We start from the raw sequence: 57,671 nt of genomic DNA on the forward strand, positions 1-57,671 counted from the left end.
ACCGCCGGCTGCATGAACAGGCAGACCTCAAGTCACGCCTGGAAGGCACGCTACTGGGCATGTCACAGGGCCTGCAACAGCTGCGCAGACAAGTACTGGAGCTGGCCAGCCTGCCCGTCAATGTGCTGATCCGTGGCGAAACCGGCAGTGGCAAGGAGCGCGTGGCCCGCTGCCTGCACGATTTTGGCCCTCGCGCCGGTAAACCCTTCGTCGCACTCAACTGCGCGGCCATTCCCGAGTCGCTGTTCGAGGCCGAGCTGTTTGGCCACGAAAGCGGCGCCTTTACCGGCGCCCAGGGCAAGCGCATCGGCAAGCTGGAGTACGCCAACGGTGGCACGGTGTTTCTCGACGAAATCGAGAGCATGCCACTGGCGCAGCAGGCCAAGCTGTTGCGCGTGATCCAGGAGCAGAAGCTGGAGCGGCTCGGTGCCAACCAGAGCATCAGCGTTGACCTGCGTGTCATTGCCGCGACCAAGCCCGACCTGCTCGAAGAGGCCCGCGCCGGCCGCTTTCGCGAAGACCTTGCCTATCGCCTGAATGTGGCCGAATTGCGCCTGGCGCCGCTGCGTGAGCGGCGTGAGGACATTCCTCTGCTGTTTGAGCACTTTGCCCGTGCAGCTGGCGAAAAGCTTGGCCGGGCCGCCCCGCTGCTGTCGGGTGTACAACTGGCACAGCTGCTGTCCCATGACTGGCCGGGCAACGTCCGGGAGCTGGCCAATGCGGCGGAGCGCCATGCATTGGGGCTGAGTTCGCCAAACATCGAAGTGGCACCTGCCGGGCAGTCGCTGGGCGAACAGATGGAAGCGTTCGAGGCGCAATGCCTGCGCGCAGCCCTGCGCCAGCATGGGGGCGAGATCAAGTCGGTGATGGAGGCGTTGCAGTTGCCGCGGCGTACGCTTAACGAAAAGATGCAGCGGCATGGGCTGGTGCGCGAGGACTTTGTCGGGCGCGAATGAGCGGATTTCCGCTTACCTGCAATCGTTGATCGGCAAGAATCCGCTTATCTCGAACGATTCTGGGGCTGCTTTGCAGCCCATCGCGACGCACGGCCGCTCCTACAGGCCAGCTATCACGCGGTTGTGCCCTCAGATGAATCAGGGCGCACCCATTTGGCACACCTTCTGCAATTGCCTTGGCAAGCTGCGCCACGGCGCGCTCCACAAAAACAACGAGAAGGTATCCCTGATGGATAACGCCACCTCCCTGCCCGCTGGGGCGGCCACTGCGCCCGCCGCAGAAAAAACCACCGCCAGCCGCCTGAAGTCGATCTTCAGCGGGTCCATCGGCAACATGGTCGAATGGTACGACTGGTACGTCTACGCCGCATTCTCGCTGTACTTCGCCAAGGCCTTTTTCCCGGCCGGTGACTCCACCGCACAATTGCTCAATACCGCCGCGATCTTCGCCGTGGGCTTCCTCATGCGCCCGATCGGTGGCTGGCTGATGGGCCTGTACGCCGACCGCAAAGGCCGCAAGGCTGCGCTGATGGCCTCGGTACTGTTGATGTGCGCCGGCTCGCTGGTCATTGCCCTGACCCCGGGCTACGAAACCATCGGCGTCGCCGCACCGGTCCTGCTGGTCATCGCACGCCTGCTGCAAGGCCTGTCGGTGGGTGGCGAGTACGGCACCTCGGCCACCTACCTCAGCGAAATGGCCAGCAAGGAACGCCGTGGCTTCTTCTCCAGCTTCCAGTACGTGACCCTGATCTCCGGCCAGCTCATCGCCCTGGCGGTACTGATTGTCCTGCAGCAGACCCTGACCACAGAGCAACTGTATGCCTGGGGCTGGCGCGTGCCGTTCGTGATCGGTGCACTGTGCGCAGTGGTGGCCCTGTACCTGCGTCGCGGCATGGAAGAAACCGCCTCGTTCACCAAGAAGGAAAAGGCCAAGGAAAGCCTGATGCGCACCCTGCTGCGCCACCCCAAGGAGCTGATGACCGTGGTCGGCCTGACCATGGGCGGCACCCTGGCCTTCTACACCTACACCACCTACATGCAGAAGTACCTGGTCAACACCGTGGGCATGAGCATCAGCGACTCGACCACCATCTCGGCCGCTACGCTGTTCCTGTTCATGTGCCTGCAGCCGGTGATCGGTGGCCTGTCGGACAAGATCGGCCGACGTCCGATCCTGATCGCCTTCGGTGTGCTCGGCACCCTGTTCACCGTACCGATCCTCAGCACCCTGCACACCATCCAGACCTGGTGGGGCGCGTTCTTCCTGATCATGGCGGCGTTGATCATCGTCAGCGGCTACACCTCGATCAACGCCGTGGTCAAGGCAGAGCTGTTCCCAACGGAAATCCGCGCCCTGGGCGTGGGCCTGCCGTACGCCCTGACCGTGTCGATCTTCGGCGGCACCGCCGAGTACGTGGCCTTGTGGTTCAAGAGCGCAGGCATGGAAAGCGGCTTCTACTGGTACGTCACCGCCTGTATCGCCTGCTCGCTGCTGGTTTACGCGACCATGAAGGACACCAAGCAACACTCGCGGATTACAACTGACTGACGCTAGTTGGCAACACTGAAAGGGGGCGCTCCATTACATGGGGCGCCCCCTTTTTCATGACGCACGACAACCTGTGAGCCGATTAGCTACATTATTCGGCTCACAGCTTGAGCCGAATAGCGCTATTATTCGGCTCACCCAATGAGCCGAATAGCCGGCTTATTCGGCTCACAGGATGGATCGGAACAATCATGAACAGCCCTTTGTGGATCTGGCAGCAACCAGCCTGGCCCCAATTTACCTGGCAAAACGAAGCCATTGCCCCGCTCCTGCGCAACTGCATCAGTATGCAAGGTCGTTTGCTGGGCAAGATCGGCAGCGTCGATGGGCTCAGCGATTACCAGAACATGCTGGATACACTGCTGCAGAACATCGTCACCTCCTCGGCAATCGAAGGTGAACAGCTGAATGTGGGCTCAGTGCGGTCTTCTCTTGCCCGTCGGCTGGGCATGGATGAACCGGGCGCTACCAGTGCCCGCAGTGAAGGGCTGGCGGAACTGATGCTGGATGCTACACAAGGGTATGACCGACCACTGACCCTGCAACGCCTGTTCACTTGGCACCAGTGGCTATTCCCAGAAGCGCACGGCAGCTTGAGCAAGGCAGTACTGGTCGGCCAGTTACGTGATGAAGTGCCCATGCAGGTGATCTCCGGCCGTCTCGACAAGCCCACCGTGCATTTCCAGGCACCACCGCGCGAGGGTCTTGAAACACAGCTCGCGGCGTTTCTCGACTGGTTTGCCAACAGCCTCGATATCGCTGGTCTGGATCCGCTGTTACGCGCCGGTATTGCGCACTTCTGGTTTGTCACGCTGCACCCGTTCGATGATGGCAATGGTCGGCTGACCCGGGCGATCACCGACCTGGCGCTGGCCCAAGCTGAGCGCCAGGCCATTCGCTTCTATGCCATGTCCGCCAGCATCCTCGAGGACAGGGCCGGCTATTACCAGGTCCTGGAGCGCAGCCAGAAAGGCGACCTGGATATCACCCGCTGGTTGTCCTGGTTCCTTGCCACATTGCTGCGCAGCTTCGAACAGGCACTGGCAAACATTGACCGGATACTGGCCAAGGCTAGGTTCTGGCAGGCACATCGCGCAGATGGTTTGCTGCCTGAACAGGTCAAGGTGCTCAACAGGTTGCTTGATGGCGGCCCCCGCGGTTTCGAGGAGGGCATCAGCGCTACGCAGTACCAGGCAGTGGCGAAGGTTTCCAAGGCCACTGCGACCCGCCACCTTACCGATCTGCTCGACAAGGCTTGCCTGGTTCGCCTGCCAGGCGGGGGCCGCAGTACCCGCTATCGCATCAACACTCAGGACATCTCCAACGCCTGACGCGGCTCACGGCGCTGGTACCAGCTGGCCATCAGCACCAGCACCAGCAGCACCCCGCCCAGCACGGCCGACGAACCGATTGTGCCGAAGTCCAGGCCGCCCTTTTCATGTGGCTTGGTGAGGAAGTCGCCCAAGGTGGCGCCAAACGGGCGGGTGAGCACGAACGCCACCCAGAACAACACCACGCCAGGGATCCGCGTCCAGTAACGGGCCACGACCACCAATGCGATGGCAGTGCCGATCAGCAGCGCGCCACCGGCAAAACCAAGCCCCGAATCATCGGCCAGGTAATCACCCAGGGCAGTGCCAAGCGTGTTGGAAAACAGGATCGCTACCCAGTAGAACAGCTCGCCCGAGCGATTCTTGATGCGGGTGACATCCAGCGGGTTGCCGCTCAGGCGCCAGACCAGGAAGGTCAGCAGCAGGATACCGATGAGCAGGGCCGAACCCGTGGCATAACCCAAGCCCAGGGTGCGGTCCATGAAGTCGGACATGGTGGTGCCAGCGGTACTGGTGGAGAGGATCACCAGCCAGTACAGCATCGGGTGGTAGCGGCGCGAGTAGAGCTGGCCGAGCAAGGTCAGCAGGAACACGCTGATCAGCATCAACGAGCTGAGTGCATAGCCGATGTTCAGCGTCATCGACAGCAAGTCGCCTGCCGTTTCGCCAAGGGTAGTAGCGCAGATCTTCATGACCCAGAAGGCCAAGGTGATTTGCGGGAGTTTGTTCATTGTTTTGCCGCTCCAGTTTGAGGTGCGGCGATGGTGCTGAGCAAGGTCTGAAAAATCGGTTGGTGTTGTATGAAAAAAGCGTTGAGCGGACTTTGAAACAAGATAGTTCGCTGTTAACGCCCCATTAATTCCCGACCTTCAAGCTGCAATGGCTGACAAAACGACGACGCGAGGGCTTGCGGCTACTCACTGACACCGCTGCCTGACCCACGCGAAGCCTGCCCAAATACATCGATTTATTCGATTTTTAAACGCTATTTTTTGCGCTTTTTAATCAAATTAATCGGCGTAGGATTAAACCCATAGAAACAAACAACTTCTCGAACCCCGGAGCAACGACCATGAAAAACAAACTGATCCTCACCTTGGCCCTCTCGGTTTTCGCAGCTGGCGCCTTCGCCGAAGATGGCTTCGACCGTACCAGCGCTCACACCTTTGCCGCGGCTCAAACCCAGTCCGCCAGCTACGCTGAAGACGGTTTTGACCGCACCGGTGGCCAACGTTTCGCTGAAGACGGTTTCGACCGCACTGGCGGCCAGCGCTTCGCCGAAGACGGCTTCGACCGCACCAACGCCCACCGCATCAGCTGATACCTGATGCGAGCACCCAGCCCGGCTTCGGCCGGGCTTGATCATTTGCAGGCGAGCACAGGCTTGGCACACTAGGCACCTTGTCCACCAGGAGGTAGGGCCAACAAGCCCAGCACAGATGTATTACTACGAACCTGCCAAAGGCCACGGCCTGCCCCACGACCCGTTCAACGCCATCGTCGGCCCCCGCCCTATCGGCTGGATTTCCTCGCATGACCGCGAAGGCCGACTGAACCTGGCGCCCTACAGCTTCTTCAACGCCTTCAACTACATCCCGCCGATCATCGGTTTCTGCAGTGTCGGGCGCAAAGACAGCCTGAACAACATTGAGCAGACCGGCGAATTCGTCTGGAACCTGGCCACCCGGCCACTGGCCGAGCAGATGAACCAGAGCTGCGCGCCGGTTGCTGCCGAGGTGAGCGAGTTCGAGTTGAGCGGCCTTAGCGCCACGCCGTCGAGCATCGTCAGCGTGCCCCGCGTGGGCGAAACCCCGGTGGCGTTCGAGTGCAAGGTCAGCCAGATCGTCCAGCTCAAGCGGGCCGACCAGGCACTGGTGCCCAGCTGGCTGATCCTCGGAGAAGTGGTTGCGGTGCACATTGCCGAGCACCTGCTTAAAAACGGCATCTACGATACCGCTGCCGCCGAACCTATCCTGCGTGGCGGTGGCCCGGCGGACTATTTCGAGCTGGGCAACCTGTTCAAGATGGGCCGCCCGCCGGCCTGATCACCAGATCAGTTCACCCTCTTCGCTGATGCCTTGCAGGCGTTGCAGCTCGGCCGTGGCCGCTTCGTCGGCGGCCACGGCGCCCTTGAACACCTGCCCGTCGAGGACCTTGTGAAAGCGCGGCGCGCCGCCCATGGTCAGGGCCTTGACCGCAATGGCCGCGTTGTAGCCGCCACCTTCCACCGGCACCATCGCCGATACCGCTTCGAAATGAGTGAATTCCCTACGTGCCATGTTGCTATCCGCGTGGTTGAACAAGGGCGCTACTTTACCTCATCCACCCTCAATCGAAGGTGTGCAAGTCCAGGCTGCTGACCACCTGCGCCTGCACCAGCTCGCCAAACACATCCAGGGTCGGCGAAGCAAAGTAGCCACTCATCGCCTGCTGATCCTGCCAGCTGCCACTGAGCAACCACAGGTCGGCATCGGCCTGGGAGCGCTGTACCGTGAAGCTCAGACAACCCGGCGCACGCAGCGAGGGCTCGAGCAGGTCGCGCAGGCGCGCGCCCAGTTCTGCCGAGCGCCCGCTGCTGGCACGGATGAAAGCAAGATGGGTGACCGGTTGTTTTAGGGTCATTGCACAATCTCCTTGAAGCAGGCGGACGGAAAAGCCAGGCTGCCAAGGTTAGGGGCTCACCCGCGCGGCGCGTTAGGCCATTACTGCTTGCCGATTGCCTGATCCTGCAGCACGGCAGGATCAGGCAAGCGACGTGCAGCTTTCGACTAGCGCCCGTCTTTGCCCAAACCTATGCTGCGTCGGTCAGTAGAGGAAAGCCATCATGACCACCGCCACGTCCATCGACCCGCCCCTGGAATTGCAGCGCCAGGAACTGGCCGAGCTGATCCGCCGCCATGCCGGCGACCCCCATGGCCCGGCATCGGCCATCGATGACTTGTACCTGGTGCGCTACACCGAGAACGTGCGCTCGGTGCCGACCTTGGCCCAACCCGCGCTGTGCATCCTTGCCCAGGGCAGCAAAAGCCTGTTCCTGGGGGACGAGCAGTATGCCTACGACCCCCTGCACTACATGGTGGTCTCGGTGACCTTGCCGCTGAGCGGCGTGAGGCTCGACGCCAGCCCGGAGAACCCAAGCCTGGGCCTGCGCATGGACCTGGACCCGGCCGAGATCAGCCAGCTGATCGCCGAAAGCGGGCCGATGCTGGTACCCAACCGGCCCACGGGCCGTGGTCTGTATGTGGAACGGACCGATGCCGCATTGCTCGACGCCTTGCTGAGGCTGCTGCGCCTGCTGGACACCCCGCGCGACATCGCCATGCTCGCGCCGCTGTTCCGCCGCGAGATTCTATACCGCCTGCTGCGTGGGCCGCAGGGTTGCCGGCTATATGAAATTGCCTTGGCCAACAGCCAGACTCACCGGGTGTGCCAGGCCATTACCTGGCTAAACAACAACTACCAGCTGCCCCTGCGCATCGGGGACCTGGCCCGTGAGGTCAACCTTAGCACTTCGACCTTGCACCATCGCTTCAAGGCCGTAACGTCGATGAGCCCGTTGCAGTACCAGAAGCAGCTGCGCCTGCAGGAGGCGCGGCGGTTGATGCTCAACGACGGGCTAGAGGCGGCGGTGGCGGCCTACAGGGTGGGGTATGAAAGCCCTTCGCAGTTCAGCCGTGAATACAGCCGGCTGTATGGTGCGCCGCCGATTCGGGATGTGGCCCGGTTGCGGGCTACTGCTGTCTGAGTCCTGTTTTTCCTGTACTGGCCTCTTCGCGGGCTTGCCCGCTCCCACAGGATCACCACAGCTTTCGAACACTGTGGCGATCCTGTGGGAGCGGGTTCACCCGCGAAGAGGCCCGCACAGGTAATAACCTTGATTCAACCCGCCACGGTTTCCTGCCACTGATTCTGGTCAATCTGAATCAAGGTCGGCCCCTTGCGCTCCACCGCCTGCCCCAGCGCCGCCTGCAACTGCGCCACATCCACCACATGCTCCGCCGCAGCCCCCAGCGCCCGCGCCACGCCGATGAAGTCCGGGGTATGGATATCTACCCCGACCGGCTCGATCGACCGGTTGACCATGTACTTCTTGATCTCCTCGTACCCCTGGTTATTCCACAGCAGCACGATCAACGGCACCTGCGCCTCCACCGCGCTGGCCAGCTCCGGCAGGGTGAACTGCAAACCACCGTCACCAATCAGGCACACCGCAGGTGCGCGCTGGCCGATATCCTCCGCACTGCCCAGCCAGGCGCCCATGGCCGCAGGCAGCGCGTAACCCAGGGTGCCGTAACCGGTCGAGGCATTGAACCAGCGACGTGGCTGGTGCATGTCCAGGGTCAGGTTGCCGGTGTACACCGGCTGGGTCGAATCGCCTACCAGCACGGCATTGGGCAGCCGCTCCAGGATCGCGCTCAGCAGACGCGTCTGGCTCAGGGTTGGCTGGTCCCAGCCTGCCGCCAGTGCCTGGCGCAGGCTGGACACGCGAGCCACACCCCAGGTGCTTTCGCGCACAGGTTGCGGCTGGGCCTGCAAGGCAGCGAGCAGTGCCTCGGCGGCCAGCTCGGCATCGGCTACCAGCGCCAGCTCCGGCAAGTAGTTACGCACGGTCTGGTCCGGATCGATATCGATGCGCAGCAGGCTGCCCGGGATCTCGAAACCACCCTTGAAGGTCACGTCATAATCGGTTTCAGCCAGTTCGGTACCGATCGCCAGCACCACGTCCGCTTCAGCCACCAGCTCTCGTGTAGCCGGCAGCGACTGGGTCGAACCGATCTGCAGCGGGTGGCTGGCCGGCAGCAAACCCTTGGCATTGATGGTCAGCGCCACTGGCGCCTGAAGGTGTTCGGCCAGGCGCGCCAGCGCAGCACCCGCAGCCAACGCGCCACCGCCCGCCAGGATCAAGGGCCGCTTGGCACCTGCCAGGCGCTCGGCCATCTGTGCCACGGCCTGCGGCGCTGCCCCTGCCCGGCTGCCACGCACCGGGCGGCCCGGCAGCAGGAAGTCGGCCGGTTCCACCAGCACGTCCAGCGGGATTTCGATATGCACCGGGCGTGGCCGGGCGCTCTCGAACACGGCAAATGCCCGCGCCAGCACCTGCGGCAGGTCTGCAGCACTCATCAAGGTGTGAGAAAACGCCGCCACTCCCGACACCAGCGCCGACTGGTTGGGCAGTTCGTGCAGCTTGCCGCGGCCACCGCCCAGCTGGTCACGGGACTGCACGCTGGAAATCACCAGCATCGGGATCGAGTCGGCATACGCCTGGCCCATGGCAGTGGTGATGTTGGTCATGCCAGGGCCGGTAATGATGAAGCACACCCCAGGTTTGCCACGGGTACGCGCATAGCCATCAGCCATGAACCCGGCACCCTGCTCGTGGCGCGGGGTGATGTGGCGAATGGACGAGCCCGCCAGGCCACGGTAGAGCTCAACGGTATGTACACCGGGAATGCCGAAGACATGGTCGACGCCATAGCCTTCAAGGAGATTGACCAGTACTTCGCCGCAGGTTGCCATCGGGTTCACCATGAATCTTGTTGGAGTATGCCCTTATTGGACCCAAGCCACGGCTATCGCCACAATGCAAAAAAACACATACTAGCCATGTCCTGTCATCATGGCTCAGTGCGATGAAACGCCTCCCGCCCCTGCCCGCCCTGCACACCTTTCTGGTCACCGCCCAGCACTGCAACTTCACCCGTGCAGGGCAACAGCTGCACATCAGCCAGGGCGCCGTCAGCCGCCAGATCGCCGCCCTCGAAGAGCACCTTGGTTATGCCCTGTTCCAGCGCCAGGCCCGCGGGCTTAGCCTGACCCGTGAAGGCCAGGACTGGCTGCCTCGGGTGCAGCAGGTGTTCGCGCTGATCGAGCAAGGCGTGCGTGAAGTGGGTGGGCGCAGCACGACCTTGCAGCTCAAGGCCCCGACGTGCGTGATGCGCTGGCTGCTGCCGCGCCTGATGGAATGGCAGGCACTGCGCCCGGATGTACCGGTGGAATTGACCACCACAGTGCAGCATGGGGTGGATTTTCGTCGCGAGGGCTTCGATGCGGCGGTGGTCTATGGCGATGCGCCGAACCACGGGCTGCAGGTGCGCAAGCTGTTCGATGAACAACTTACGCCAGTGTGCGCCCCCTCGCTGCGTGAGGGGCCGATACCGTTGCAGCAGGTGGAAGACCTGGCGCGGCACATGCTGCTGCACCCCTCGCGGGACGAACATGACTGGCAGTTGTGGCTACAGGCCGCTGGGGTGACGTTGGCCACTCATGGGCCGAAGCAGCATTTCGAGACACTGGACATGGCGATGGCCATGGCTTCGCAGGGGACAGGCGTGGCCATCGGCGACTGGTCGCTGATTGGCGATGACTTGCGCGGGGGGCGGCTGTGCATGCCGTTTGCGCAAAAGGTTGTGACCGGGAAAGGGTATTACCTGGTGAGCCAGGCCAGAAGCTTGCCGCCGGGGTTGGTGGAGTTACTGGACTGGCTGGAGAGCCAGGCTAGCCAATAAGGGCCTCTTCGCGGGCGCGCCCGCTCCCACAGGTACAGTGTGGGCCTCGGAGTCTGTGCTGTACCTGTGGGAGCGGGCATGCCCGCGAAGCAGGCGACTTAGTAGCCGACTGTGAACCGCTGCCGCGAATGCGCCGGCTTTTCCAGTTCGTCGAGCATGGCAATCGCATAGTCGGCGAAGGTGATCCAGCTTTTGCCATCCGCACCGATCAGCAGATGATCCTTGCCCACTTTGTAGCGCCCACTGCGCTCACCTTCAACAAACTCCGCCGACGGCGAGAGGAAGGTCCAATCAAGGTTTGGCTCGCGCTGCAACGTCTCCAGAAACCGCACCCCGGCAGTGGCTTCGGCCTTGTAGGCTTCCGGGAAATCCGGGCTGTCGATCACCCGGTGCCCCGACGGCAGCAACAAGCTGCCGGCCCCCCCCACCACCAACAGGCGCTTGACCCCGGCCCGCTTGACCGGTTCGATGATCGCCTGAGGCTCGATGGTCGAGAAATGCGCCGCGCTCAACACGGCGTCCACACCCGTTACCGCCGCTTGCAGGGCCGCACTGTCCTTGGCATCCAGCGCCTTGACGGTCACCCCTTCACGGCCTTGCAGTTGCGAAGGGTCACGGGCAATGGCCAATACGCTGTGGCCACGGCGCAGGGCTTCTTCCAGCAACTGGCTGCCAGCGCGGCCAGTGGCACCGATGATTGCGATCTTGCTCATGGGAATACTCTCCATCAATTGAACGGAATTACCACTTCATCTCGCCCTTGGCGACCTTGGCCCCGAGCTCCAGCGAGCTTTCATCGGCCAGGCCCGGGTAACGCTGCTTCATGGCCTTTATCAGCGCGTTGGCGTCTTTCGCCTTGGCGGTTTCGGCATCGAACCCACGAATGTAGTTTGCCGTGAAGCGCACAGCCTGCAGTGAACGGCTGCTGTCTCCCAGGAAGTGCCCCGGGATGACCGTGCGTGGCCCCAGCGCTTCGATGTGCGCCAAGGTGCCAAGCCAGTCGGCATGGGACCTGGCTGATTGAGTATCGGCCATCCACACATGAATGTTTTCGGCCACCACCACGCCACCGACCACCGCCTTGATTGACGGGATCCACACAAAACTGCGGTCTGGTTGCGGGCCGTCCAGGCCAACCACCTCGAGGGCCTGCCCTTCCAGCGTCAGGCGCTGGCCTTCGAGCACTTGTGGCACCACCAGCCGCTCCGGTTTGTCTGCCCCCATCTGCGGCCCCCAGTACGCCAGCTTGGCATCCATGGTCTGGCGGATATGTGCAACCGTGGAGGCAGAGGCCAGCACCTTGGCGTCGGGGAAGGCCTGGGTCAGGGTGTCCAGGCCAAAATAATAGTCCGGGTCGCCGTGACTGATGTAGATGGTAGTCAAGCGTTTACCGCCAGCCTGCAGGCGCTGCACCAGCTGCTGGGCTTGGGCCTTGCCAAACTGGGCGTCGACCAGCACGGCATCGTGCTCGCCACTGACAATCACCGAGCTGACCGGGAAAATGGCCGCGTGCCCGGGGTTGTAGACGTCCAGTTGCAACGGTTCGGCTGCCAGCGCCGGGCCGGCCAGAGTCACGCAGGCCAGTAGCAGGCTACGCAGGGGGGTGAACAGGGACATGGGCAAGACCTTCAGTTGAACAATGCCCAACAGCTTAGTTGCCCGATCCGTCGCAAAAAATGCGATGCTCGAACATAGTTTGTTTCTAAAACCGGGCAAATCATGGACCGTCTTAACGCCATGCGCGTTTTCGTCACCGTCGTCGACCTGGGCAGCCAGTCAGCAGCGGCAGACCACCTGCAGCTGTCTCGCCCCGTGGTGTCGCGTTACCTGGCAGAGCTGGAGGACTGGGTTGGCGCGCGGCTAATGCAGCGCACCACTCGAAAGCTCAGCCTCACCGCGGCCGGCCAGGAAACCCTGCCCCGCTGCCGGCAACTGCTGGAACTGGCCGGCGACCTGCAGGCCGCAGTGCAGCAGCCTGATGACGCGCCAAAAGGCGCGCTGCGCATCAGCGTCAGCACCTCTTTCGGCCAGGCGCAGCTGGTGGACGCGGTGGCTGCCTATGTGCGGCGCTATCCTGGGGTGAAGGTGGAACTGCAAATGCTCGATCGCACCGTCAACCTGGTGGATGAGCGCATCGACCTGGCCATCCGCACCAGCAACGAGCTGGACCCCAACCTGATCGCCCGGCGTATGAGCGTGTGCCGCTCGGTGGTGTGCGCGGCCCCGGCCTACCTGAGCGAGCACGGCGTACCGCAACGGGTCGAGGACCTGAGCCGGCACAACTGCCTCACCCATGCCTATTTCGGCCATAGCCTTTGGCATTTCGAGGTAGCCGGCCAGCAGGTCGCCGTGCCGGTGGCGGGAAACATCAGCGCCAACGAAGCGATGACATTGCAGAAGGCGGCACTGGCCGGCGCTGGCATCGCCATGCTGCCGAGCTACCAGACTGCCGACGCCCTGCGCAGGGGCGAACTGGTGCGCCTGCTGCCCGAAGCGCAGCCGCGTACCCTGAACCTGAATGCGGTTTATACGTCGCGCAAGCACATGCCGGCGACCTTGCGCAGCATGCTGGATTTTCTGGTGCAGCGGTTCAAGGACGAGCCGGAGTGGGATCGGGATCTGTAACGCGGAATTTGGCCTAAGCTGGAAGGTATCACCTATTGCTGTAACAGGAGGTGAGTAGCATGGGCATCAAATCCAGAAGAGTCGCCCTTGTCATGGCCATGACGGCCGTCGCAGGGCTTTATGGTTCTGCTTGCTGGCGCGCCGAGCTGCTACGCAGTCAGCCCAGCGCCGCAGCCAGCTGCGAGCAGGCACATTGCGTGCCTCACACTGCAACCTTGAGCGCCGTCCGTTGAGTTGACGGCGCCCTGCCGGTCACTCTTCGACGCTCATGTATTCCTTGGCCCAGCGGATGTAATCCTCGGGCTGGGTGTAGGTGTGCGAGAGTTCGGTGGCGCTCAGGTTTTCCGACTTGTTCTGCTTGCCACGCTGCAAGCGCAGGCAATCGTAAGTGGCCTTGATCGCAGCGAAGTAGGCGCCATGGCCGTCGACTGCGATACGCACACCCAGGCGCGCCAGGCGTTCATCGTCATGCAGGTTGGGGTTGCCATAGGTGACCAGCATCAGCGGCACCGTCAGGTGCTCGGCAATCTGCTCGAGCTGCTCGAAGTCCTTCACGCCCACCATGCAGATGCCATCGGCACCGGCCTTCTGGTAGCTCTGGGTGCGCACGATGATTTCTTCGGTGGTGAGCACGCCAGCGTTGGTGCGGGCGATGATCGACAACGACGAATCGACCCGTGCCTCCAGCGCCGCACGGATCTTGCCAACGCCTTCCTCGACCGGGATCAGGTCAGTGGACTTGCGCCCGAACTGGGCGGGCAAAAGGGTGTCCTCGATGGTCAGCCCGGCCACGCCGGCGCGCTCCAGTTCGATCACCGTGCGCATCACGTTCAGCGCGTTGCCGTAGCCGTGGTCGGCATCAGCCAGCACGGGCAATTGCGCTACCCGGCCAATACGGGTGGCCTGCTCGACGAACTCGCTGAGGGTAATCAGGGCGAAGTCCGGCGCGGCCAGTACCTGCAACGAAGCGACAGAACCACCCAGGATGCCGACCTCGAAGCCCAGGTCTGCGGCAATGCGTGCCGACATCGGGTCGAACACCGATGCCGTGTGGTAACAGGAACCTGAAGCGAGCAGTTCGCGGAAGGCAAAACGCAGATCTTGATGGGAAGCCTTGGGCATGATCACTCCGCAAATAAGTTGAAATTTGAACGGTAACTACCGACCCCTGTAATCGGGTCTACCTGACCTGTTCCAACCGTCGCCATCTGGGCGGTCATGCTCGACATGCAGGCAGAGGAATAAAAGGTGTGGGAGACAGCGGGCTGAAAAACCTGCGGCATATTGTTGCACCAAGCTGGTGCAAGCCCCGGATTTCAGCCCCTGTGGCATACCAACGATATCACGCAGCCATGCTGCACTGGATGAATGCGCCAATGCCGATTCGGCATAGGGGATGCAGATAGTACATAGGAAGCTACCTAACTCAGGTTACAATCCGACTTGCCCGCGAAGAGGCCGCCACAGACAAACAAGGTATTCCCGTGACCGCCGCCCTGCCCCCCACCACACTGCGCAACGTGCTGACCGCCCTGATGCTGGCAATCTTCCTCGGCGCACTGGACCAGACCATCGTCGCCGTCTCGCTGCCCGCGATCTCGGCTCAGTTCAACGATGTCGGCCTGCTGGCGTGGGTCATCTCCGGCTACATGGTGGCCATGACCGTGGCCGTGCCGATCTACGGCAAGCTGGGTGACCTGTACGGGCGGCGGCGGATGATCCTGACCGGCATCAGCCTGTTCACCCTTGCCTCGATCGCCTGCGCCATGGCCCAGGACATGCAGCAACTGGTACTGGCCCGGGTACTGCAGGGCATTGGCGCGGGTGGCATGGTTTCGGTCAGCCAGGCAATCATCGGCGACTTCGTGCCCCCGCGTGAACGCGGCCGCTACCAGGGCTATTTCAGCAGCATGTATGCAGTGGCGAGTGTCGCCGGGCCAGTGCTGGGTGGCTGGTTGACCGAGTACCTGTCTTGGCGCTGGGTATTCTGGATCAACCTGCCGCTGGGGCTGGTTGCCTTGTGGGCGATCCACCGGGCCTTGGCCGGCATGCCGGCGCAGCGCCGCGAGGCACAGGTGGACTACCTCGGCGCCGTGCTGCTGATCCTCGGCCTGGGCAGCCTGTTACTGGGCATCACTCTGGTCGGCCAGGGCCACGCCTGGGTCGACACGGCCGTACTGGCCCTGTTCGCCTGCGCCGTGCTGGGCCTGGCGCTGTTCATCGCTCATGAGCGCCGCTGCCCGGAGCCGCTACTGCCCTTGGGCCTGTTTGGCAACCGGGTCGCGGTGTTGTGCTGGGGCGTGATCTTTTTCGCCAGTTTCCAGTCGATTTCCCTGACCATGCTCATGCCGTTGCGCTACCAGGGCATCACCGGCGCCGGTGCCGACAGCGCCGCCCTGCACCTGCTGCCACTGGCGATGGGGCTGCCCCTGGGCGCCTTCACCGGCGGGCGCATGACCAGCCGCACCGGGCGCTACAAGCCGCAGATTCTGGCGGGCGCACTGCTGATGCCAGTGGCCATTTTTGCCATGGCGCTGACACCGCCGCAGTCTGGGTGGCTCAGTGCATTGTTCATGCTGCTGACCGGCATTGCCTGCGGGTTGCAGTTCCCGACATCGCTGGTGGGCACGCAAAGCGCGGTGGACAGCAAGGACATCGGGGTGGCTACCAGCACCACCAACCTGTTCCGTTCGCTGGGCGGGGCCATGGGCGTGGCCTGCATGTCCAGCCTGCTGCTGGCGCTGCTGCACCAGGGCGGGTTCGAAATGCTGGGGAATCCCTTGCTGGGAAGCCTGAAGGCCGGTGAGGTGGACCTGGCGACGCAGGGCCGGTTGACGGAGACGTTCCGGCATTTGCTGATGGGGAGTGCGCTGGTAGCGGTGCTGGGAGTGTTTGCGGCATTTGCGCTGCCCGACCGGCAATTACGCGGCCGATGAAGGGTGCGCTGTTCCTGTGCTTCGTTCAGGGCCCCCCGGAAGTATTAATCCTCTCTTAATACAGACGGGAAACACTCCCTCACAATCCTTAACAAAGTGTCATTTGCGCAGGGCCGGGCTCAAGCGCAGCATATCCAGCCCGGTGTCGACCCATTTTTCGACATCGCCCGCCAGATCGACACTGTCAGGCAGCAACAGCCAGCGCCCGATCAGGCCATCGACATAGGCAAACATCGCCACCGCTGCGCGCTCGACATCCAGCGCGTCAGGCAACTGGCCCCGGCGAACGGCATTGGCCAACGCCAGGGCAATGCCTTTGTGGCAATCCAGTACCGCGCTCTGGCGCTGCTGGCGAATTTCACACATGTCATCGGTGAACTCGCACTTGTGATGCAGAATTTCATTGATACGCCGGGTTCGGGCATCGAGCACCAGCTCGTTGAACACTTGCAGCAGCAGCTTGCGCATGCAGCCAAGCGGGTCGACTTCGTCCTCGCTTTCACTCGCCCGCGCCAAGTGGTCATGGGTTTCGTGCAGGCTGTCGAGCAACGCCTGCACCAACTCTGCCTTGTTGTTGAAGTGCCAGTAGATCGCCCCGCGCGTCACACCCGCCAGTTCGGCGATGTCGGCCAGGGTGGTTCGCGCAACCCCGCGCTTGTAGAAGGCCTTTTCCGCCGCCTCGATGATCTGGGCGCGGGTTTCCTGGGCTTCTTCTTTGGTTCGACGGACCATGGCAGTACAACCTCATCTGGCCCGAACGCGCGGCGCGTACGGGGAACGTTCCCGGGGCACCTCTGCTGGGAGCCTCGCGGATGAGCTAATCAAGAGCTGTGGCAGTACCTGAGTACAACCCAGCGGTATTTACAAACAACCATGAATGTAAGTATATTCCTTAGCAAGCTATTTATCCACCGGATAGCAATTTTTCCAGATCAAGATCTCTTCCATTACTCTTGAGCGTCTCCCTGCTCCAGCGACCCGAGGATCCTCATGCAATTCAAGCCAGCCGTTACCGCTCTGGTTTCCGCCGTCGCCCTGGCAACCCTGCTCAGTGGCTGTAAAAAAGAAGAAGCAGCGCCAGCGGCGCAGGCTCCTCAGGTCGGCGTCGTGACCATCCAGCCGCAAGCCTTCACCCTGACCTCGGAATTGCCGGGGCGTACCAGTGCCTACCGGGTCGCCGAAGTGCGCCCGCAGGTCAACGGCATCATCCTCAAGCGCCTGTTCAAGGAAGGTAGTGAGGTGAAGGAAGGCCAGCAGCTGTACCAGATCGACCCTGCCGTGTACGAAGCCACCCTGGGCAACGCCCAGGCCAACCTGCAGGCTACCCGCTCGCTGGCCGAGCGCTACAAGCAGCTGATTGACGAACAGGCCGTCTCCAAACAGGAATACGACGACGCCAATGCCAAACGATTGCAGGCCGAGGCCTCGCTGAAAAGCGCACAGATCGACCTGCGCTACACCAAGGTCCTGGCGCCGATCAGCGGCCGTATCGGCCGTTCTTCGTTCACCGAAGGTGCACTGGTGAGCAACGGTCAGGCCGACGCCATGGCCACTATCCAGCAGCTCGACCCGATCTACGTCGACGTTACCCAGTCCACCGCCGAGCTGCTCAAGCTGCGCCGTGACCTGGAAAGCGGCCAGCTGAAAAAGGCCGGCGACAACGCCGCCTCGGTTCAGCTGGTACTGGAAGACGGCAGCCTGTTCAAGCAGGAAGGCCGCCTGGAATTCTCCGAAGTGGCGGTCGACGAGACCACCGGCTCGGTCACCCTGCGCGCACTGTTCCCCAACCCCGATCACACCCTGCTGCCAGGCATGTTCGTGCATGCGCGGCTCAAGGCCGGGGTCAACGCCAACGCCATCCTGGCACCGCAACAGGGCGTGACCCGCGACCTCAAAGGTGCACCAACGGCCCTGGTGGTCAACCAGGAGAACAAGGTCGAACTGCGCCAGCTCAAGGCCAGCCGTACCCTGGGCAGCGACTGGCTGATCGAGGAAGGCCTCAACCCAGGCGACCGCCTGATCACCGAAGGGCTGCAGTACGTGCGCCCGGGCGTCGAGGTCAAGGTCAGCGAAGCCACCAACGTCAAGAAGCCGGGCAGCCCTGATCAGGCCAACGCGGCGAAAGCAGACGCCAAAGCGGAGTAAACCATGTCGAAGTTCTTTATCGATCGCCCGATCTTCGCCTGGGTGATCGCCTTGGTGATCATGCTGGTCGGCGCCTTGTCGATCCTGAAGCTGCCTATCAACCAGTACCCCAGCATCGCGCCGCCGGCCATCGCCATCGCCGTGACCTACCCGGGCGCTTCGGCGCAAACCGTGCAGGACACCGTGGTACAGGTGATCGAGCAGCAGCTCAACGGTATCGACAACCTGCGTTATGTGTCGTCGGAAAGCAACTCCGACGGCAGCATGACCATTACTGCCACCTTCGAACAAGGCACCAACCCCGACACCGCCCAGGTCCAGGTACAGAACAAGCTGAACCTGGCCACCCCATTGCTGCCGCAGGAAGTGCAGCAGCAAGGTATCCGCGTTACCAAGGCAGTGAAAAACTTCCTGCTGGTGATCGGCCTGGTGTCCGAAGACGGCAGCATGACCAAGGACGACCTGGCCAACTACATCGTCTCCAACATGCAGGACCCGATCTCGCGTACTGCGGGTGTGGGTGACTTCCAGGTATTCGGTGCGCAGTACGCCATGCGTATCTGGCTCGATCCGGCCAAGCTGAACAAGTTCCAGCTGACCCCGGTCGACGTCAAGACCGCCGTGGCCGCGCAGAACGTGCAGGTGTCGTCCGGCCAGCTCGGCGGCCTGCCGGCGCTGCCTGGTACCCAGCTGAACGCCACCATCATCGGCAAGACCCGCCTGCAAACCGCCGAGCAGTTCGAGAAGATCCTGCTCAAGGTCAACAAGGATGGCTCCCAGGTACGACTGGGTGACGTCGCGCAAGTGGGCCTGGGCGGTGAAAACTACGCGGTCAGCGCCCAGTTCAACGGCAAGCCGGCTTCCGGCCTGGCCGTAAAACTGGCTACCGGCGCCAACGCCCTGGACACCGCCAAGGCTCTGCGCGAGACCATCAAAAGCCTCGAACCGTTCTTCCCGCCTGGCGTGAAAGCGGTATTCCCGTACGACACCACCCCGGTGGTCACCGAGTCGATCAGCGGTGTGATCCACACCCTGATCGAGGCCGTGGTCCTGGTGTTCCTGGTGATGTACCTGTTCCTGCAGAACTTCCGCGCCACCATCATCACCACCATGACCGTACCGGTGGTGTTGCTGGGTACGTTCGGCATCCTTGCGGCCGCAGGCTTCAGTATCAACACCCTGACCATGTTCGCCATGGTCCTGGCCATCGGCTTGCTGGTGGACGACGCCATCGTCGTGGTGGAGAACGTCGAACGGGTCATGTCCGAAGAAGGGTTACCGCCCAAGGAGGCGACCAAACGTTCGATGGAACAGATCCAGGGCGCCCTGGTGGGTATTGCCCTGGTACTGTCGGCGGTACTGCTGCCCATGGCGTTCTTCGGTGGTTCCACAGGTGTGATTTACCGGCAGTTCTCCATCACCATCGTGTCGGCCATGGGCCTCTCGGTGCTGGTAGCGCTTATCTTCACCCCGGCACTGTGCGCCACCATGCTCAAGCCGCTGAAGAAAGGTGAGCACCACACCGCCAAAGGCGGGTTCTTTGGCTGGTTCAACCGCAACTTCGACCGCAGCGTAAACGGCTACGAGCGCAGCGTGGGCGCTATCCTGCGCAACAAGGTACCGTTCCTGCTCGGCTACGCGCTGATCGTGGTCGGCATGATCTGGCTGTTCGCCCGTATCCCTACTGCCTTCCTCCCGGAAGAAGACCAGGGCGTACTGTTTGCCCAGGTACAGACCCCGGCCGGCTCCAGCGCCGAACGTACGCAGGTTGTGGTTGACCAGATGCGTGAGTACCTGTTGAAGGAAGAGGCCGACACCGTGGCATCGGTGTTCACTGTGAACGGCTTCAACTTCGCCGGCCGCGGCCAGAGCTCGGGCATGGCGTTCATCATGCTCAAGCCGTGGGGCGAACGCTCCAAGGAGAACAGTGTGTTCGCCCTGGCCGAGCGTGCCCAGCAGCACTTCTTCACCTTCCGCGACGCGATGGTGTTCGCCTTCGCGCCGCCTGCGGTACTCGAACTGGGTAACGCTACCGGCTTCGACGTGTTCCTGCAGGACCGCGGCGGCGTCGGCCATGCCAAGCTCATGGAAGCGCGCAACCAGTTCCTGGCAAAGGCCGCACAAAGCAAGGTGCTCAGCGCCGTGCGCCCGAACGGCCTGAACGATGAGCCGCAGTACCAGCTGACTATCGATGACGAACGTGCAAGCGCCCTGGGCGTGACCATTGCCGACATCAACAACACCCTGTCGATTGCGCTGGGTGCCAGCTATGTCAACGACTTCATCGACCGTGGCCGAGTCAAGAAGGTGTACATCCAGGGCGAACCAAACGCACGGATGAGCCCGGAAGACCTGCAGAAGTGGTACGTGCGCAACGGTGCAGGCGAAATGGTCCCGTTCTCGTCGTTCGCCAAAGGCGAGTGGACCTACGGTTCACCCAAGCTGTCCCGTTACAACGGCGTCGAGGCGATGGAAATCCTGGGTGCTCCGGCCCCGGGCTACAGTACCGGTGATGCCATGGCCGAGGTGGAACGCATCGCGGGCGAGTTGCCGGACGGTATCGGCTTCTCCTGGACCGGCATGTCTTACGAGGAAAAACTCTCCGGCTCGCAGATGCCGGCACTGTTTGCCCTCTCTGTGCTGTTCGTGTTCCTGTGCCTGGCTGCACTGTATGAAAGCTGGTCGATCCCGATCGCCGTCGTGCTGGTAGTACCGCTGGGTATCATCGGTGCCCTGATCGCCACCAGCCTGCGCGGGCTGTCCAACGACACGTACTTCCTGGTCGGCCTGTTGACCACCATCGGCCTGGCGGCGAAAAACGCCATTCTGATCGTCGAGTTCGCCAAGGAACTGCACGAGCAAGGCCGCAGCCTGTACGACGCAGCGATCGAGGCGTGCCGCATGCGTCTGCGCCCGATCATCATGACCTCGCTGGCGTTCATCCTCGGCGTGGTACCGTTGACCATCGCCAGCGGCGCCGGCGCCGGCAGCCAGCACGCCATCGGTACCGGTGTGATCGGCGGCATGATCAGTGCGACCGTGTTGGCTATCTTCTGGGTACCGCTGTTCTTCGTCGCAGTGTCGTCGCTGTTCGGCAGCAAAGAGCCGGAAAAAGACGCCACCCCTGAAACTCCACGTTATGAGGCTGGGCAATGACCAAGTCTTTGTTGTCCCTGGCGGTAACCGCTTTCATCCTTGGCGGCTGCTCGCTGATCCCTGACTACCAGACCCCGGACGCGCCGATGGCAGCGCAGTGGCCGCAAGGCCCTGCGTACTCGCCGACGCAATCGGCAGACGTTGCTGCCGCCGAACAGGGCTGGCGCCAGTTCTTCCACGACCCGGCACTGCAACAGCTGATCCAGACGTCGCTGGTCAACAACCGCGACCTGCGCGTCGCGGCGCTGAACCTCGACGCTTACCGCGCGCAGTACCGCATTCAGCGTGCCGACCTGTTCCCGGCGGTTTCCGCCACCGGCAGCGGCACCCGCCAGCGCGTACCGGCGAACATGTCGCAAACCGGCGAATCTGGCATCACCAGCCAGTACTCGGCCACCTTGGGCGTCAGCGCCTATGAGCTGGACCTGTTCGGCCGTGTGCGCAGCCTGACCGAGCAGGCGCTGGAAACCTACCTGTCCAGCGAGCAGGCGCGTCGTTCCACGCAAATCGCCCTGGTCGCCAGCGTGGCCAACGCCTACTACACCTGGCAGGCCGACCAGGCCCTGTTCAAGCTGACCGAAGAAACGCTGAAGACCTACGAGCAAAGCTACAACCTCACCCGTCGCAGCAATGAAGTCGGCGTGGCTTCGGCCCTCGACGTCAGCCAGGCGCGCACCGCCGTGGAAGGCGCCCGGGTCAAGTACTCGCAGTACCAGCGCCTGGTCGCCCAGGACGTCAACAGCCTGACCGTGCTGCTGGGCACCGGCGTTCCTGCCAACCTGGCCAAGCCGCTGGAGCTCAATGCCGACCAGCTGGCCGAAGTACCGGCCGGCCTGCCGTCGGACATCCTCCAGCGTCGCCCGGACATCCAGGAAGCCGAGCACCTGCTCAAGGCCGCCAATGCCAACATTGGTGCCGCCCGTGCAGCGTTCTTCCCGAGCATCAGCCTGACTGCCAACGCTGGCAGCCTGAGCCCCGACATGGGTCACCTGTTCGCCGGTGGCCAGGGCACCTGGCTGTTCCAGCCGCAGATCAACCTGCCGATCTTCAACGCCGGCAGCCTGAAGGCCAGCCTGGACTACTCGAAGATCCAGAAGGACATCAACGTCGCCAAGTACGAAAAAACCATCCAGACCGCCTTCCAGGAAGTCTCCGATGGCCTGGCGGCGCGCAAGACCTTCGAAGAGCAGCTGCAGGCCCAGCGCGACCTGGTGCAGGCGAACCAGGATTACTACCGCCTGGCTGAACGCCGTTACCGCATCGGGATCGACAGCAACCTGACCTTCCTCGACGCCCAGCGCAACCTGTTCAGCGCCCAACAGTCGCTGATTACCGACCGCCTTTCGCAGCTGACCAGTGAGGTCAACCTGTACAAGGCGCTCGGCGGTGGCTGGTATGAGCAGACCGGGCAGGCCAACCAGCAGGCATCGGTGCAAGCACCGAAAGGCTGATTGAGTTTGTAGCAGCATCGAGCCCACCTCTACGGTGGGCTTTTTGTTTTGCCGGCCGCTGTTGTTGCTGCGGACGCTCGACCTGCGGGAGCAGCGTTGTGCTGCGAAGAGCCTGTCAAAGCAAAACAATTAACCAAATGGAACATTCCGTTCGATTATCGCCCCGTTCCGTTTGCGGCGAATTGCCTCACCCCCGCGCTACCCCGCAACATCCGCTTACGCAACGTTGCCCAAGTTCATCAAAAAAAAGACCCGCACCTGCAGGCTCGATCCAGCAGTGCACCGGCTTGCCCCATAAAAACAAGAGATCCACGACAGATGAGCACTTTGCAACCCGCACGCCAGCTGCTGCCCGGCCTGTTGGCCATGTCCTGCGCCCTCCCCGTGTTCGCCGCCAACGAAGGTGGTTTCATGGAAGACGCCAAGGCCACCCTCAACCTGCGCAACTTCTATATCAATCGCAATTTCGTCGACCCGGCCAACCCGCAGGGCAAGGCCGAAGAATGGACGCAAAGCTTCATTCTTGACGCCCGCTCCGGCTTCACCCAAGGCACCGTCGGTTTCGGGGTGGACGTGCTGGGCCTGTACTCGGTCAAGCTCGACGGCGGCAAAGGCACCACCAACACACACTTGCTGCCCGTGCATGACGACGGCCGCCCGGCCGATGACTTCGGCCGCCTGGGTGTGGCGCTGAAAGCCAAGTTGTCCGAAACCGAGCTGAAAGTCGGTGAATGGATGCCGGTGTTACCCATCCTGCGCTCGGACGATGGCCGCTCGCTGCCGCAAACCTTCCGCGGTGGCCAGCTGACCTCCAAGGAAATTGCCGGCCTGACGCTGTATGCCGGCCAGTTCCGCGGTAACAGCCCGCGCAACGACGCCAGCATGGAAGACATGTCTATGAACGGCAAAGGCGCGTTCACCTCCGATCGTTTCAACTTCGGCGGTGGCGAATACACCTTCAACGACAAGCGCACCATGATCGGCCTGTGGGATGCCCAGCTCAAAGACATCTACCGTCAGCAATACCTCAACCTGACACACAGCCAGCCGCTGGGCGACTGGACCCTGGGCGCCAACTTGGGCTACTTCATCGGCAAGGAAGACGGCGCAGAGCGCGCCGGCAAGCTGGACAACCGCACCGCCTCGGCCATGCTTTCGGCGCGTTACCAGGGCCACACCTTCTACGTCGGCCTGCAAAAGGTCAGCGGCGACGACGCCTGGATGCGGGTCAACGGTACCAGCGGCGGCACCCTGGCCAACGACAGCTACAACTCCAGCTTCGACAATGCCAAGGAGCGTTCCTGGCAAGTGCGCCATGACTTCAACTTCGCTACCGTTGGCGTGCCTGGGCTGACCCTGATGAACCGCTACATCAAGGGTGAAAACGTCACCGTGGGCAGCGTGGATGATGGCAAGGAATGGGCTCGCGAGACCGAACTGGCCTATGTGGTGCAGTCGGGGAGCTTGAAGGACCTGTCGGTGAAATGGCGCAACTCCACCATGCGCCGGGACTTCAGCACCAACGCCTTTGATGAGAACCGGCTGATCGTGAGTTACCCGCTGAATCTCCTTTGAATGCTTCGCGGGCACGCCCGCTCCCACAGGATCGGCACCGCTTTCAGAGTGTGTGCTGGTCCTGTGGGAGCGGGTTTACCCGCGAAGAGGCCAGAAGCCCTTATAAATAACCAAAAGAAATAACCAAATCTATAAACCTTCTTGGACGACATAAGCTGTAACAGCTTGAATAGGGCCCTGATTCCCGCCCCAGAGCCGTGACATGGACCTCCGCCAGCTGCGCTACTTCATCGCCCTCACCGAATACCGCAGTTTCGTCCGTGCCGCCGAGGCCATGGGCATCACTCAACCCGCCTTCAGCCGCGCCATCCAGGGCCTGGAACACACGTTCGGCTGCCCGCTGGTGGACCGCGCCAGCAAAGCCCTGCTGCCAACCCCCGAGGGCCTGGTGGTACTGCAGCACGCCCGCCGCCTGGTGCAGGGCGCCGCGCAACTGAGCAACGAGGTGCTGCAAATGACCAAGCTCGACGCCGGCGAGCTGCATTTCGGTAGCGGCCCGGCGCTGGCAGTGCGGTTGGTCCCCGACGCCTTGCGCCACTTCATCGAGCACCACCCCGGCATCCGCACCTCGCTGCTGGTGGACAATGCCGAACGCCTGGGCCAAGCCCTGCGCCGTGAACAGATCGAGTTTTTCGTCGACGATATCCGCCCGTTCGAAGCCGACCCCAACTTCCATACCGAGCCCCTGTCGCCACGCCCCGGCCTGTTTTTCTGCCGCCCAGGCCACCCATTGCTGGCCAAGGACAGCCTGTCGACCAACGACCTGTTCAGCTACCCGCTGGCCAGCGCCCTGCTCGCCCCCGGCGTGCGCAAGCGCCTGGCCAACCTGAGCGGGCGCAGCGACTTCATCCCGCACCTGCAGACCGAGCACCTGGCCATCCTGCGCAGCGTGGTGCAGGCCAGTGATGCCATTGGCACGGCCAGCGAGGAGGCCGTGGCCGAAGACCTGGCCGCCGGCACACTGGTGCGCCTGCACTGGCGCAACCTGCCGCCGGCGCTGGAGGTGCTGAGCGTGCGCTGCGGCGTGGTCAGCCGTAGCGGTTACCGGTTGTCGCCGGCGGCGCGGGCGATGATCGAGACGCTGGTGGGGCTGGATACGCCGGTACGGGCTGCTGCCATTCGCTGAGCTGATGATAGTGGTGGCTGCGGGCTATCCTGAGCTATATGGGTTGCCAGTGCCGGCCCTTTCGCGGGTGAACCCGCTCCCACAGGGTTTCGTGGATCCCTGTGGGAGCGGGTTCACCCGCGAAAGGGCCGGTACAGGCAATACACCTAGATCAGGCACACCAGGGAGGCACAACAATGAAAACCCTCGTCGACCACCTGAGCCAATACGCCAGCTACCACCGCGACCCACGCAACATCGCCACCCACTTCGTAGGCATCCCGATGATCGTGCTGGCAGTCACCATCCTGCTGTCACGCCCAGGCTGGGAAATAGCTGGCATGTGGCTGTCCCCTGCCCTGCTGGCAGCGGCGGCTTCGGTGTGGTTCTACCTGCGCCTGGACCTGCGCTTCGGGTTGGTGATGGGGCTGTTGCTGGGACTGTGCCTGTGGGTCGGCCAGGTGCTGGCAGTACAGACGACAACACTGTGGCTCAGCGCCGGGCTGGGGGCATTCGTGGTGGGCTGGATCATCCAGTTCGTCGGCCATTACTACGAAGGCCGCAAACCTGCATTTGTCGACGATGTCAGCGGCCTGATCATCGGGCCGCTGTTTGTGGTGGCAGAAGCCGCTTTCATGCTGGGCCTGTGCCCGGCCCTGAAACAGGCCGTAGAAAATAACGCAGGCCCGGTAGCCATGCGTCAGAAGAACACGGCCATGTAAACATTCCATGGCCCTATCGCCGGCATTACTGCTGTCGGGACTCTACACCCAGTTCATCCCACACCGATTCGGCCATGTGGAAGGTGGCATTGGCTGCCGGGATACCGCAATAGATCGCGCTCTGCATCAGCACTTCCTTGATCTCTTCACGGGTGACGCCATTGTTGGCCGCCGCGCGCAGGTGCAGTTTCAGCTCGTCGTTGCGGTTCATGCCGATCAGCATGGCGATGGTGATCAGGCTGCGGGTATGGCGCGGCAGGCCGGGGCGGGTCCAGATATCACCCCAGGCGTGGCGGGTGATCATCTCCTGGAACTCGCCGTTGAAGTCATTGAGCTTTTCCAGGCTGCGGTCCACGTGGGCATCGCCAAGTACCGCACGGCGCACTTGCATGCCCGCGTCGTAACGTTGTTTCTCATCCATGGCGTTGTCCTCAGTGAGCCAGCAGGAAGTCGAGCACGCGGCGGCTGAACGCCTCACCGATTTCGACATTGGACAGGTGCGCTGCCGGGAAGTCGACGTACTCGGCACCTTTGATACCGGCCTGCATGAAGCGGCCATGTTCAGGGGTGGTGACCACGTCTTCGGTGCCAGCAACGATCAGCGCGGGCACCTGGATGCGGCCCAGTTGCTCACGGTAATCGGCATCACGCACCGCTGCGCAGTTACCGGCATAACCCTGCGGGCTGGTTTGCGCCAGCATCTGGCAAATGCGCTGAGCTTGCTCAGGCTGGGCCTGGACAAAACCTGGGGTGAACCAGCGGGCGATAGAGCCGTCGCGAAGGTCGACCATGGCCTGCTGGCCACCTTTGAGCACGGTGTCGATACGGGTGTTCCACACCTCGTCGTTGGCGATCTTGGCGGCGGTGTTGCACAGGGTCAGGCTGTGCAGGCGCTCACCGGCATTGATGCCCAGCCACTGGCCGATCAGGCCACCCATCGACAGGCCGACGAAATGCGCTTTCTGGATGTCCAGGCTGTCGAGCAGGGCCAGCACGTCACCACCGAGCTGTTCGATGGTGTAAGGGCCTTCGGTGACCAACGATGCGCCATGGCCACGGGTGTCGTAGCGCAGCACGCGAAAGTGCTGGCTCCACAGCGGAATCTGGGTGTCCCACATGCCCAGGTCGGTGCCCAGCGAGTTGGACAGGACCAGCACCGGGGCGTTTTCCGGGCCATCGATCTGGTAATTCAAAACGCCATCGGCCAGTTGCAAATGCGCCACAGCAGTCTCCTTCAGGCAGTGAAATGTTGATGTTCGGATACGGCGCGCGCCACCCAGACGCGGGCCTGGCCCAGGTAATGGGCAGGGTCGAGCAGGCGATCAAGTTCTTCGGCAGACAGCTCGGCACTGACCTGCGGTTCATCACCCAGCACCGCACGCAGGTGGCGCTGTTCGGCGACGGCGCGCTGGCAGCATTGTTCCAGCAAGTGGTGGGCACGGTCGCGGCCCAGGCGTTGGGCGAGGACGATACTCACCGCTTCTGCCAGCACCAGCCCTTGGGTCAGGTCGAGGTTACGGCGCATGCGCGCTGCATCCACTTCCATGCCCTCGGCAATCACCTGGGCCTGGCGCAGCGCGCCGGAGACCAGGCAGCAGATGTCCGGGAGGGTTTCCCATTCGGCATGCCACAGGCCCAGGCTGCGCTCGTGCTCCTGGGGCATGGCGGCGAACAGCGTCGATACCAGCCCCGGCACGCGGGTCGCGGCACCGATCAGCACCGCAGCGCCCACCGGGTTGCGCTTGTGTGGCATGGTCGAAGAGCCGCCCTTGCCCGGTGCGGAAGGCTCGAACACCTCCCCCGCCTCGGTTTGCATCAGCAGGCTGACATCGCGGCCGAACTTGCCCAGGCTGCCAGCCACAAGGCCCAGCACCGAGGCAAACTCCACCAGGCGATCACGCTGGGTGTGCCAGGGTTGCTCGGGCAGGGTCAGCTTCAGTTGCTCGGCCAGGGCCTCGGCCACCGGCATCGCCTTGCTGCCTAGAGCGGCCAGGCTGCCCGAGGCGCCGCCGAACTGCAGCACCAACAGGCGCGGGCGCAGCTCGTGCAGGCGCTGACGGTGGCGGGTCAATGCCCCCAGCACGCCGGCCAGTTTCATGCCCAGGGTCACCGGGGTGGCGTGTTGCAGCCAGGTGCGGCCCACCAATGGCGTATCGGCATGTTTCAAGGCCTGCTGGGCCAGGGTATCGGCCAGTTTGCCCAAGTCGGCTTCGATCAGGTCGAGGGCATCGCGCAACTGCAGGACCAACCCGGTGTCCATCGCGTCCTGGCTGGTGGCGCCCAGGTGCACATAGCGCTCGGCCTCGGGCACGCCACTGGCAATCACCTTGCCCAACGCCTTCACCAGCGGGATTGCCGAGTTGCCAGCGGTAGCGATGGCATTGGCCAGCGCCCCCACGTCATAGCGCTCGGCCTGGCATGCCGCCTCGATGGCGGCCACGGCGCTGTGCGGGACCAGCCCGGCAGCGGCTTCGGCACGGGCCAGTGCGGCTTCGAAATCGAGCATGCCCTGCAAGCGGCCACGGTCGGAGAAAATCTCGCGCATGGCCGGAGCGGTGAAGTAGGCGTCGAACAGTTGGTTGGTCATGCCACGTCCTTAGTCATCGTGGTGCAGGTACGCGGCCTGCTTCGGCAGGCGCAGGCTGAACAGGAAGGCAATCGCCATCATGGCCGTCACGTACCAGTAGAAAGTGTTTTCCATGCCCAGGGTCTTCAGGCCCAGGGCCACGTACTCGGCGGAGCCGCCAAATGCCGCGTTGGCCACTGCATAGGCCAGGCCCACCCCCAGCGCACGTACTTGTGGCGGGAACATCTCGGCCTTCACCAGGCCGCTGATCGAGGTGTAGAAACTGACAATACACAACGCCAGGCTGATCAGCACGAAGGCCATGAACGGACTGGTGACTGTTTTCAGCGCCATCAGCAGCGGCACGGTGCACAAGGTACCGAGCGCGCCAAACAGCAGCATCGAATTGCGCCGGCCGATGCGGTCGGACAGCATGCCGAAGAACGGCTGCACCACCATGAACAGGAACAGCGCGCCGGTCATCACGTAGCTGGCGTTTTTCGCCGTCATACCCGCGGTGTTGACCAGGTACTTCTGCATGTAGGTGGTAAAGGTGTAGAAGATCAGCGAGCCGCCGGCGGTGTAGCCAAGCACGGTGATGAAGGCCGCCGCATGGTTGCGGAACAGGCCCTTGATGGTGCCTGCATCTTTGTCGTTGCGGGTTTCGGCGCTGCTGGTCTCGTGCAGCGAGCGGCGCAACATCAACGAGATCAGCGCGGCGATGGCCCCTACCACGAACGGGATGCGCCAGCCCCAGGCACGCAGTTCATCTTCAGTCAGCAACTGTTGCAGGATCACCACCACCAGCACGGCCAGCAACTGGCCGCCAATCAGGGTGACGTACTGGAACGAGGCAAAGAAGCCACGCTGCCCGCGCAGGGCCACTTCACTCATGTAGGTGGCGGTGGTGCCGTATTCGCCACCCACCGACAGGCCCTGGATCAGGCGGGCCAGCAACAGCAGCGCCGGGGCCCAGGTGCCGATGCTGTCATAGGTGGGCAGGCAGGCGATCATCAGGGAGCCGAAGCACATCATCAGCACCGAGATCATCAGGGAATTCTTGCGACCATGGCGGTCTGCGAGGCGGCCAAAGATCCAGCCACCGATGGGGCGCATCAAAAAGCCTGCGGCGAACACGCCTGCCGTGTTCAACAGCTGCACGGTAGGGTCGTCGGAGGGGAAGAAGGCCGGGGCGAAGTAGATGGCGCAGAAGGCGTAGACGTAGAAGTCGAACCATTCCACCAGGTTGCCTGATGAGGCACCGACGATAGCGAAGATGCGCTTGCTGCGTTCTTCGCCGGTGTAATAGGTTGAGGTCATGACGGTTTTACTCCTGGAGGGTCCTAGGTAAGTCTAGACATACCTGGTAACACACTCGTTCCGCTACCTGGCTGGCAATTGGCCTTACGTCTGACAGGTCCGGCCTCTTCGCGGGTAAACCCGCTCCTACAGGGGTTGCGTGGATCCCTGTGGGAGCGGGTTCACCCGCGAAGAGGCCGGTAAGGTCACACCCGCTCGATGGCCAGCGCCAGACCTTGCCCGACACCTACACACATGGTCGCCAGGCCCTTGCGCCCGCCACTTTTCTCCAACTGATGCAGCGCAGTCAGCACCAGGCGCGCACCGCTCATGCCCAGCGGATGGCCCAGGGCGATTGCACCGCCATTCGGATTCACCTGCGGCGCATCGTCGGCCACACCCAGCTCACGCAGCACCGCCAGGCCTTGGCTGGCAAAGGCTTCGTTAAGCTCGATAACGTCGAAATCACTCACCGCCACACCCAGGCGCTCGGTCAGCTTGCGCACTGCCGGCACCGGGCCAATGCCCATCACCCGGGGTGCAACACCGCCGCTGGCCATGCCCAGTACCCGGGCACGCGGGGTCAGGCCGTGTTTCTTCACCGCCTCTGCCGACGCCAGGATCAGCGCCGCAGCACCGTCGTTCACGCCCGAGGCGTTGCCGGCGGTGACAGTCTTGTCCGGGCCGTTGACCGGTTTGAGCTTGGTCAGCGCCTCCAGCGTTGTTTCCGGGCGCAGGTGCTCGTCACGCTCGACGATGGTTTCACCCTTCTTGTGGGCAATGCGCACCGGTACGATCTCTTCGGCGAAGAAGCCGGCAGCCTGGGCGGTGGCGGCTTTCTGCTGGCTGCGCAGGGCGAAAGCGTCCTGGTCAGCGCGCGAAACCTGGTAGTCGTCGGCCACGTTGTCGGCGGTTTCCGGCATGGAGTCCACACCGTACTGGCTCTTCATCAGCGGGTTGATGAAGCGCCAGCCGATGGTGGTGTCTTCCAGCTTCATATTGCGCGAATAGCCGCTTTCAGCCTTGCCCATGACGAACGGTGCGCGCGACATCGACTCGACGCCGCCGGCAATCGCCAGCTCCATTTCGCCGCTGGCGATGGCGCGGAAGGCAGTGCCGATGGCATCCATGCCCGACGCGCACAGGCGGTTCAGGGTGACGCCCGGGATGCTCTCCGGCAGGCCGGCCAGCAGCAGCGCCATGCGCGCCACGTTACGGTTGTCTTCACCGGCCTGGTTGGCGCAGCCGAAGAACACTTCATCAACCTGGTCCCACTGCACCGCAGGGTTGCGCTCGATCAGCGCTTTCAGCGGCACGGCAGCCAGGTCGTCGGCACGCACACCCGCAAGGGCGCCGCCGAAGCGGCCGATCGGGGTGCGGATGGCGTCACAGATAAATACGTCGCGCATTAGGCTTCTCCTGCCACTGGCCATGGGCCGCGGCGGTACGTTTGGAGGCTACTGGTCAGGGTGCTTCGATGAGCTCAGATTAAGGAGAGTGGCGGTAGGCTTACAATCCGATAATCGACTATTCGTGCGATTATCGAACCATTTGTTGCGCTGCTACCTATCTGCATGCCGGGCTTTGCGCAGCCCTATCGCGACACAAGGCCGCTCCCTGCAGGAACAGCCTTGTGCTGCGAATGGCCAACAAAGCGCCCCCCGCGTCTCAGGTCGCGTCGGCGTGGCTCACCAGCCCTTTCACGATCACCCCTACGGTCGCCAGTGCCGCTGGCACCAGCAACGCCGTCAGCACCTGCTCGAAGTTCCAGCCCAGGCCCAGCAGCGTCGCGCCGCTCCAGGCCCCTAGGATCGCACCAAAGCGGCCAATACCCAGCATCCACGATACACCCGTGGCACGGCCCTGGGTTGGGTAGAAGCGCGCCGCCAGCGACGGCATCGCCGACTGCGCACCGTTCACGCACATACCCGCAATCAGCACCAGGGTGGCCAACACGGTGATGTTGCCCAGGCTCTGCCCCACGGCGTAGGCAAACACCCCAGCCAGCAGGTAGAAAATGCCGATCACTTTGTGCGGGTTGTAGCGGTCCATGGCCCAGCCCACACCCACGGCACTCAGCACGCCGCCGAACTGGAACAGCGCCCCGATGAATGCGGCCTGCTCCATGCTCGCGCCGCTATCGCGCATCAGGGTTGGCAACCAGCTGGTCAGCAGGTACACGATCACCAGGCCCATGAAGTAGGTCAGCCACAGCAGCATCGTGCCCAGGCCATAAGTGCCGGAGAAGATCACTGCAAAAACGCTGCGCGCGGCCACGGCCTTTTGCTCTGGCACGCTGAAGCTACCCGCCTCGGCCACCACCTGCGGCGCAATGGGCGACAGGGTCTTGCGGATCTTGTCGGTACCACGGTTGCGCACCACCAGGAACCGCGCCGACTCCGGCAACCACACCATCAACACCAACGCCAGCAGCAGTGGCAGCACGCCGCCGATTACCAGCAGGCTGTGCCAGCCATAGGCCGGGATCATCTTGGCGGAAATGAAACCACCACCGGCCATGCCCAGGTTGAAGCCGCAGAACATGCTGGTCACCAGCAGCGATTTGAGGCGTTCGGGGGTGTATTCGGACAGCAGCGTGGTGGCATTGGGCATGCCGGCACCCAGGCCCAGGCCGGTCAGGAAGCGCAGCACCAGCAACTGGTCGACGTTGGTGGCATAGGCCGAGGCCAGGCTGAAACCGCCAAACACCAGCACCGCGCCCACCAGCACGCCTTTGCGGCCGAAGCGGTCAGCCAACGGCCCAGAGCCCAAGGCACCGAACACCATGCCGATCAATGCGGCGCTCATCACCGGGCCCAGGCTGGCCCGGTCGATACCCCACTCCTGCGACAGCGCCGGGGCGATGAAGCCCATGGCGGCAGTGTCCAGGCCATCGAGGAAGACGATCAGGAAGCACAGCAACACGACCCGCCACTGGTAGCGGGACAGCGGCTGCTGATTGATGAACGACTGGACGTCGAGGCTTTTGCCGACGCTGTTTTGCGCTTGATTCATTGTTGTTATCCAGAATGTAGGGCACAGCCAGACCACTGCACACGGGCAACCGGCACAGGGGACGATGATTGGGAAATATGGCCTGCGTCAGCCTGGATACAACGATACTGCGTGCGGGTGCGGCCGCAGCAGCAAGTGGACAGTATTCATGGTAAGTGCCTCTTGTATTTTTTGTTCGGTCGGCTTGGCCGACCGTTGCGAGAGACATTAATCAGCGGGCGGCAGTGGCGCAATTCGCCCGGAGCGACACTGTGCGTTTATCGCACAAGAAACCGTTTTGCCTGTTCTCAATGTGAAAGGGGGGCGATTGGCGCCCCCCTGCAATTTCAGCCAAACAACTGATGGCAAAGGTCCCGGCTGGCCGCCAGCAGGATCGGCAGGAACCGCTGTTCCAACTCGCTACGCGTCACCCGCCCCACATGGGTGCTCACGTTCAGCGCCGCCAACACCTGCCCCGACGCGTCGTAGATCGGCACGGCAATCGATCGCAGCCCCTGCTCCAACTCCTGGTCCACCACGCACCAGCCCTGGGCGCGCACCTGCTGGATGCAGGCGAACAGTGACTCAGGGTCATGCAGCGTACGGCTGGTGCGCGCTTTCAGGTCGGCACGCTCCAGGTATTCACGCAGGCTGGTGTCGTCCATCGCCGCCAGCAGGATGCGCCCCATCGATGTGCAATAGGCCGGCAAGCGCCCGCCCACCGACAGGTCGACCGATATCAGCCGCTCCACCGTGGCCGAACGGGCTATATAAAGAATGTCGTCGCCTTCGAGGGTGGCCATGTTGGCCGCTTCGTGCAGTTGGTCACTGATACGGTCCAGATAAGGCTGGGCAGAAATCGCCAGCGGCGTCGACGACAGGTAGGCGTGCCCTAACGTCAATACTTTGGGCAGCAGCGAATAGGTACGCCCGTCGGAGGTGGCGTAACCCAGCTTGATCAGCGTGTGCAGGCAACGGCGCACCGCTGCGCGAGGGATTTCGGTGCGGTGGCTGATCTGGGCGATGGTCAGGTGGCGCTTGCGCTCCTGAAAGGCCTGGATCACGGCCAGGCCACGTGCCAGGGAGGTCATGAAGTCGGGATCGCCGGTAAACGCCTGGATGCGCTTGGCCGGAGAAGCCACGATCGGCGGCGCCATGGCGGCCGAAGCGGGTCGCGCCGGCTCTGGATTGACCGGATCGTTGACCAGGGTTTCGTCACTCATCGCACACCTCAAAAAAAACGCCCGTTCGTGCGATTATCGAACAAACGGCCGATAATCGCAATTGACCGCTGACACTTTTGCTTATACCTTTCTCATGCCACTTGTGGCTTCTTTGGAGAGACTGGTCAGGTACCCACCGTAGAAGTCCCCAGGCAACGGCCTCGCCTTTTGGCGAGGCCGTTTTTCATTCGGGCCTCGCCCCGACTTTGCAGCGAACTTTTATCCGCCTTGCCTTTCAAACTTGTACGAAGCGTCCGAACTGTTGTCTACCCCTGCCACTAGTTGCGTCAGATGCTGTCAGGGTGGGGTAAATAACGATGTTCGGCGAATTATCGGTTGCTATAATCGATTGCGCAGGCCCCGACGCTAGCGTAGTAATGGAACCTTCCGCTGTATCTAGCCGTTGCGGCCAGCGGGCATGTGCATGCTGCACAATGCATAACAACAGTCATCACACTTAATTCAGGTACTGCATGTGACGAAAGATGAACTGCGCGCAGAACTCGAGCGCCAGGCTGAACGTTACAAGGATGTTTACGGTGGTGAAGTCACCACTTACGCCGCACAACCGGATCCGGAACGCAAACCTTGGCGCAAGCGTGCCAGCGTGCGCGACCAGGCGTTCAACCAGGAACTGGAACGCATCGAAAAGGAACTGCGCAGCGACAATCCCTGAACCGGGATCACGCCAGCGCGTCGCCGCCCGGCCAGCCCGGGCGCGGTCGATCTTTACCGCCAGACCGATGATGAAATGGAATTACACAAATTTCATACGATCGTTTGAATCATGGCGAAGCGGCCATTTCTTTGATTTTTAGGGTGTTTTAGCCACGCTTTGCGCTTTTTAGCCGACATTTCCCAGCCTGAACACCCCTGCTCTGACCGGGTGCTCACGCCATGAAGATTGCCTTCGGTCGGTAGCAGGTGCATCGATTGCCAAGGTTTTCTGGCATAATCCCGCCCCCCTATACCCGCCAGACAACCTTCATGATCGATTTATTCAGCGGACTGGATGCCTGGGTGTTGGTGAGCCTGCTGCTCGCCTTGACCTTCGTACTCGCCTTCGAGTTCATCAATGGCTTTCATGACACCGCCAACGCGGTAGCTACAGTCATCTACACCAAAGCCATGCCGCCGCACCTCGCCGTGTTCTTCTCCGGCGTGTTCAACTTCCTTGGCGTTCTGCTCGGCGGTGTGGGGGTGGCCTATGCCATCGTGCACCTGCTGCCGGTAGAGCTGCTGATCAATGTGAACACCGGACACGGCCTGGCCATGGTCTTCTCGCTGCTGGCTGCGGCCATCACCTGGAACCTGGGTACTTGGTACTTCGGCATCCCCGCGTCCAGCTCGCACACGCTGATCGGCTCCATTCTCGGTGTCGGCCTGGCCAACGCCCTGATCAACGACATCCCGTTGGGTGATGGCGTCAACTGGCAGAAGGCGATCGACATCGCCATGTCGCTGGTGGTTTCGCCAATGGCCGGCTTTGCCGTTGCAGCCTTGGTGCTGATCGGCCTGAAGTGGTGGCGCCCGCTGTCGAAGATGCACAAGACCCCCGACCAGCGCCGCAAGCTCGACGACAAGAAGCACCCGCCATTCTGGAACCGCATGGTACTGGTGGTTTCGGCCATGGGCGTGAGCTTCGTGCACGGCTCCAACGACGGCCAGAAAGGCATCGGCCTGATCATGCTGGTGCTGATCGGTATCGTCCCGGCCAAGTTCGTACTCGACCTGAACAGCACCACCTACCAGATCGAGCGTACCCGCGACGCGACCCTGCACATGAGCCAGTTCTACCAGCGCAACGCCGCGACCCTGGGCGACTTCCTGGCACTGGGCAAGGCCAAGTCCAGAGACCTGCCGGAGAAGTTCAGCTGCAACCCGCAGCAGACCGAGCCGACCATCGCCGCGCTGCAGTCCTCGCTTCAGGGCGTGACCGACTACCACAGCCTGGATGCCGACAAGCGCGTTGAAGTGCGCCGCTACCTGCTGTGCCTGGATGACACCGCGAAAAAGGTTGGCAAGCTGCCAGGCCTCGATGCCCGTGAAAAGGCCGACCTGGAAAAACTGCGCAAAGACCTGACCGCCACCACCGAATACGCACCGTTCTGGGTGATCGTGGCCGTCGCCCTGGCCTTGGGCCTGGGCACCATGGTTGGCTGGAAGCGTGTGGTACTGACCGTTGGCGAGAAGATCGGCAAGCAGGGCATGACCTATGCCCAGGGCATGTCGGCACAGATCACCGCGGCCTGCGCCATCGGCATGGCCAACGTGTTCGCCCTGCCGGTATCGACCACCCACGTGCTGTCGTCCGGCGTGGCCGGCACCATGGTCGCCAACAAGAGCGGCCTGCAAGGCGGCACGGTGAAGACCATCCTGCTGGCCTGGGTGCTGACCCTGCCGGCCTCGATGGGCCTGGCCGCCGGCCTGTTCTGGCTGGCATCCAAAGCCATTGGCTGAGTGATACTGCTCTCAGCATAAAGGCGCCTTCGGGGCGCCTTTTTCATCTGTGCTTTTCTGCACCGGCCTCTTCGCCGCAGCGAGATCCCTGTGGGAGCGGGTTTACCCGCGAAGAGGCCGGTACAGGCAAACTACCTTTTCTTGCCCCCCAGCAACGACCCCATCAACCCGCGCACCAGTTGCCGCCCCAACTGGTTGGCAGCTTGGCGCACAGCCGACTTGATAGCCTGCCCCGCCGCACTCTGCAAGAAATCACCGGCCTTGTCGGCAAAGCTCTCCTCATCCGCCTTCGGCTGCGGGGCTGGCTCCACCGCCTCGCCCTTGCGCTGGGTCAGCATTTCATAGGCCGACTCACGGTCCACCGGCTTGTCATAGCGCCCCGCCAGCGGCGAGGCAGCAATCAGCGCAGCGCGCTCGGCCGCACTCAACGGCCCGATACGCGACTGCGGCGGTGCAATCAGCACCCGCTGCACCACGGCGGGCGTACCCTTCTCTTCCAGTGCCCCCACCAACGCCTCGCCAATCCCTAGCTCGGTCAGCACCGCCAGGGTGTCGAACGCGGGGTTCGGGCGAAAGCCATCGGCCACTGCCCTCAGCGACTTCTGCTCCTTGGCGGTAAAGGCCCGCAGGCCATGCTGAATGCGCAACCCCAACTGGGCCAGCACCGCATCCGGCAAGTCACCCGGTGACTGGGTGACGAAGTACACCCCCACGCCCTTGGAGCGGATCAGCCGCACCACCTGCTCCAGGCGGTCCTGCAGCGCCTTGGGCGTACCGTTGAACAGCAAGTGCGCTTCATCGAAGAACAAGGCCAGCACCGGCTTGTCGGCATCTCCACGCTCGGGCAATTGCTCGAACAGCTCGGCCAGCAGCCACAGCAGGAAGGTGGCGTACACCTTGGGCGCCTCATGCACCAGCCTGCTGGCGTCGAGCAGGTGGATGCGCCCACGGCCATCCGAGCCCGGCCGCAGCAGGTCTTCAAGCTGCAATGCCGGCTCGCCAAACAGCGCCTCGGCACCCTGCTGCTCCAGAGTCGCCAGCCGCCGCAACAAGGCCTGGGTCGAGGCCGTGGTCATCAGTGCACTGTCTTCACCCAGCAATTGCGGGTTGTCCTTCAGGTGCGCCAGCAGCGCCTTGAGGTCCTTGAGGTCGAGCAGCAACAGGCCCTCTCGGTCGGCCACCTTGAAGGCCGCATACAGTGCCGCCTGCTGGCTGTCGGTCAGCTCCAGGAGGTTGCCCAGCAGCAACGGCCCCATTTCACTGAGGGTAGTGCGCAGCGGGTGCCCGGACTGCCCGGCGATGTCCCACAGGCTTACCGGGTAGGCCTGGGGCGTGTGCCCGAGCCAAGGCATACCGGCGATTCGCTCGGCCACCTTGCCCTGTGGTGCGCCAGCAGCACCCAGGCCACACAAGTCACCTTTGACATCGGCCGCGAATACCGCAACCCCTGCGTCGCTGAACACTTCTGCCAAGTGCTGCAAGGTCACGGTCTTGCCGGTGCCCGTCGCGCCCGCCACCAGGCCATGGCGGTTGGCCAGCCGCATCGCTTGCCCGACTGGCTGGCCATCCGGGCCAGCACCTACAACTATGGTCGATGTTTCCGACATCTCTGTAATCCTCTGCTCAAGCTTTACCTTAATTCGGCCGATACCTTTGGGTGATATTCGCCTTAATTAGAGAGGAACAACCGAAAAGGGACTTTTCGGGATGTTGCACTGCTTTGCGGCTCCACCCGTGCGAACGCCTGATATAACACCTTAGCGGAACCGATTACGCCATGAACAAAAGCCTTCGTTTCAGCCACAAGATTCTTTTGGCAGCATCATTGATCGTGATACTCGCCTTCAGCCTTTTCACGCTCTACAACGATTACCTCCAGCGTAATGCCATCCGCGAGGACCTGGAAAACTATCTGGCTGAAATGGGCGCCTCCACTTCGACCAACATCCGCAACCTGTTCGACGGCCGTATCAAGCTGGTGGAAAACCTGGCACAGAACATTGCCCAGGACCCAACCAACGCCGAAACCCTGATGGGCCAGAACGCGCTCATTTCCAGCTTCCTCACCGTTTACCTGGGCAAGGTGGACGGTGGCTTCAGCGTGCGCCCGGACGCAAAAATGCCTGATGGCTACGACCCACGCACGCGCCCCTGGTACAAGGACGGCATGAGTGCCGCCGGCGCGACACTGACCGAACCGTACATCGACATGACCACCAACAAGATGGTCATTGGCATCCTCAGCAAGGTTTCCAGCAGTGTCGGCGTGGTCGGTGGCGACCTGGCCCTGGACGGCCTGGTGCAGATCATCAACTCGCTGAACTTCGGCGGCATGGGCTACGCGTTCCTGGTCAACGACCAGGGTAAGGTCCTGGTGCACCCTGACAAAGATCTGGTGATGAAGTCGCTGTCGGACCTGTTCCCGCAGCACACGCCGAAACTGACCGGTGAGCTGACCGAAGTGCAGAGCGACGGCCAGGCCCGCCTGCTGACCTTCACCCCGATCACCGGCCTGCCTTCGGCCAACTGGTACATCGGCCTGTCGGTGGAAAAGGACAAGGCCTTCTCGATGCTCAGCACCTTCCGCACCTCGGCGGTGATCGCCACGGTGGTGGCGGTGGTGATCATCATCGGCCTGCTCGGCCTGCTGATCAACGTGCTGATGCAGCCGCTGCATACCATGACCCGCGCCATGGAAGACATTGCCGAGGGTGAAGGCGACCTGACCAAACGCCTGCGCATTCACAACCACGACGAATTCGGCATCCTGGGCACCGCCTTCAACCGTTTCGTCGAGCGCATTCACAGCTCGATCAGCGAGGTGTCCTCGGCCACCGAGCAGGTCAACGAAGTGGCCCTGCGTGTCATCAGCGCCTCGAACTCGTCGATGACCAACTCTGACGAACAGTCCAACCGTACCAACAGCGTGGCCGCCGCCATCAACGAACTGGGCGCCGCCGCCCAGGAAATCGCCGGCAATGCTGCTCAGGCGTCGCAGCATGCCAGTTCGGCTCGCCTGCTGGCCGAAGAGGGGCAACAGGTGGTGGAACGAAATATTGCGGCAATGAACCGCCTGTCCGACCTGATCGTCAGTTCCAGCGGGCACATCGAGACGCTGAACAACAAGACCGTCAACATTGGCCAGATCCTCGAAGTGATCACCAGCATTTCCCAGCAAACCAACCTGCTGGCGCTGAACGCCGCCATCGAAGCGGCCCGTGCCGGTGAAGCCGGCCGCGGCTTTGCCGTGGTAGCCGACGAAGTACGCAACCTGGCGCACCGCACCCAGGAATCGGCGCAGCAAGTGCAGACCATGATCGAAGAGCTGCAGGTTGGCGCCCGCGCGTCGGTCGAGACCATGGACCAGAGCCAGCGCCACAGCCAGGACAGCGTGCAGATTGCCAACCAGGCCGGTGAGCGGCTGGACAGCGTTACCGTGCGCATCAGCGAGATCGACGGCATGAACCAGTCGGTGGCCACCGCCACCGAAGAGCAGACCGCCGTGGTCGAGGCGATCAACATGGACATCAACGAGATCAACATGCTCAACCAGGAAGGCGTGGAGAACCTGCAAGCCACTCTGCGCGCCTGCTCGGACCTTGAGCAGCAGGCCGGCCGCCTGAAGCAGCTGGTGGGCAGTTTCCGCATCTGACCGCAGCTACACCCTCCTCTGTAGGAGCAGCCTTGTGCTGCGAAGAGGCCAGTACAGGCAATACTGCTAGGTTGCCTTCACTGGCCTCTTCGCAGCACAAGGCTGCTCCTACAAGGATTCCGAACTCCCCCCTCCTCAAACCGATCGAACAAACTATCCTTCTGAAAGGTCCACCTTTAGGCGCGTCATCGCCGGCAGTTACCGCCGAATGACAGACCCGAAGATGATCCCGGAGGGATGCTGATCGTGCACATCGCCGACATCACCATGTTCTACGCCCCGGCCAGCGGCGGCGTACGTACCTATCTTGATGCCAAACACCGCCGCCTCGACGCCATTCACGGCGTACGCCACAGCTTGCTGATCCCCGGTGCCAGTGCACAGCACGCCGATGGCATCTATCAGGTACCCGCCCCGCCGCTGCCATTCGGCAAGGGTTACCGCTTCCCGGTGCGCCTGGCCCCCTGGTGCAGTGAACTGCGCCGGCTCAAGCCCGACCTGATCGAAGTCGGCGACCCCTACCTGACCGCCTGGGCAGCGCTGGAGGCACGGCGCCAACTGGATGTGCCGGTGATCGGTTTCTACCATTCCGACCTGCCGTTGCTGGTCAGCAACCGTATGGGCAACTGGTTCACGCCCAATGTCGAGGCGTATGTCAGCAAGCTGTACGGCAATTTCGACCGGGTGCTCGCGCCCAGCCAGGTAATGGCCGACAAACTGCGCCGCCTGGGCGTTCGCGATGTGCATGTGCAGCGCCTGGGTGTGGACCTGGCCACCTTCAACCCCGGCCAGCGCGACCCGCACCTGCGCGCGCAGCTGGGTATTGCCGACACCACCCGCCTGCTGATCTATGCAGGCCGCGGCTCGAGGGAAAAGAACCTGCCAGTACTGCTCGACTGCATGCAACAGCTGGGTGGCGCCTACCACCTGCTGCTGGTGGGCTCGAACATGCCGGCCAACGTGCCACGTAATGTCAGCGTCATCGACCACTTCTGCCCGGCGCCGGAAGTTGCCCGGCTGCTGGCCAGTGCCGACTTGCTGGTGCACGCCGGAGACCAGGAAACCTTTGGCCTGGTCATTCTTGAAGCAATGGCCAGCGCCATCCCCGTGGTGGCCGTGCGCGCCGGTGCCTTCGGCGAAATCGTCAACGAACAGTGTGGGCGCCTGTGCCGCCCTAACGATGGCCAGGCCATGGCGGCGGCCGTGCGCGAGGCGTTCGAGGCCGGCGTACGCACACTCGGGGCGCAGGCCCGCCGCCACGTGGAGCAGCACTATTCATGGGACAACGTGGTCTGCGGCCTGCTGCAGCACTACCAGGCCGTGCTCGGCCACCGGCCGCAGGTGCGCGCCCATGGTTGAGGCACGGCCGGCTTCACGTAGCCTGATGCTGGTGCTGCATGATGTCGCGCCCGAGACCTGGCCGGACTACCAACCCTTCGTCGAAGCCGTCGACAGCCTCGGCGGCGTCCCCATGACCTGGCTTGTGGTGCCGGACTTTCACCAGCGCAACCTTCTGCAGCGTTCACCCACCTTCTGCCGCCTGCTTGACCGGCGCCTGGCCCAGGGCGACGAACTGGCCTTGCACGGCTATTATCATGCCGACAACAGCCCGCCGCCTCGCACGCCTGGCGACTACTTCATGCGCCGTATCTACACCCACGAAGGTGAGTTCTACGGCCTCGACCAGCAACAGGCCCTGCAACGGCTGCAGCGCGGCCTGGCAATGTTCCACCAGCAGGGCTGGCCTGTGGCCGGCTTTGTCGCGCCAGCCTGGCTGATGAGCGAAGGCACCCGCCAGGCCCTACGCCGCCTGCCGCTGCGTTATACCAGCACACCGCAGCACCTGTACCGCTTGCCGGACTTCACCGCAATCGAAGCCCCGGGGCTGGTGTGGAGTGCCCGCAGCGCCTGGCGCCGAGGGCTTTCCAGGGTGCTGTGCGACTGGCAATGCCGCCGTTGGCGCAACGCCGAGACCCTGCGCCTGGGCTTGCACCCGGTGGACATGCGCCACCGCGCCTCCCGTGAATACTGGCTGAACACCTTGCGCAGCCTGCTGGCTCAAGGCCGCGAGCCACTGACCAAGTCGGCCTGGCTGGACCGCCAGGCCAGCGCATGAGCCGCCTGGCCTGGCTGGGCCTGGCACTGCTCGCTGCTTTGCTGGTGCCGATCCTGCTCGGTGGCAGCGAGCTGCTGCCGAGGCTGCAACGCTTCGACCCTGTGCTGATGGTCACCCTGCTGGGCATGATCCTGCTGTGCTGGGCGATCAACGCCATTCGCTTGCGCCTGTTGCTCGGCCAGCAAGGTGCCAGGCTTGGGCCCCTGCGCAGCCTGGGCGTGGTCATGGCCACCGAATTTGCCATCTGCACCACCCCCGGCGGCAGTGGCGGGCCCTTGACCCTCATGGCCCTGCTGGCGCGTGACCGCATCAGCCCGGCACGCAGCGGCGCTGTATTCGCCATGGACCAGTTGAACGACCTGGTGTTCTTCTTCTGCGCCATGCTGGCGATAGCCGGCTACGCGCTTTTCCACAGCCTGGGCCGCAGCCAGGAAAGCATGTTGCTGGGCAGTGCGCTGCTACTGTGCACAGCACTGGCCGGGGTGGCCGGGCTGCTGCGCTACCGCCGCCAGATCATGCGCTTGAACGGCAGGCTGCTGCGGCGCCTGGGCATGAGCCAGCAGTGTAAACGCCGCTGGGCACGCAAGCTGTTGCACTTCATGCACGCGCTGGCGCAGACCTGGCAGTTGCCCAAGCGCACATTAACCCAGGTGTTCACCCTGACCTGCCTACACTGGGGCCTGCGCTACAGCGTGTTGTATCTGGTATTGAGGGGGTTGGGGGTGGACCTGGCATGGATCCCCAGTTTTCTGGTGCAGATGCTGTCGCTCAGTGCCGGCCAGTTCAGCCTGCTGCCAGGTGGCGCTGGTGCTGCCGAGCTGACCTCGGCCAGCCTGCTGACGCCATGGGTGGGCAGTTCGACCGCAGCGGCGGCGATCCTGATATGGCGGGCGGTTACTTATTACTTTTATCTGCTGGCGGGTGGGCCGGTGTTTGTGTGCCTGCTGGCGCGTCCGTTGCTGGAGCGCTGGCGGCGTCAGGCGGGTTGAGCTGTTGCCAGAGTTCGGCAGCGCCGGGGAAGTCGGTGCCGTCAGCGTCATCCAGGGCTTCGGGGTCGTAGCGGGCCAGGCAACCTTCGCCGAGAGTGGGAGGCGGTGACGCGGTGGGGGTGTTGCGTTGTTTGGCCATCAGCGTTCCTTTCAAGATTGCAGGGGCTGCTTTGCAGCCCCTGCATCATCAATCGAAAACGACAGTCTTGTTGCCATGCACCAGCACCCGGTCTTCCAGGTGATAACGCAGGCCACGGGCCAGCACCATCTTCTCCACATCACGGCCAAAGCGGACCATGTCCTCGATGCTGTCGGCATGGCTGACGCGCACCACGTCCTGCTCGATGATCGGGCCGGCGTCCAGCTCTTCAGTGACGTAGTGGCAGGTCGCGCCAATCAGTTTCACGCCACGCAGGGCGGCCTGGTGATAAGGCTTGGCACCGACGAACGACGGCAGGAAGCTGTGGTGGATATTGATCACCTTTTCAGCAAAGTCCCGGCACAGTTGCGGTGGCAGGATCTGCATGTAACGGGCCAGCACCACCACATCGGCGGCGTGCTCCTCGACCAGGCGCGACACTTCGGCAAAAGCCGGTGCCTTGTCCTTGGGATCGACCGGCACGTGGAAGAACGGAATGCCATGCCACTCGACCATGCTGCGCAGGTCGTTGTGATTGGAAATCACGCAAGGGATCTCGCAATCCAGTTCAGCGGTGTGCCAGCGGTGCAGCAAATCGGCCAGGCAGTGCGACTCGCGGCTGGCCATGAGTACTACGCGCTTTTTCTGCGCCGAGTCGGTCACGCGCCAGGTCATGGAGAACTCTTCGGCGATCGGCGCAAACGCCTCGCGGAAGGCTTCGATACCGAACGGCAGGGATTCGGCGCGGATCTCATGGCGCATGAAGAACCAGCCGCTCTGCTCATCAGAGTGGTGGCTGGCTTCGTTGATCCAGCCATTGTACAAGGCCAGGAAATTACTGACTTTCGCCACGATGCCTACACGATCGGGGCAGGCGATCACCAGACGATAGGTGCGCATGAATGAGACTCCAGAACTTCGCAAAGGCGCCTATTCTAGCGGCCCGCCAGAAAAAACGCAGTAATGATCGCAGCCGCGATGGCGTATCCCGGTCGTCCTACGCAGTGCAGGCATTGTCTGACAGACAACACGACACACAGGGTTTTTAAGTAAATTTTTGTTCACGTAGAGAAATGTTGTCACAGCTTAATTAACAGTTAATTGCCCAATATCATGTTTACTTGCGAGTATCGCCTGTCTATTATTGACCCACACATTTCCGAACACGCATTAAGGAACACTCCATGTCCCTGATCAACGAGTACCGCGCTACCGAAGAAGCCATCAAGGAACTTCAGGCCCGCCTGGCCAACCTGTCGCAGGATGACAAGCTGAAGAAAGAACTGGAATTCGAAGGCAAACTGCGCACTCTGATGGGCGAGTACTCCAAGTCGCTGCGCGACGTGATTGCCCTGCTCGACCCAGAATCGAAACTGAGCAAGGCTCCTCGCGGCGCGGTCAAGACTACTGCCACCAAACGTGCGCGCAAGGTCAAGCAATACAAAAACCCGCACAACGGTGAAGTGATCGAAACCAAAGGTGGCAACCACAAGACCCTGAAAGAGTGGAAAGCCAAATGGGGTGGTGATGTGGTTGAGAGCTGGGCAACCCTGCTGGACTGATTGTCCGCATTTGCCTTTTGCTACCGCAACAAGAACGCCGGCACATTGCCGGCGTTTTTGTTTGCTCCGCTGTCAGCCAATTGCAAATTCTTCCTGCAATTGTCGGGCATGCATTTGCCAAGCTTCCAGCACACGCCGGCCAGCCTCGTCAGCGCTTTCCCAAGCTTGCTGACGCGCCTGCTCGAAGTCGCCCAGGGTATTGGGTGCTCCCCACTGCGGGTCACTCAGGCGCTGCTGACAGAAGCCATACCAGCGCTGTCGTTCTTCATTGGTCAAGGTCTCGGGGAAGTTGCGCGCCCGATAGCGGAATAGCAGTTCCGGTAAACGCGGGTCATCGAACATCCACTGCCCACGGCCCAACTGTGCGGGTTCCAGCGCACGCACTTGTTCACATAAACGGCGGTCTCGATCCCCCACAAAACCGTCATACAACTGTTGTTCCGGGTCTTCATTCGTGGCGAAGTCTTCCTTGCCATAGATGTGCTCCAGCTTGTCTTGCCATTGCGCCTGTTGATTAGCCAACTGCTCGCCGCGCAATTGTAACAACGTCAAGTCCAGGCCCAATCGTTGTTGGTCGACCGGGCGCAATACCGAGAGTGGCGCCAGTACCGGGCAGCGATTGACCTGTACCAATTTGAGCGGCACCGGTAATTCACCCTCGGCCAGCGCATCATGACGGGTATACAAGCGCTGGCGTAGAACCTCAGCACTTTCCCTTAGTAACGGTAGGGATTCCTGATGCAAGTCGTAGACGATGAGCACATTGCGATTACGCGGGTGCCAGGCCAATGGCAATACGACACCAAGGTAATTACGCGCCGCCGAAAAGCGCCCGGATATATGCACCAGTGGCTGCAACAAACGGACCTGTTCCATCACTTTGTGCTTGCTGCGCAACTGGAAGAGCCAGTCATACAACTTGGGCTGTTTTTGCCGAATCAGACGGGCCAGGGCAATGGTTGCCCGCACGTCGGAAAGCGCCTCGTGGGCATGCCCATGGTCAATGCCATTGGCCTTGCTCAACAGTTCAAGGCGCAGGCTGGTGCGCCCATCTTGTTGCGGCCATTGGATACCGTCAGGGCGCAAGGCGTAGGCGGTCCGCACGATGTCGATCAGGTCCCAGCGGCTGTTGCCGCCCTGCCACTCCCGGGCATACGGGTCGAAAAAGTTCCGGTACAAACTGTAGCGGGTCACTTCATCGTCGAAGCGCAGGGTGTTGTAGCCAGCGCCACAGGTACCCGGCTGCGCCAGTTGCGCATGCACCCGGGTCATGAACTCGGCCTCGCACAGACCTTGCTCGGCCAGCAACTGCGGGGTGATGCCTGTCACCAGGCAAGCCGCCGGGTGCGGCAGGATGTCGTCGGAAGGCCGGCAATAAAGGCTGATCGGCTCGTCGATTTCGTTAAGGTCGAAATCGGTGCGCACGCCGGCCACCTGCAGTGGCCGGTCGCAACGCGGGTTGATGCCGGTGGTTTCGTAGTCGTGCCAGAAAATGCTTGAGGTCACGGGGTCGTCCTGTATCAAGGTCGACCCGATTCTAGCGCAGCCTCAGACAGAAGCGTTGGCAGGAAGGAAACTGAAATAATCACGCAGTGAGCGCACGAACTCGTCGAATTCGCGGGGCGCCTGCAACAGCATGAAGCCCGAATCGTAGTGCCCAGGCGTCTGGTCTTCGCGGCACCACAGGCAACTGGCGGTGAGGTTGACGAACTGATGCCCGCCGCCGACCAGCGGCAAGCGCAATTGCAGTTCGTAATCGGGCCCTACCAGCACAGGCAGCTGGCTGATTACCATCAGGCCATCCTCGGAGGCATTACCCAGCTGGCCGATTTCTTGACCGGTAAAACGGTTGAATACCTTGAGGACACAAGGCAGTTGATGGCGTTCGATGTGGCGCTTGTTGAACATGATCGCGAGTGTATTCCGTACCTGATGCCAGGAATACAAGGTACTGGCGGTTGTTGTAACAGCTGAGTTACAGATTAGCGCAGGGCGCGCCGCAAATCTCGTGAAATAAACCACACCTTGGTGTTATCGCCAAGGTGCGGTCGTCACCGGGTTGGCCACAGCCGCTTCGCCGCTACGGGCATGGCCAAGTTTTTCAAGGGTCTGCAGGCGCGCCCGGGCACGATAGGCGTACTCGTTGCCCGGGTACTTCTGGATCAGGTACTGGTAAGTCTGTGCGGCATCCACGTACAGCGCCTGGCGCTCCAGGCACTGGCCGCGCAGCAGCGATACCTCGGGGTGGATGAACGGTCGCGAACGGCTGGTACGGTCGACCTGCGACAGCTCCAGCATGACCCGTGCGCAGTCGCCACGGTCGTAGGCGCGGTAGGCGTTGTTCAGGTGGTGGTCCATGGACCAGCGGGTGCAGCCGACGGCGCTGGCCGCCAGGGCTAAAACGATCAGGGCTCGCATGGGGATCTCCTTTGATGCCTGTGTATCGGCCAACGCCAACAAATCTTCACAGGCTTTTGCAAGGATACCCCGACCGTTCAAATGCCACCCTGCCTTGGTCGCAGGTAGTGCAACGGAACAATGACTACAGCGAGATTCAGGAGTAGCCTTTCGCTGCGCTTCACTATAGGAGTCTGTGCATGACCATCCGCCGTACCAAAATCGTCGCCACCCTTGGCCCCGCCAGCAACTCGCCGGAAGTGATCGAGCAACTGATCCTTGCCGGCCTGGACGTGGCACGCCTGAACTTCTCCCACGGCACCCCGGACGAGCACAAGGCCCGCGCCCGCCTGATCCGTGACATCGCCGCCAAGAACGGCCGCCATGTCGCGCTGCTGGGCGACCTGCAGGGTCCGAAGATCCGCATCGCCAAGTTCGCCAACAAGCGCATCGAATTGAAGATCGGTGACAAGTTCACCTTCTCCACCGCCCACCCGTTGACCGAAGGCAACCAGGACATCGTCGGTATCGACTATCCCGACCTGGTCAAGGACTGCGGCGTCGGTGACGAACTGCTGCTCGACGATGGCCGTGTGGTCATGCGCGTCGAAACCGCCACTGCAGACGCCCTGCACTGCGTGGTGATCATCGGTGGCCCGCTGTCGGACCACAAAGGCATCAACCGTAAAGGTGGCGGCCTGACCGCGCCGGCCCTGACCGAAAAAGACAAGGCCGACATCAAACTGGCTGCGGAAATGGACCTGGACTACCTGGCCGTTTCCTTCCCGCGTGACGCCAGCGACATGGAATACGCACGCAAGCTGCGTGACGAGGCCGGCGGCAGCGCCTGGCTGGTGGCCAAGATCGAACGCGCCGAAGCGGTTGCCGACGACGAGACCCTCGACAAGCTGATCGCCGCCTCCGACGCGGTGATGGTTGCCCGTGGCGACCTGGGTGTGGAAATCGGCGACGCCGAGCTGATCGGCATCCAGAAAAAGATCATCCAGCACGCCCGCCGCAACAACAAGGCGGTGATCGTGGCGACCCAGATGATGGAGTCGATGATCCAGAACCCGATGCCGACCCGCGCTGAAGTGTCCGACGTGGCCAACGCCGTGCTGGACAACACCGATGCGGTGATGCTGTCGGCCGAAAGTGCCGCCGGTTCCTACCCGATCGAAGCCGTACAGGCCATGGCGCGGATTTGCCAAGGTGCCGAAAAGCACCCGACCAACCAGAAGTCCAGCCACCGCCTGCACACCACCTTCGAGCGTTGCGACGAAAGCATCGCCCTGGCGGCCATGTACACGGCCAACCACTTCCCGGGCGTAAAGGCGATCATCGCCCTGACCGAAAGCGGCTACACCCCGCTGATCATGTCGCGCCTGCGTTCGCATGTGCCGATCTTCGCCTTGACGCCGCACCGCGCTACCCAGGCTCGCGTCTCGATGTTCCGCGGCGTCTACCCGATCGCCTTCGACCCGGCCTCGCTGCCGGCCGACAAGGTAAGCCAGGCGGCAGTCGACGAACTGCTCAAGCGTGGCCTGGTGGAACAGGGTGACTGGGTGATCCTGACCAAAGGTGACAGCTACCACACCATCGGTGGCACCAACGGCATGAAGATCCTGCATGTCGGTGATCCGCTGGTCGGTTGATCGCTGATCGCATTATGCAAAAGCCCCGTACAGTTTCTGTCGGGGCTTTTTTTTTTCATAGCGACGTCTCTGCTCCAAGACTTATCTAGCGCCAGCTCATCGGCCGCGTGTCGTTGAATGGGTTCTCTTCACCTCGATGACGAGAACCTGATCATGAGTGACGCTGCACTACACTCCCAAGCCGGCAACTTTCTTGATTGCTTCAAGACCGCCGTCGACAACCGAACGGGCCAGTTCTCCCTGGCCATAGCCCTGCCACTGCCCCCGGCCAACCAGCTGTGCGGGCCAGCGCTGAGCGTGACACTGGCCTTCAGCACCCTGGCCTCCTCCAGTAACCGTGGCTATGGCCTGGGCTGGAACCTGGGGCTATCGGAGATCAACCTTGATCAGGATAGACCGCGCCTGAGCCTGGCTTCAGGCGAGCATTTTGCGATCGACCTGATGAATTCCGACCCAGGTAGCGGCGGCCGGCTGGTGTTCTTCGATCAGAAACTGCCTACCTTCACGGTCACCCGGCAAGCCGATGGCGCACTGCGGGTGGACAAGCAAACCGGCGAAAGCGAGATTCTTCGCCAACAGGACGACAGCGCCCGCTACTTGCTTGAGGAGATGCGTTCCCCCGAAGGGCGCCGCCTGTATTTCGACTGGCGACCCTTCAGCGACGGCATATCGATGCTGGCGAGGATCCGCGATGAAACCCGTACGTTGCTGGCCTTGGAAAACGAAGCCAGTGAACTGCGTTTCGTGCTCAATCCTCAAACGGCCCAGGCCGCTACTGTGCGTGTGTTACTGAGCAATGAGTGCCTGAGCCACCTGTACCTGCCTGACATCGACCAGCCGTTCGAAATCGAGTACGACGCCCTGAACCTGCCAGGTCAAGGCCAGCTTCTGTTGCCACGCAGCTTTGTCGGCCCACTCGGTGCACGCGACATCGTCCACTGGTCCCAGGACAGCGAAGGCCTGCGCATGCCCGAGGGCGGCCCCCTGGCCTTCCTGCCACGCGTCATGTCCTGGACCCATACCAGCGCTGGCCCGGGCAGTGAACTCCAGCGCAGCTACCAGTGGATAGGGGATCACAACCACCTGGGCTATGGCAGTGACCAGGCGTTCGAATGGCAGAGCGGGCGGGACAACCTCTACCAGGTCAACAGCGACTACCTATACCAGGTGGTGGAAGAACAGACCGATGGCCAAGGTAAAGTTCTGGGCACAGTCGAGCGCACCTGGGACCGTTTCCACCTGCAGGTAAGTGAAGTGACCCGCCGGGGGCAATGCGAAACACGTGAGCGGACGCTGTACGGCGTCGACCCGGCACTCAGCTGGGAGGAGCAACCGGCCTGGTGCCAGCTGCCCCACGAAGTATCGGTCACCTATCTGGATCATTCCCGCCCCGGCGAAAGCCGCAGCGAGAGCACCCGCTATGCCTATGATGACTTTGGCAACCCACTGCGCGTGCTTTTCCCCAGCGGCGTTCAGGAACGCTACGAGTATTACCCGGCAGAAGGTGCCGAAGGCTGCCCCGCAGACGCTCTCGGCCGAGTGCGCTTGCTCAGGAAAAAGACCGTTGTCCCCATCATTGCCAAGGGTGCGGCGCCTGTCCTGAGCACCACCTATACCTACCAGGCGCTGCCTTCGCTGATCGAAGGCGCATTGCCACACCTGCTGGTGGCCAGCGAGCAGCTCGAAGGCCCGGAGGGCCGGGTGATCGAACACACCCGGCAGTTCTACCTGACCACTGCAGGTGCCACCTATGGCCGGGAAGAAAAGAGCGTCGTCACAATTGACGGCAAGTGCACGACCACCTTTTACAGCTACAGTGTCACAGAGCATGAACTGGTCACCGAAGTGACCCTCCAGGGCTTCGAGAACGATGAAGAAAACCGCTCGTGCACAGCTCATGCGCAATCACTGCTCACCGGCCAGACCCTCTGGGAGCGGCACGACAGTGGTGCCATCACCCGTTATGAATATGACCGACTAGGCCGGGTGGTGCGTACCAGGGCTGCCGCAGACAGCCCTTATCAGACCGAGCGTCTGGCCCGTTATCACCTCAACGACCCGTTCGCCAGACAAGTCCGGCCGAACGGTCAATACAACCCGGTATTGATCGAGCAGGTCGATATCACCGGCCGCCGACAGCGCCAATGGCTCGATGGCGAAGGCCGAGTTGTGAGCGTCCACCTCGAGGACCTCGATAACAGCCCAGGCGTATTCCACGAAACCAGCCGCAACCACTACGATGCGCTCGGCCGCCTGGTCAGCCAGACCTCGCTGGACTGGTTCAAGGCCGACAACCTGCTAACCCTGACCCGCACCACCCGCTATGACGACTGGGGCCAGGCCTGCCAGGTCACCAGCCTGGAAGGCATCGATCAGCATCTGCGTCACGACCCCATCACCCGCCGCAGCGAACAGTGGCAAGCGGCAGGCAAGCTCATGGGGCCGCGCCAGGTAACCTTGCGCAACGCCGCAGGCAGCCTGGTGGAACAGCAGGATTATGATACGCGCGGGCAACGCACCCGCACCTTGTTACTGCTGCGCGACGGCCTCGACCGGGTCATCGAGCAGCGCATCCAGGTCGAAGGTTCACCCGACATCGTCACCCGCATGCGCCATGACGCCTACTCACGCATCATCGAAAAGCGCCTGCCGGACAATACCGTGGTGAACTGGACCTTCGCCGAGCACAGTGATGGCCATCACCCGCAAAGCATTGCCGTCAGCTTGGACACCGGGGAGGCACACGCATGAGCGATACCACTTGGATACTCGGCCGTCAGACCTTCGATGGCCTTGGCCGGCAACGTTCGGTTCAGGTTGCCGGGCGCACCACCCAATACCACTACCGGCCAGGCCAACTGCCGCCCGTCGCCAACACCTTGGCCGACGGCCAGCGCGTGACCTACCGCTACGAACCTCAGCTGGGCAATGCCCTGCTGGGCACTGCAGCCGAGGGCGAAGCCGAGCAGCAGCTGACCTATCACACGACGCTCGGCATTCCGACCGGTGCCAGCGGCGGGCTCGGCAGCCTCAGCTGGCAACGCACACCTTCCGGGCTGCCCCTGCGCGATGGCTGGAACGTCGACCAGGTCGAGCACAGCACCCATTGGCGCCATTCGCTCAACGGGTTGCCAGTGGGTTTCATCGACGCTGCGGGGGTCGAACACCACCGCCATCTCGACCGGTTCGGGCGCCTGCAGCGCCTTGAGGTTGACGGCGTACAAACCGAGTTCTGCTACGACGCCCTCTCCCGCCCGCTTAGCATTACTACCCACGACCCGGCCCGCGCACGGCGCCTGACCAGGTGGATCAGCTACGACACCATGGGCCGCGAACAGCGCAGCGTCTACACCGTAAGCGATGCCGCCGGGGAGCGAAGCATCACCCTGACCCTGGCGTATTCCGCCCTCGACCAGGTGATCCAGCGCAGCGTCGACGGCGCCGAAGAGTATTTCGACTACGACCTGCGGGGCCGCCTGGTACGCTACCGCGCCAGCCCCGAGGGCGCGCCACTCGATCCGTTCGGCAACCCCATCGTCGAACAGCGCTACATCCTCAACCCGCTGGACGGTTATCAGCGAGTCGTCAGCACCTTCGCCGACGGCAGCCAGGACGAAGCTGAGTTTCGCTACGCTGCGCACGACCCTACCCAGATCAGCACGATTACCCATACCCACCCAAGCTGGCCGGCCCAGATCGAACTGACTTACGACGCCTGCGGCCGACTCATCGCCGACAGCCTGGGCCGCAACTTGACCTGGAACAGCCTCGACCGCCTGGTACGCGTCGAACACAGCGGGTCTAGCTGCCAGTATCACTACGACGCCAGCGGTAACCTCTGCCAACGTGAACTGGACAGTGGCCGGGTACGCAGCTTCTACAGCGCCGGCCAGCTGACCCACGAACAGCACGGTGAGCAGCGCCTGGGACTGATCGGCGAAGGCGCCGGAGTGTTTGCCTTGCGCTGCAAGGTTGATGGCGAGTGCACTACCCGCCTGATTGGCTGCGATGGCCAGGGCAGCGTACGCTTGCACGCCGACGAGCAACTGCGCCAGCACCACTACAGCCCGCATGGCGCCGAGCCCGACAACGACCAGCAAGTTCCGTTCGGCTTTGCCGGGCTGCGCCGCGAACCGCTGACCGGCTGGTACATCCCTGCCGGCTACCGTCCATACGACCCCGTGCTGATGACCTTCCTCAGCCCCGACAGTGACAGCCCATTCGACCGTGGTGGGCTCAATGCCTACGCGTACTGCGCCGGTGACCCGGTCAACCGCATCGACCCCGATGGCCACAGCTGGGTCGGCTGGACAATCGCAGGCGTGGGCCTGGCGGTTGGCGCAGCGGCCGCGATCAGCACGCTAGGCGCCGCCGTGCCCGCCGTTGTCGCCCTGTATGGCGGCAGCGCGCTGACCGGCAGTGCAGCGCTGGCCATCAGCAATGCCGCACTGAACGCCATTTCCCTGAGCACCGGCATCGCCAGCATGGCAATGCAAGCCAGTGGCGCGGATGAAAAGGCCGCCAGCGTACTGGGCTGGATATCACTGGGTACCGGTTTGGCCAGCGCCGTTATCGGCATGGCGCCCGGCTCGGCCAAAGTCGCCAGCAAAGCGCTCCGCTCACCTGGCCGAGCCAATGCCAAGCGGGCATTCGCCAGCCCGATGACGCCCGCCCCCCGGCAGGTACAAAACACCGCCGTGATCTACTCGGCCAACGGTGTGGCCAACGACGTCGCCATGCATTACAACTTCCTGGGGCAAGGCATTCGCGCCTTCGAAACCCACGGCAGCAAAGCTGGCCAATTGATGAACGGCGCAGGCCAGGTGGAAGATGCCGTACGTGTTGCCCTGCGGGAAATAGCACCGCGCCTTGCCGGCATGGCCGACAACGAACCCATCGTCCTGCTGGCCTGTTATGGCGGCAAGAGTGGTGCAGCACAGCGCATTGCCAATGTGCTGCAGCGGCCGGTACACGGCTATGACAAACCCATCTGGGTGCATCACGCAGGTTTCATGCAATCACTTGAAGTGACGAGTCAGACCAGCAATCTGCCCAGGCAGCAGATATCCACATGGCGCCAGCTGATGGGCCACACCGGGCCGTTTTCCGCGGCCCCCGACAAGGAGCTGGCGACTGGCAGGCTGTATTTCCCTCAATAGCCTGCTGGTATCACTGCGGCGCCCGGTCGACGAATGGATCGGCAAACAACTGATTTCGCGGCAACCCGGCAATGAACAAGCGCCGCGCAAACTGCTCGACCCGCCCCGGCGCACCGCACGCCAAGGCCACGGTGTGCCGGGACGACAGGCGCAAGCCTTGCAGCCAGGCTTGCAGCTGGTCGGCAACGATCCACTCCACGCTGACATTCGGGTGCTGCCCGGCCAAAGCGGCCAGGGGCCCGGTCAGGTAGTGCTGCTGCGCCGTCGCGGCCACGTGCATCACCCGGATGTCAGCCTCATGGCCTTGACGCAGCGCCTCGCGCAGGATGCCCCATAACGGCGCAAGGCCGGTGCCTGCGGCCAGCAACCACAGCGGCCGCGCTTGCCAGTCCAGCTCGTAATGCAGCGCCCCACCCCGCAGCTCACCCAGGCGCAGCACGTCGCCGACCTCAAGGCAGCGGGCCTTGTCGCAAAAGGCACCAGGGCGCTGGCAGTCGATATGAAATTCAAGAAAGTCGTCTTCGCCCGGCAGGCTTGCCAGTGAATAAGGCCGGGCGAGCGAACCGTTCCACAGCAGCACATGCTGACCTGCCTGATAACGCAGTACTCGCTCTGACCGCAGGCGCAGGCGCAGCACGTCACCGAACCAGTCCAGTGCGCAAACCTGTGCGGGAATGCCATCCTGCTGCGGGTCGAACACCGCCACACGCAGGTCACCCACTACCCGGCACTGGCAAGCCAGTCGCCAGCCCTGGGCGTGTTTCTCCAGCGCCAATGCCTCGGGCAAGGCGTCCGCAGGCAGCCCGTCCAGGCAATGCACCAGGCAGGCATGGCAGCTCCCGGCGCGGCAACTATAGGGCACATTCAACCCGGCCTCGTTCAAGGCATCGAGCAGGTTGCTGCCGGTCGGCACCGCCCAGCGGCGCTCGCCCACGCAAATTTCGGGCATTGTCAGCTATCTCTCCTGGCTCTTTATCTTGCCGGGGCCGCTTTGCGGCCCAATCGCCGGCAAGCCAGCTCCCACAGGTCGGTGCAAGCTACAGGGCTGGTGCACTCCTGTGGGAGCTGGCTTGCCGACGATTGGGCTGCAAAGCCGCCCCCGTCAAGCATCCTATCTCTTCAGCCAGACAGCAAGAACAGTGCCTGCCCGCTGCCGACCATGGTCCAGACCGGCCGAAGGTGTGCCCGGCACAGATGCGCGCTATACTGCCGCGCCTTTTTCCGCCGGCCTGACCTGCCGGCGCCTTGCAAGGCGTTTCGACATGCTGGTCGGCACCGTCGAGCGTCTTTATGAATGTTCCCGTCTTTAAGAGGAGCGCGCTGCATGACCGTGATCAAGCAAGACGACCTGATTCAGAGCGTCGCCGACGCCCTGCAATTCATCTCGTACTACCACCCCGTCGATTTCATCCAGGCCATGCACGAGGCCTATCTGCGTGAAGAGTCGCCTGCTGCGCGCGATTCCATCGCCCAGATCCTGATCAACTCGCGCATGTGCGCCACCGGCCACCGCCCAATCTGCCAGGACACCGGTATCGTTACCGTGTTCGTGCGCGTGGGCATGGACGTACGCTGGGACGGCGCCACCCTGAGCGTCGACGACATGATCAACGAAGGTGTGCGTCGCGCCTACAACCTGCCTGAAAACGTGCTGCGCGCTTCGATCCTGGCCGACCCGGCCGGTGCCCGCAAGAACACCAAGGACAACACCCCGGCAGTGATCCACTACTCCATCGTCCCTGGCGACAAGGTCGAGGTCGATGTCGCAGCCAAAGGCGGCGGCTCGGAGAACAAGTCGAAGATGGCCATGCTCAACCCGTCCGACTCGATTGTCGACTGGGTGCTGAAGACCGTTCCGACCATGGGCGCTGGCTGGTGCCCGCCTGGCATGCTCGGCATTGGCATCGGCGGTACCGCCGAGAAGGCCGCCGTCATGGCCAAGGAAGTGTTGATGGAATCCATCGACATCCACGAACTGAAAGCCCGTGGCCCGCAGAACCGCCTGGAAGAAATCCGCCTGGAGCTGTTCGAGAAGGTCAACCAGCTGGGCATCGGTGCCCAGGGCCTGGGTGGCCTGACCACCGTGCTCGACGTCAAGATCATGGACTACCCGACCCACGCCGCGTCGCTGCCGGTGTGCATGATCCCCAACTGCGCCGCCACCCGTCACGCCCACTTCGTGCTCGATGGCTCCGGCCCGGCCGAACTGGAAGCGCCGTCGCTGGACGCCTACCCGGAAATCGTCTGGGAAGCCGGCCCAAGTGCCCGCCGCGTCAACCTCGACGACATCACCCCGGAAGAAGTCGCCAGCTGGAAACCGGGCGAAACCATCCTGCTCAACGGCAAGATGCTGACCGGCCGCGATGCCGCGCACAAGCGCATGGTCGAAATGCTCAACCGTGGCGAAGAATTGCCGGTGGACCTGAAAGGCCGCTTCATCTACTACGTAGGCCCGGTCGACCCGGTCGGTGACGAAGTGGTAGGCCCAGCTGGCCCGACCACCGCTACCCGCATGGACAAGTTCACCCGCCAGATCCTTGAGCAAACCGGCCTGCTGGGCATGATCGGCAAGTCCGAGCGTGGCCCGACCGCCATCGAAGCGATCAAGGACAACAAGGCCGTGTACCTGATGGCCGTTGGCGGCGCTGCCTACCTGGTGGCCCAGGCCATCCGCAAGTCGAAGGTCCTGGCCTTCGCCGAGCTGGGCATGGAAGCGATCTACGAGTTCGAGGTCAAGGACATGCCGGTTACCGTCGCCGTAGACAGCAACGGTGAGTCGGTGCACATCACTGGCCCTGCCCTGTGGCAGAGCAAGATTGCCCAAAGCCTGGCAGTAGAAGTGAAGTGAAGTGAAGCAGCATTGAGGCAAGAGTAACCGTTTCTCGATAGATCGGTTGCTAGCGCTTCAAACCAACACCCTGCGATGGCTGCGCTTTCGCAGGGTGTTTTTTTTCCGCAGGACATTAGCGAACACACCGCCATCCGGTGGTGCTGCAACGTCCCTGCAATCACTGATCTGATTCATTTATATACCGTCAGGCAGCGATCAGAATCCATTTCACTGGACACTCCTCCATCAAAGAGTGTCTCGAAATGAACGGCTTAAAGATCGACAATCATTGGCTCACCCGCTTTCGACTGGATATCACCTCCAGCTCCAACCGCCTGTATGCCAATGGCCGGCAGCAAGTCGAGGTGACTGTCACCCTGGAGCCGCGCAAAGGGGAAACCATCAGCGAAGAGAGCCTCGATAGCCTGTCGCTGGTGCTGATTGATGAAGACGGCGAACCCCGCCTGCTGGATCACCCCGACCTGTTCGCGTCCAAGGAGCGAGATAAGCGGTTTGTTTATCATGCTGCGTACGGGGGCGCCCCCAGCGCGCTCACCGAAAAAACCGCAAACA

Annotated in this window: 46 protein-coding genes and 3 pseudogenes (2 of these 49 cut by a window edge); 28 read left to right on the forward strand and 21 right to left on the reverse strand. The window is 62.5% G+C overall.

Annotation, left to right across the window (positions count from 1 at the left end):
* The 3 genes from ABI582_RS08810 to ABI582_RS08820 all read left to right on the forward strand — a co-directional run.
* Positions 1 to 956, forward strand: the 3' portion of a protein-coding gene (locus ABI582_RS08810; protein ID WP_442118982.1) for a sigma-54-dependent transcriptional regulator. Its footprint begins 379 nt before the window's first position; only the last 956 of its 1,335 coding nucleotides appear in the window; the start codon falls outside the window, past its left edge; the stop codon is at positions 954 to 956.
* Positions 957 to 1,185: 229 nt separating this feature from the next.
* A complete protein-coding gene (locus tag ABI582_RS08815; protein ID WP_258653858.1) occupies positions 1,186 to 2,505 on the forward strand; it encodes an MFS transporter in 1,320 nt (439 codons plus the stop codon).
* 191 nt (positions 2,506 to 2,696) lie between these two features.
* Positions 2,697 to 3,836, forward strand: coding sequence for a Fic family protein (locus ABI582_RS08820; protein WP_338745066.1), 1,140 nt, complete (start codon positions 2,697 to 2,699; stop codon positions 3,834 to 3,836).
* Here ABI582_RS08820 and ABI582_RS08825 read toward each other — a convergent pair.
* The gene (locus tag ABI582_RS08825; RefSeq protein ID WP_442118983.1) at positions 3,815 to 4,567 is read right to left on the reverse strand and encodes a COG4705 family protein; all 753 of its coding nucleotides are present in this window, start codon (positions 4,565 to 4,567) and stop codon (positions 3,815 to 3,817) included. The two genes, ABI582_RS08820 and ABI582_RS08825, sit on opposite strands and share 22 nt — an antisense overlap.
* A gap of 341 nt (positions 4,568 to 4,908) precedes the next feature.
* Between ABI582_RS08825 and ABI582_RS08830 the strand changes: the two are divergent.
* Both ABI582_RS08830 and ABI582_RS08835 read left to right on the forward strand, forming a co-directional pair.
* Positions 4,909 to 5,154, forward strand: a pseudogene (locus tag ABI582_RS08830) (hypothetical protein); the annotation flags it as partial.
* 121 nt (positions 5,155 to 5,275) lie between these two features.
* Positions 5,276 to 5,881 (forward strand): flavin reductase family protein, encoded by a 606-nt coding sequence (locus ABI582_RS08835; protein ID WP_338745068.1) that lies wholly within the window; start codon positions 5,276 to 5,278, stop codon positions 5,879 to 5,881.
* Here ABI582_RS08835 and ABI582_RS08840 read toward each other — a convergent pair whose 3' ends face one another.
* Together ABI582_RS08840 and ABI582_RS08845 are read right to left on the reverse strand one after the other, a co-directional pair.
* Positions 5,882 to 6,115 (reverse strand): hypothetical protein, encoded by a 234-nt coding sequence (locus ABI582_RS08840; RefSeq protein WP_338745069.1) that lies wholly within the window; start codon positions 6,113 to 6,115, stop codon positions 5,882 to 5,884. It abuts the gene before it with no gap.
* 49 nt (positions 6,116 to 6,164) lie between these two features.
* Positions 6,165 to 6,458, reverse strand: a complete 294-nt coding sequence (locus ABI582_RS08845; protein WP_049278214.1) for a putative quinol monooxygenase — start codon at positions 6,456 to 6,458, stop codon at positions 6,165 to 6,167.
* A 202-nt stretch (positions 6,459 to 6,660) separates the two neighbouring features.
* On the opposite strand from ABI582_RS08845, the gene ABI582_RS08850 reads away from it, so the two are divergent.
* Complete coding sequence (locus ABI582_RS08850) at positions 6,661 to 7,581, forward strand: AraC family transcriptional regulator (protein ID WP_442118984.1); 921 nt, start codon at positions 6,661 to 6,663, stop codon at positions 7,579 to 7,581.
* 134 nt (positions 7,582 to 7,715) lie between these two features.
* Here the strand turns inward: ABI582_RS08850 and ABI582_RS08855 are convergent, their stop codons facing one another.
* Entirely contained in the window at positions 7,716 to 9,353 is a 1,638-nt protein-coding gene (locus tag ABI582_RS08855; protein ID WP_442118985.1) for a 5-guanidino-2-oxopentanoate decarboxylase, read from the reverse strand.
* A 113-nt stretch (positions 9,354 to 9,466) separates the two neighbouring features.
* On the opposite strand from ABI582_RS08855, the gene ABI582_RS08860 reads away from it, so the two are divergent.
* Positions 9,467 to 10,342 (forward strand): LysR substrate-binding domain-containing protein, encoded by an 876-nt coding sequence (locus ABI582_RS08860; protein ID WP_442118986.1) that lies wholly within the window; start codon positions 9,467 to 9,469, stop codon positions 10,340 to 10,342.
* 98 nt (positions 10,343 to 10,440) lie between these two features.
* Here ABI582_RS08860 and ABI582_RS08865 read toward each other — a convergent pair whose 3' ends face one another.
* Both ABI582_RS08865 and ABI582_RS08870 read right to left on the reverse strand, forming a co-directional pair.
* Positions 10,441 to 11,055, reverse strand: a complete 615-nt coding sequence (locus tag ABI582_RS08865; RefSeq protein ID WP_442118987.1) for an NAD(P)-dependent oxidoreductase — start codon at positions 11,053 to 11,055, stop codon at positions 10,441 to 10,443.
* Between the two features lie 28 nt (positions 11,056 to 11,083).
* Positions 11,084 to 11,959: an MBL fold metallo-hydrolase gene (locus ABI582_RS08870; RefSeq protein WP_442118988.1), complete on the reverse strand. Its 876-nt coding sequence runs from the start codon at positions 11,957 to 11,959 to the stop codon at positions 11,084 to 11,086.
* Between the two features lie 102 nt (positions 11,960 to 12,061).
* Here ABI582_RS08870 and ABI582_RS08875 point away from each other — a divergent pair, with 102 nt between their 5' ends.
* On the forward strand, positions 12,062 to 12,967 hold the full coding sequence (locus ABI582_RS08875; protein ID WP_442118989.1) for a LysR family transcriptional regulator: 906 nt from the start codon (positions 12,062 to 12,064) through the stop codon (positions 12,965 to 12,967).
* Between the two features lie 252 nt (positions 12,968 to 13,219).
* On the opposite strand, the gene ABI582_RS08880 is transcribed toward ABI582_RS08875, so the two are convergent.
* Positions 13,220 to 14,089, reverse strand: coding sequence for an isocitrate lyase/PEP mutase family protein (locus ABI582_RS08880; protein ID WP_016498133.1), 870 nt, complete (start codon positions 14,087 to 14,089; stop codon positions 13,220 to 13,222).
* Between the two features lie 362 nt (positions 14,090 to 14,451).
* Here ABI582_RS08880 and ABI582_RS08885 point away from each other — a divergent pair, with 362 nt between their 5' ends.
* Entirely contained in the window at positions 14,452 to 15,903 is a 1,452-nt protein-coding gene (locus tag ABI582_RS08885) for an MDR family MFS transporter (protein ID WP_442118990.1), read from the forward strand.
* A gap of 99 nt (positions 15,904 to 16,002) precedes the next feature.
* On the opposite strand, the gene ttgR is transcribed toward ABI582_RS08885, so the two are convergent.
* Positions 16,003 to 16,635, reverse strand: coding sequence for an efflux transport transcriptional regulator TtgR (gene ttgR, locus ABI582_RS08890; RefSeq protein ID WP_086977981.1), 633 nt, complete (start codon positions 16,633 to 16,635; stop codon positions 16,003 to 16,005).
* 258 nt (positions 16,636 to 16,893) lie between these two features.
* Here ttgR and ttgA point away from each other — a divergent pair, with 258 nt between their 5' ends.
* The 6 genes from ttgA to ABI582_RS08920 all read left to right on the forward strand — a co-directional run bounded on the left by ttgA (position 16,894) and on the right by ABI582_RS08920 (position 26,057).
* Positions 16,894 to 18,048 (forward strand): toluene efflux RND transporter periplasmic adaptor subunit TtgA, encoded by a 1,155-nt coding sequence (ttgA, locus tag ABI582_RS08895; RefSeq protein ID WP_061202926.1) that lies wholly within the window; start codon positions 16,894 to 16,896, stop codon positions 18,046 to 18,048.
* A gap of 3 nt (positions 18,049 to 18,051) precedes the next feature.
* Entirely contained in the window at positions 18,052 to 21,204 is a 3,153-nt protein-coding gene (ttgB, locus tag ABI582_RS08900) for a multidrug efflux RND transporter permease subunit TtgB (RefSeq protein ID WP_338745077.1), read from the forward strand.
* A complete protein-coding gene (locus ABI582_RS08905) occupies positions 21,201 to 22,655 on the forward strand; it encodes an AdeC/AdeK/OprM family multidrug efflux complex outer membrane factor (RefSeq protein ID WP_442118991.1) in 1,455 nt (484 codons plus the stop codon). Before ttgB ends, ABI582_RS08905 begins: the two co-directional genes overlap by 4 nt.
* A 318-nt stretch (positions 22,656 to 22,973) precedes the next feature.
* Positions 22,974 to 24,230 carry an OprD family porin gene (locus ABI582_RS08910; protein WP_016498127.1) on the forward strand — a complete coding sequence of 419 codons (1,257 nt, stop codon included), beginning with the start codon at positions 22,974 to 22,976 and terminating at the stop codon, positions 24,228 to 24,230.
* A gap of 202 nt (positions 24,231 to 24,432) precedes the next feature.
* Positions 24,433 to 25,356 (forward strand): LysR family transcriptional regulator, encoded by a 924-nt coding sequence (locus tag ABI582_RS08915; RefSeq protein ID WP_132842283.1) that lies wholly within the window; start codon positions 24,433 to 24,435, stop codon positions 25,354 to 25,356.
* 176 nt (positions 25,357 to 25,532) lie between these two features.
* Positions 25,533 to 26,057, forward strand: a complete 525-nt coding sequence (locus ABI582_RS08920; RefSeq protein WP_338745080.1) for an Mpo1 family 2-hydroxy fatty acid dioxygenase — start codon at positions 25,533 to 25,535, stop codon at positions 26,055 to 26,057.
* Positions 26,058 to 26,082: 25 nt separating this feature from the next.
* Here ABI582_RS08920 and pcaC read toward each other — a convergent pair whose 3' ends face one another.
* The 7 genes from pcaC to pcaR all read right to left on the reverse strand — a co-directional run bounded on the left by pcaC (position 26,083) and on the right by pcaR (position 34,073).
* On the reverse strand, positions 26,083 to 26,478 hold the full coding sequence (gene pcaC, locus ABI582_RS08925) for a 4-carboxymuconolactone decarboxylase (protein ID WP_264360630.1): 396 nt from the start codon (positions 26,476 to 26,478) through the stop codon (positions 26,083 to 26,085).
* Positions 26,479 to 26,488: 10 nt separating this feature from the next.
* Positions 26,489 to 27,280 (reverse strand): 3-oxoadipate enol-lactonase, encoded by a 792-nt coding sequence (gene pcaD / locus ABI582_RS08930; protein ID WP_442118992.1) that lies wholly within the window; start codon positions 27,278 to 27,280, stop codon positions 26,489 to 26,491.
* 11 nt (positions 27,281 to 27,291) lie between these two features.
* Entirely contained in the window at positions 27,292 to 28,644 is a 1,353-nt protein-coding gene (locus ABI582_RS08935; protein ID WP_258653875.1) for a 3-carboxy-cis,cis-muconate cycloisomerase, read from the reverse strand.
* 9 nt (positions 28,645 to 28,653) lie between these two features.
* The gene (locus tag ABI582_RS08940; RefSeq protein WP_063422266.1) at positions 28,654 to 29,943 is read right to left on the reverse strand and encodes an MFS family transporter; all 1,290 of its coding nucleotides are present in this window, start codon (positions 29,941 to 29,943) and stop codon (positions 28,654 to 28,656) included.
* A gap of 185 nt (positions 29,944 to 30,128) precedes the next feature.
* A complete protein-coding gene (gene pcaF / locus ABI582_RS08945) occupies positions 30,129 to 31,331 on the reverse strand; it encodes a 3-oxoadipyl-CoA thiolase (protein WP_338745082.1) in 1,203 nt (400 codons plus the stop codon).
* A gap of 259 nt (positions 31,332 to 31,590) precedes the next feature.
* Positions 31,591 to 32,937, reverse strand: a complete 1,347-nt coding sequence (locus ABI582_RS08950) for an MFS transporter (protein WP_016498119.1) — start codon at positions 32,935 to 32,937, stop codon at positions 31,591 to 31,593.
* A 326-nt stretch (positions 32,938 to 33,263) separates the two neighbouring features.
* Positions 33,264 to 34,073, reverse strand: a complete 810-nt coding sequence (pcaR, locus tag ABI582_RS08955) for a pca regulon transcriptional regulator PcaR (protein WP_033732052.1) — start codon at positions 34,071 to 34,073, stop codon at positions 33,264 to 33,266.
* A gap of 541 nt (positions 34,074 to 34,614) precedes the next feature.
* Between pcaR and ABI582_RS08960 the strand changes: the two genes are divergently transcribed.
* Positions 34,615 to 34,815: a hypothetical protein gene (locus ABI582_RS08960; RefSeq protein ID WP_016488886.1), complete on the forward strand. Its 201-nt coding sequence runs from the start codon at positions 34,615 to 34,617 to the stop codon at positions 34,813 to 34,815.
* A gap of 311 nt (positions 34,816 to 35,126) precedes the next feature.
* Positions 35,127 to 36,599 (forward strand): inorganic phosphate transporter, encoded by a 1,473-nt coding sequence (locus ABI582_RS08965; protein ID WP_442118993.1) that lies wholly within the window; start codon positions 35,127 to 35,129, stop codon positions 36,597 to 36,599.
* 131 nt (positions 36,600 to 36,730) lie between these two features.
* Here ABI582_RS08965 and ABI582_RS08970 read toward each other — a convergent pair whose 3' ends face one another.
* Positions 36,731 to 38,206 carry a helicase HerA-like domain-containing protein gene (locus ABI582_RS08970; protein ID WP_442118994.1) on the reverse strand — a complete coding sequence of 492 codons (1,476 nt, stop codon included), beginning with the start codon at positions 38,204 to 38,206 and terminating at the stop codon, positions 36,731 to 36,733.
* A 170-nt stretch (positions 38,207 to 38,376) separates the two neighbouring features.
* On the opposite strand from ABI582_RS08970, the pseudogene ABI582_RS08975 reads away from it, so the two are divergent.
* The 5 genes and pseudogenes from ABI582_RS08975 to ABI582_RS08995 all read left to right on the forward strand — a co-directional run.
* Positions 38,377 to 39,393 (forward strand): annotated as a pseudogene (locus ABI582_RS08975) (cache domain-containing protein); the annotation flags it as partial.
* Between the two features lie 261 nt (positions 39,394 to 39,654).
* Positions 39,655 to 40,251 (forward strand): annotated as a pseudogene (locus tag ABI582_RS08980) (methyl-accepting chemotaxis protein); the annotation flags it as partial.
* Between the two features lie 237 nt (positions 40,252 to 40,488).
* Positions 40,489 to 41,610, forward strand: a complete 1,122-nt coding sequence (locus tag ABI582_RS08985) for a glycosyltransferase family 4 protein (RefSeq protein WP_442118995.1) — start codon at positions 40,489 to 40,491, stop codon at positions 41,608 to 41,610.
* Entirely contained in the window at positions 41,603 to 42,367 is a 765-nt protein-coding gene (locus tag ABI582_RS08990) for a DUF2334 domain-containing protein (RefSeq protein WP_442118996.1), read from the forward strand. The genes ABI582_RS08985 and ABI582_RS08990 overlap by 8 nt, the downstream gene beginning before the upstream one ends.
* Complete coding sequence (locus ABI582_RS08995) at positions 42,364 to 43,356, forward strand: lysylphosphatidylglycerol synthase transmembrane domain-containing protein (RefSeq protein WP_442118997.1); 993 nt, start codon at positions 42,364 to 42,366, stop codon at positions 43,354 to 43,356. Before ABI582_RS08990 ends, ABI582_RS08995 begins: the two co-directional genes overlap by 4 nt.
* 187 nt (positions 43,357 to 43,543) lie before the next feature.
* Here the strand turns inward: ABI582_RS08995 and purU are convergent, their stop codons facing one another.
* Entirely contained in the window at positions 43,544 to 44,395 is an 852-nt protein-coding gene (gene purU, locus ABI582_RS09000) for a formyltetrahydrofolate deformylase (RefSeq protein WP_442118998.1), read from the reverse strand.
* A gap of 284 nt (positions 44,396 to 44,679) precedes the next feature.
* Here purU and mvaT point away from each other — a divergent pair, with 284 nt between their 5' ends.
* Positions 44,680 to 45,057 (forward strand): histone-like nucleoid-structuring protein MvaT, encoded by a 378-nt coding sequence (gene mvaT, locus ABI582_RS09005; RefSeq protein ID WP_186659333.1) that lies wholly within the window; start codon positions 44,680 to 44,682, stop codon positions 45,055 to 45,057.
* A gap of 72 nt (positions 45,058 to 45,129) precedes the next feature.
* On the opposite strand, the gene sbcB is transcribed toward mvaT, so the two are convergent.
* The 3 genes from sbcB to ABI582_RS09020 form a co-directional block, all read right to left on the reverse strand.
* Positions 45,130 to 46,563 (reverse strand): exodeoxyribonuclease I, encoded by a 1,434-nt coding sequence (gene sbcB / locus ABI582_RS09010; RefSeq protein WP_442118999.1) that lies wholly within the window; start codon positions 46,561 to 46,563, stop codon positions 45,130 to 45,132.
* 42 nt (positions 46,564 to 46,605) lie between these two features.
* Positions 46,606 to 46,965, reverse strand: a complete 360-nt coding sequence (locus ABI582_RS09015; RefSeq protein ID WP_016498107.1) for a PilZ domain-containing protein — start codon at positions 46,963 to 46,965, stop codon at positions 46,606 to 46,608.
* 123 nt (positions 46,966 to 47,088) lie between these two features.
* Positions 47,089 to 47,475, reverse strand: a complete 387-nt coding sequence (locus tag ABI582_RS09020) for a tetratricopeptide repeat protein (protein ID WP_016488897.1) — start codon at positions 47,473 to 47,475, stop codon at positions 47,089 to 47,091.
* Positions 47,476 to 47,654: 179 nt separating this feature from the next.
* Between ABI582_RS09020 and pyk the strand changes: the two genes are divergently transcribed.
* The 3 genes from pyk (at position 47,655) to ABI582_RS09035 (ending at position 54,268) form a co-directional block, all read left to right on the forward strand.
* Positions 47,655 to 49,109, forward strand: a complete 1,455-nt coding sequence (gene pyk / locus ABI582_RS09025) for a pyruvate kinase (protein WP_258653885.1) — start codon at positions 47,655 to 47,657, stop codon at positions 49,107 to 49,109.
* Between the two features lie 117 nt (positions 49,110 to 49,226).
* Complete coding sequence (locus tag ABI582_RS09030; protein ID WP_442119000.1) at positions 49,227 to 51,860, forward strand: hypothetical protein; 2,634 nt, start codon at positions 49,227 to 49,229, stop codon at positions 51,858 to 51,860.
* On the forward strand, positions 51,857 to 54,268 hold the full coding sequence (locus ABI582_RS09035; RefSeq protein WP_442119001.1) for an RHS repeat domain-containing protein: 2,412 nt from the start codon (positions 51,857 to 51,859) through the stop codon (positions 54,266 to 54,268). Before ABI582_RS09030 ends, ABI582_RS09035 begins: the two co-directional genes overlap by 4 nt.
* Before the next feature lie 10 nt (positions 54,269 to 54,278).
* Here ABI582_RS09035 and ABI582_RS09040 read toward each other — a convergent pair whose 3' ends face one another.
* Positions 54,279 to 55,217, reverse strand: a complete 939-nt coding sequence (locus ABI582_RS09040) for an iron-sulfur-binding ferredoxin reductase (protein ID WP_338745092.1) — start codon at positions 55,215 to 55,217, stop codon at positions 54,279 to 54,281.
* A 375-nt stretch (positions 55,218 to 55,592) separates the two neighbouring features.
* Between ABI582_RS09040 and ABI582_RS09045 the strand changes: the two genes are divergently transcribed.
* Both ABI582_RS09045 and ABI582_RS09050 read left to right on the forward strand, forming a co-directional pair.
* Positions 55,593 to 57,116, forward strand: a complete 1,524-nt coding sequence (locus tag ABI582_RS09045; protein ID WP_012274004.1) for a fumarate hydratase — start codon at positions 55,593 to 55,595, stop codon at positions 57,114 to 57,116.
* Positions 57,117 to 57,361: 245 nt separating this feature from the next.
* Positions 57,362 to 57,671: the start of a hypothetical protein gene (locus tag ABI582_RS09050; RefSeq protein WP_442119002.1), read on the forward strand. The gene runs 659 nt beyond the window's last position; 310 of the gene's 969 nt are visible here — the first part of the coding sequence; its start codon is at positions 57,362 to 57,364; its stop codon lies beyond the right edge, outside the window.

It is taken from the genome of Pseudomonas sp. SAS7 (assembly GCF_052112345.1).
GTDB classification, from domain to species: domain Bacteria; phylum Pseudomonadota; class Gammaproteobacteria; order Pseudomonadales; family Pseudomonadaceae; genus Aquipseudomonas; species Aquipseudomonas putida_Q.

Coding starts and splice junctions, on each gene's coding strand:
- ABI582_RS08815 (WP_258653858.1), top strand. CDS start 1,186: ATGGATAACGCCACCTCCCTGCCCGCTGGGGCGGCCACTGCGCCCGCC.
- ABI582_RS08820 (WP_338745066.1), top strand. CDS start 2,697: ATGAACAGCCCTTTGTGGATCTGGCAGCAACCAGCCTGGCCCCAATTT.
- ABI582_RS08825 (WP_442118983.1), bottom strand. CDS start 4,567: ATGAACAAACTCCCGCAAATCACCTTGGCCTTCTGGGTCATGAAGATC.
- ABI582_RS08835 (WP_338745068.1), top strand. CDS start 5,276: ATGTATTACTACGAACCTGCCAAAGGCCACGGCCTGCCCCACGACCCG.
- ABI582_RS08840 (WP_338745069.1), bottom strand. CDS start 6,115: ATGGCACGTAGGGAATTCACTCATTTCGAAGCGGTATCGGCGATGGTG.
- ABI582_RS08845 (WP_049278214.1), bottom strand. CDS start 6,458: ATGACCCTAAAACAACCGGTCACCCATCTTGCTTTCATCCGTGCCAGC.
- ABI582_RS08850 (WP_442118984.1), top strand. CDS start 6,661: ATGACCACCGCCACGTCCATCGACCCGCCCCTGGAATTGCAGCGCCAG.
- ABI582_RS08855 (WP_442118985.1), bottom strand. CDS start 9,353: ATGGCAACCTGCGGCGAAGTACTGGTCAATCTCCTTGAAGGCTATGGC.
- ABI582_RS08860 (WP_442118986.1), top strand. CDS start 9,467: ATGAAACGCCTCCCGCCCCTGCCCGCCCTGCACACCTTTCTGGTCACC.
- ABI582_RS08865 (WP_442118987.1), bottom strand. CDS start 11,055: ATGAGCAAGATCGCAATCATCGGTGCCACTGGCCGCGCTGGCAGCCAG.
- ABI582_RS08870 (WP_442118988.1), bottom strand. CDS start 11,959: ATGTCCCTGTTCACCCCCCTGCGTAGCCTGCTACTGGCCTGCGTGACT.
- ABI582_RS08875 (WP_442118989.1), top strand. CDS start 12,062: ATGGACCGTCTTAACGCCATGCGCGTTTTCGTCACCGTCGTCGACCTG.
- ABI582_RS08880 (WP_016498133.1), bottom strand. CDS start 14,089: ATGCCCAAGGCTTCCCATCAAGATCTGCGTTTTGCCTTCCGCGAACTG.
- ttgR (WP_086977981.1), bottom strand. CDS start 16,635: ATGGTCCGTCGAACCAAAGAAGAAGCCCAGGAAACCCGCGCCCAGATC.
- ttgA (WP_061202926.1), top strand. CDS start 16,894: ATGCAATTCAAGCCAGCCGTTACCGCTCTGGTTTCCGCCGTCGCCCTG.
- ttgB (WP_338745077.1), top strand. CDS start 18,052: ATGTCGAAGTTCTTTATCGATCGCCCGATCTTCGCCTGGGTGATCGCC.
- ABI582_RS08905 (WP_442118991.1), top strand. CDS start 21,201: ATGACCAAGTCTTTGTTGTCCCTGGCGGTAACCGCTTTCATCCTTGGC.
- ABI582_RS08910 (WP_016498127.1), top strand. CDS start 22,974: ATGAGCACTTTGCAACCCGCACGCCAGCTGCTGCCCGGCCTGTTGGCC.
- ABI582_RS08915 (WP_132842283.1), top strand. CDS start 24,433: ATGGACCTCCGCCAGCTGCGCTACTTCATCGCCCTCACCGAATACCGC.
- ABI582_RS08920 (WP_338745080.1), top strand. CDS start 25,533: ATGAAAACCCTCGTCGACCACCTGAGCCAATACGCCAGCTACCACCGC.
- pcaC (WP_264360630.1), bottom strand. CDS start 26,478: ATGGATGAGAAACAACGTTACGACGCGGGCATGCAAGTGCGCCGTGCG.
- ABI582_RS08935 (WP_258653875.1), bottom strand. CDS start 28,644: ATGACCAACCAACTGTTCGACGCCTACTTCACCGCTCCGGCCATGCGC.
- ABI582_RS08940 (WP_063422266.1), bottom strand. CDS start 29,943: ATGACCTCAACCTATTACACCGGCGAAGAACGCAGCAAGCGCATCTTC.
- pcaF (WP_338745082.1), bottom strand. CDS start 31,331: ATGCGCGACGTATTTATCTGTGACGCCATCCGCACCCCGATCGGCCGC.
- ABI582_RS08950 (WP_016498119.1), bottom strand. CDS start 32,937: ATGAATCAAGCGCAAAACAGCGTCGGCAAAAGCCTCGACGTCCAGTCG.
- pcaR (WP_033732052.1), bottom strand. CDS start 34,073: ATGGCGCCGCCGATCGTGGCTTCTCCGGCCAAGCGCATCCAGGCGTTT.
- ABI582_RS08965 (WP_442118993.1), top strand. CDS start 35,127: ATGATCGATTTATTCAGCGGACTGGATGCCTGGGTGTTGGTGAGCCTG.
- ABI582_RS08970 (WP_442118994.1), bottom strand. CDS start 38,206: ATGTCGGAAACATCGACCATAGTTGTAGGTGCTGGCCCGGATGGCCAG.
- ABI582_RS08985 (WP_442118995.1), top strand. CDS start 40,489: ATGCTGATCGTGCACATCGCCGACATCACCATGTTCTACGCCCCGGCC.
- ABI582_RS08990 (WP_442118996.1), top strand. CDS start 41,603: ATGGTTGAGGCACGGCCGGCTTCACGTAGCCTGATGCTGGTGCTGCAT.
- ABI582_RS08995 (WP_442118997.1), top strand. CDS start 42,364: ATGAGCCGCCTGGCCTGGCTGGGCCTGGCACTGCTCGCTGCTTTGCTG.
- purU (WP_442118998.1), bottom strand. CDS start 44,395: ATGCGCACCTATCGTCTGGTGATCGCCTGCCCCGATCGTGTAGGCATC.
- mvaT (WP_186659333.1), top strand. CDS start 44,680: ATGTCCCTGATCAACGAGTACCGCGCTACCGAAGAAGCCATCAAGGAA.
- ABI582_RS09015 (WP_016498107.1), bottom strand. CDS start 46,965: ATGTTCAACAAGCGCCACATCGAACGCCATCAACTGCCTTGTGTCCTC.
- ABI582_RS09020 (WP_016488897.1), bottom strand. CDS start 47,475: ATGCGAGCCCTGATCGTTTTAGCCCTGGCGGCCAGCGCCGTCGGCTGC.
- pyk (WP_258653885.1), top strand. CDS start 47,655: ATGACCATCCGCCGTACCAAAATCGTCGCCACCCTTGGCCCCGCCAGC.
- ABI582_RS09030 (WP_442119000.1), top strand. CDS start 49,227: ATGGGTTCTCTTCACCTCGATGACGAGAACCTGATCATGAGTGACGCT.
- ABI582_RS09035 (WP_442119001.1), top strand. CDS start 51,857: ATGAGCGATACCACTTGGATACTCGGCCGTCAGACCTTCGATGGCCTT.
- ABI582_RS09040 (WP_338745092.1), bottom strand. CDS start 55,217: ATGCCCGAAATTTGCGTGGGCGAGCGCCGCTGGGCGGTGCCGACCGGC.
- ABI582_RS09045 (WP_012274004.1), top strand. CDS start 55,593: ATGACCGTGATCAAGCAAGACGACCTGATTCAGAGCGTCGCCGACGCC.